We start from the raw sequence: 47,128 nt of genomic DNA, 5'->3' as shown, positions 1-47,128 counted from the left end.
GATGAACTGAAGCGCCTGACCTATCGAAACCTACTTAACTCATTGAAACTCAAGGAGTTTTCCGTTTCGACTGCGCCGGAAGTGGGGCGAATTATAGACACCTGGAATCTGCCGTCAACCGTTATTTCCTCTTTCTCCATTTTTCTGGCCGAAACGGTGCAAGCCCGTCTTATATATAGACTGCGTCGCGTGAAATGCGCACTATATTGCTCAAAAACCACTTCTCCAGCCTTCGCAATGGATGAAACCTTGTAATGACCCCACCAAATCGCAGCCTGGCATCCTCTTTATACCCGGTTGCCCTACTACTGATCGCCATGGCATCGATCCAGTCCGGCGCGTCACTCGCCAAGAGCATGTTCCCGGTAGTGGGTGCACAAGGCACCACGACGCTACGCCTCATTTTCGCCAGCATCATCATGCTGTTGTTGCTACGTCCATGGAGAGCCAAACTCACCGCCCAATCCTTGCGCACCGTAGTGATCTACGGAATGGCTCTGGGTGGAATGAATTTCCTCTTCTATATGTCACTGCGCACCGTTCCGCTGGGCATTGCCGTGGCACTGGAATTCACCGGCCCCCTGGCGGTCGCTATCTACGCGTCACGCCGGGCGATTGATTTTCTCTGGATTGCCCTGGCGGTGATTGGCTTGTTGCTGCTCATACCCTCCGGGGCCACCAGCACCGGCATCGACCTGATCGGTGCTGCCTATGCCCTGGGCGCCGGAGTTTGTTGGGCGCTGTACATCCTGTTTGGCCAGAAAGCTGGAGCGGACAATGGCGTGCAGACCGCAGCTTTGGGGGTCATGATCGCAGCACTGTTTGTAGCCCCTATTGGCATCGTTCACGCTGGGGCCACACTGCTGACACCAAGCCTGATTCCAATCGCCGTTGGTGTCGCCATCCTGTCCACTGCCCTGCCTTATACCTTGGAAATGATTGCCCTCACCCGCATTCCAGCCCGTACGTTCGGGACGCTGATGAGCGTAGAGCCCGCGATCGGTGCGTTGTCAGGACTGATATTCCTTCATGAATACCTTTCACTGTCCCAATGGGCTGCCATTACCTGCATTATTCTCGCTTCGATCGGCGCGACGTTGACCATGGGGGAGACCGCGAAGCCGGCCATCGCAGCAGATTGAGCAGCTTTTTACGTAGCTCTGGTATTTGCCGCGTATTTAGGCCATGTTTAGAGCCGTAACCTAATGGTCGGCATGGAATTTTTTCATACAAGGACGTCATGTACGCTTAAGACCAAAGCGAAAGCAGCCGTACGCAGGCAAAAGATCCGCGACGGCATAAGGACGGGAATGAAACGAATTCTGATACTGATCGCGGTACTTGCAATTGCAGGCTGCGCAGCGACATCGAAAACCGAAATCAAGCGTGGTAAAAAAGGCCTGCACATCAATTGTTCTGGCCTGACGTCATCCTGGGACCAGTGCGCCGCCACCGCCGCGAACTCATGCGCCCCAAAAAACTACAAGGTCATTGCCAAATCGGGTGATGCAGTCGAGGAGCCGGGAGATTACCCTTTCGGACTCAACCCAGCCGGCTACACCAGTCGCAGCATGATCGTGATCTGCAAATAGCGGCAGGTCAGTCAGATTGCCGCTCAGCCAGCCGACGGCTGATTTCCTCATGACTGGATTTGAGAACATCACGCTGGACTTCCGGCGTGACGAGCATGCGTGCGACGACAAGCGCCCCAACGCATTGCGACAGGATCGCCCAGGCCAAGCTATCGCTGCCCAACACTTTTGCCCAGCCGTCATGCAAACGACATATCCACGTTTGCGCTGCCTCGCGTACCTGCACATCCGAACGCGCAATCTCAGCGCCCAATACCGGCAAGGCACACCCCGCCTCCGGATGCTCGACATGGCTCATGCTCAGGTATTGCTTGAGACAGCGTTCCAGCTTCGCTGAGTCCATGACCCCATTACCACTCAAGCGGTCCAGGCTATGAGCCAGCTCGCGCTCGACGATAGCCTGGAAAAGCTCGTCCTTGGACGAAAAGTGACTATAAAACGCCCCGCCGCTCAACCCGATCGCCTTCATCAGGCCATCAACCCCTACCGTCGAAAAACCTGACGTCTTGGCCGATACGGCACTACTGGCGAGCAGTTTCTCGCGGGTTTCCATCTTGTGATTGGCCGAATAGCGCATTGTCTTGCCTCTTGATCATCACCTTGACGCTGGCCGGATCTTAGCATAACGTCCGTTTAGTTAACGATCGTTTAGCAATGGAGCTAGCCATGAATAATAAGAAGGTCGTACTGGTTGTGGGTGCCGGCGACGCCACGGGTGGCGCGATCGCCAGGCGTTTCGCCCGGGAAGGTTTCGTGGCCTGCGTTACGCGTCGAAGTGCCGACAAGCTTGAGCCATTGGTCGACGATATAAGGGCCCAAGGCGGGGAAGCTCACGGTTTTGCCTGCGACGCCCGTAGGGAAGAAGATGTAATCGCGCTGATTGAGCAGATCGAGAATCAGATCGGTCCGATCGAAGCCTTTGTCTTTAACATTGGCGCGAATGTTCCCTGTAGCATCCTTGAGGAAACCGCACGCAAATATTTCAAGATCTGGGAAATGGCCTGCTTCTCAGGTTTTCTCAATGCCCGGGAAGTGGCCAAGCGGATGGCCACGCGTCGCCGCGGGACGATCCTGTTTACCGGGGCTACGGCGGGGTTGCGCGGAGCATCCGGATTCGCAGCATTTGCGGGGGCCAAACATGGCATTCGCGCGTTGGCCCAGAGCATGGCGCGCGAATTGGGCCCCATGAATATTCATGTCGCCCACGTGGTGGTGGATGGCGCCATCGACACAGACTTCATCCGCGACAACTTCCCGGAAAAATACGCAACCAAGGATGAGGATGGCATCCTCGACCCCGAACACATTGCCGAAAATTATTGGTACCTGCACGCCCAGCCCCGTGACGCCTGGACATTCGAGCTGGACCTGCGTCCCTGGAGCGAACGCTGGTAAGCCGCCTCCTACCAATAAGAGAGCAATGCTCATGAACAAATCAGTGGAATTTTTCTTCGATCTCGGCAGCCCGACTACCTATCTGGCCTATACCCAGTTGCCCACGCTTTGCGCACAAGCTGACAGTGCGCTGCTTTACCGTCCCATGTTGCTCGGTGGCGTCTTCAAGGCAACGGGTAATGCATCCCCTGTTACTGTGCCAGCCAAGGGCCCCTATCTATTTCAGGACTTGAATCGTTTCGCCAAGCGCTACGGTGTCGAGTTCAAGCTCAATCCTCACTTCCCAATCAATACACTGCTGCTGATGCGTGCCGTGACCGGCATGCAATTGCATCAACCTGACCGTTTCCAGTCTTTTATTGATTGCCTGTTCCAAGCGCTGTGGGTAAACGCGCGCAACCTCAACGATCCGGCAACCGTCGCGGCGGTCCTGAGCGAAGGTGGTTTCGACCCTGAATATGTACTTGCCCTGACGACCGACCAGTTGGTCAAGGAGCAGCTCAAAAGCACGACCGAAGAAGCCATTCGCCGGGGCGTGTTCGGCGCTCCGAGCATGTTTGTCGGCAATGAGCTGTTCTTCGGGCAGGATCGACTGGACTTCGTCCGTGAAGCCCTAGCTTGATCCTTCGCGTCAGATGGCCGCCGTTCGCGTGTTCAGCCATTGCAGCGCGTCGCCTTCCAGCAATGGGCTCAATCGACGCCGAACCTCGGCGTGGTAAGCGTTGAACCAGTCTTTTTCATCCTGGGTCAGCAGCGACGGCTCCAGGCAGCGAGTGTCGATCGGGCACAGCGTGAGCGTTTCGAATTCCAGGAACGCGCCAAACTCGCTGCTGCCCGCCTCGCGATTGATGACGAGGTTCTCGATGCGCACGCCCCAGCGACCTGGACGATAGGTGCCCGGCTCAATCGACGTGATCATCCCTGGCTGCATCGCGGTTTGTGGCGCAGCGGCGGCCTGATAGGCAATGACCTGAGGTCCTTCATGGACATTGAGGAAATAACCGACCCCATGACCCGTGCCATGGCCATAATCCACCTGCTCGGCCCAGATCGGCGCGCGGGCGATAGCATCCAGCAAAGGCGACAGAATGCCTTGGGGAAATCTGGCCCGGGACAAGGCAATCACGCCCTTGAGCACTCGGGTGCAATCACGCTTCTGCTCTGACGTCGGCGTTCCGACCGGCACCATGCGGGTGATGTCCGTGGTTCCACCGAGATACTGCCCACCCGAATCGATCAGCAGCAAGCCATCGCCTTCGATAACGGCGTGCGCCTCTTCCGTGGCGTGGTAATGAGGCATCGCGCCATTGGCATTGAATGCAGCGATGGTATTGAAGCTCAAGGAAACAAAATCCGGCCGACGCTTTCGGGCTGCGGTGAGGTGTTCATCAATGGTCAGCTCGGTGATACGTTCGCGCCCCCAGGCACTTTCCAGCCAGGCAAAAAACTCACAGAGCGCCGCCCCGTCCTGCTCCATGGCCTTACGGATATGTTCGGCATCCGCCAAGCTCTTGCGCGATTTTGCCAACGTCGTGGGATTGAGTCCTTCGATCAACTTCACACCGCTGCCAAGATTATCCAGCAAGCCGACCGTGACCCGCGCCGGATCGATCTGCAGGCTCATGCCATTGGGCACCTCGCGCAGCGCGGCGCCAGCCTCGCTGTAGTCCCGTAGCGTCACGCCATCCCGTTCGAGAACCGCGCGCAGCGGTGCGTCGACCTTGTTCAAGGCGACGAAAAGCGTTGCCTGTTGCTGGCTGATCAAGGCAAAGGAAACGAACACAGGATTGAAGGACACATCCGCGCCACGCAAGTTGAACAGCCAGGCAATGTCATCGAGGGTGGCGATGAAATGCCAATCGGCGCCACGTTCCTTGAGGGATTCGCGCAGCTTCGCGAGCTTCTCGACACGGCTGATCGTCGCTTGCGGTGGCAGGTGGGCGTAGACGGGTTGATCAGGCAGGCTTGGGCGATCACTCCAAATCTTCTGTAGCAGGTCGATGTCGGTACGCAGCCGCGCACCGCGAGACTCAAGCTTGCCGCTCAGCGTTCGAGCCGATGCGACGGCCATCACCGCACCGTCAACCGCAACCACGCTTCCCTCGGGCGTCTGTTCGCCGAGCCAATCCAGCGGGCCGGGCTGACCCGGAACAAGCTTGACCAGCTCGATACCACTGCCCTCCAGTTCCTTGGTGGCCTGCTCCCAATAACGGCTGTCAGCCCAAACCCCGGCAAAATCCGCAGTGACGATCAAGGTCCCAACCGAGCCATGGAAACCGGACAACCACTGGCGCCCTTGCCAGTAGCCCGGCAGGTACTCCGAGAGATGCGGGTCGGCCGAAGGCACCAGCAATGCGTGGATGCCCTCGTCGCTCATCAACTGGCGGATTCGAGCCAGGCGCTGCGGAACCTGTCCTGGGGTCAAAGGCTGGGTACTCATCATCACTCCTGCTAATCAATATTGTTGTTCGATGCCGAATAGGTTCGGCTCAGGTGGGTGTCGCCCAGAATGCTGGCGCAGCGGCACAGGCCGCCTTGATCAACCGCACCGCCTCGTCGATGTCTTGTTCATGGGTGTAACGTCCCAGGCTCAAGCGAATGGTGCGGCTCGCCGCCCGTTCGTCGTGCCCGAGGGCCAACAGTACGTGGGAGGGTGCGTTATTCGCCGAGTTGCAGGCCGATGTGGCGGAAAAAGCAATCGAAGCGCCCAGCGCGGCCGGATTGAACTCGCCTTCGTTGAAAGTCAGGCTCAGCGTATGCGCAATGCGCTGGGTGGCGCTGCCATTGATACACACGCCAGGCAATGCCAACAGCGGCTCAAGCAAACGATTGCGCAACCGGGCGATATGGGCAAGTTCCTCGTCAAACGACTGCGCCGCCAGCTCGAACGCCGCGCCCATGGCTGCAATCTGATGGGTCGCCAGGGTACCGGAACGCAACCCACCTTCATGGCCTCCGCCGTGGATCTGCGCCGACAGGCGCGGCCGCGCGCGGTCACCGACATAAAGTGCACCGATGCCCTTGGGGCCATAGATTTTGTGCGCGGAAAAAGACATCAGGTCCACCGGCCACCGGGTCAGGTCGATACTCACTTTCCCGGCACCCTGGGCCGCGTCCATATGGAAGAGCGCGCCGTGCTCGCGAACGATCTCACCGATGGCAACGGCGTCGTTGACGGTGCCCAACTCGTTGTTCACCAGCATCAGCGACACCAGGAACGTATCTTCGCGCAGCGCCTCGCGAACCGCTTGCGGGGTGATCAGGCCATCGGCATCCGGCGCCAGCCAAGTCACCGCGACACCGCCCTCCTCCAATTGCTTGACGGTATCGAGGACCGCCTTGTGCTCGATCAGGCTGGTCACCAGGTGCCCCTTGCGCACGCCGAGCGCCTGGGCCACGCCCTTGATTGCCAAGTTGTTGGATTCGGTAGCCCCGGACGTCCAGACAATCTGTCCGGCTTGAGCCCCAACGAGTTGGGCCACCTGCCGGCGCGCCTGCTCCACGGCACGTCGAGCCTCCTGGCCGAAGGCATGGGAGCTGGAGGCCGGGTTGCCAAAGTTACCGTCGAAACCCAGGCATTGGACCATGACCTGGATGACCCGCTCATCCACCGGCGTGGTGGCGGCATAATCAAAATACAAAGGACGCTTATTCATAAGAAAACTCGCAGAGCCTGTTCCGGGACCAGGGTGCCCTCGTTGGGTTCGAGACAAGCTTTACCTGATCAAGACCTTAAAGAAGTCGGACTTCATTTAAAAGTGCGTAGGAACGCTCCTGGAAACAGCGAGCTTAGCAGGCATCGCGTCGAAGCTCAGCCCTCAACTCATGCTTTCCATCAACAACGGATACAGCGATGCCACCAGCAGCAGTGCCATGCCCCAGTTGAACAGGCGTAGCCACCGACGATCGCGCAGAAGGTTGCGCAACAGGCTGCCGCAGACCACCCACAGGCTGACGCTTGGCAGGTTGATCAGGGCAAACACTGCCGCGATCACCACCACGTTGAAAAAGTAGCCTTGCAGGGGGGTATAGGTGCTGATGGCGCCGATGGCCATGATCCAGGCCTTTGGGTTGACCCATTGGAAGGCTGCCGCGCCCCAATAGCTGATCGGCTTGTTGTTGCCCGCTGCGCTGTCCGAGACAGGACCGGAATGCGCGATTTTCCATGCCAGGTACATCAGGTATGCCGCGCCAACGTAGCGCAACAAGGTGTAGAGCAGAGGATAGGTCTGGAACACCGCACCCAGCCCGAGGCCCACCGCCAGCACCAGGGAAAAGAATCCGCAGGTGATACCCAGCATATGCGGGATGGTACGGTTGAAACCGAAATTGACACCCGAGGCCAGCAACATCGTGTTGTTGGGGCCAGGTGTGATCGAGGTCACCAAGGCAAACAGGGCGAAGCCCAGCAGCAAATCAAGCGAGAGGGTCATGGCAGGTCAATCCGTCGGGCAGTCAGGTGATGACCCTACCCCACGCCCCGGCACACGCCCATGGACAGTTAGGCAAAACTTCGAGCGGTACAGTCCTTCAGCTTGGCCGGCCAGGCAATTGGACGGTCTGTTCGGCATTCATTTCGCCGCGCTCATCGAAGCCGACGTTCTTCTGCGATGGCCCGAGCAATTCGGCTTTCTTCGCGTGATATTCCTCGAACGAAAGCCCCCGGCGATTCAAGGCTTCGAGGGCCAGCTCGCGGGTTTCTTCCGCCGTATACGGACGCAGCTCCGGAGACGACGAGGCGCAACCGCTCAATACGGTGGCAGTCAACAGCAGCAAGACGGCAAGGATACGGTTCATGGCGGGTGTCCGATGTTCTGAAGTTGGGCGATGAACAAAGGCTACCCGCCGACGTGAAACGGCAGAAATCAACGCTTTTGATAGTGGGTATCGCCCTCTCGGATCCCCCGTTGCGCTGGGTTGACCCACGGGCAATGCAGCGCACCGTCCAGGCTGCGCTCGATGTTGCGCAGGACCTGAAAAGAGCCGAACGTCACCGCTTTGGCCCGATGCTTCTGGATCAGCCGCCAGAAATTTTCCTCGCCATTTTCAACGCTTCGAAACGCCGCTTCCCCTGCTTCGCGGGTTTGCCATTGCAAGCAGTTGAGGACCCGTCGCCCGTCCTCGCTGGCCTGGACACTGGCGCTGAGAAAGCCCGGGAAATCCCGCGCCAGGCGCTCGGTCTGTTCTGTCAGGGCGTCCACCAGCGCCTGCTGCCTTTGAGGCTCGATGTCGAATTCAATCAAATGCGTGAAGCTGATTGGCGGTTGCATTAAAGGTCCCCCGTTGAGGTAAGGCGAATCTTGCGATCCGAAGGCCAGCAGGGTAAAACCTCTAGTTAAGTCAAGGTCAAGCGGTGATTGGAATGACGACGCCCATCAACTTTCACAAGGAGCTCACCGTCGGCCAAGTCGCCGCTCGCAGTGGCGTGGCGGTCACGGCGCTGCACTTCTATGAAACCAAGGGGCTGATCAAAAGCACTCGCAACCAGGGCAATCAACGTCGCTACCCCCGAGAAGTCCTGCGGCGCGTGGCGCTGATCAAAGTCGCCCAGCGCCTGGGCATCCCCTTGGCGGAAATTGGCGAAGCGCTGAAAAATCTGCCGCAGAATCGCGCCCCGACAGCGGCCGACTGGAAGACCTTATCTGCGCAATGGAGCCGGAATCTGGATGAGCGCATCGATCAACTGATCGCCCTGCGCGACCGGCTCACCGGCTGTATCGGCTGCGGTTGCCTGTCGATGGAACATTGCCCCCTGCGCAATCAGGGCGACGTGCTTGGCAAGCGAGGACCGGGGGCGCATTTGTTGGACGAGCCGTGAGACGTTCGTCGGGGCGTGAGCCCTCCCATGGGCGGCGTTCTATAGTGGTGAGCGAAAATCGACGAAAGTCGTCCTCCCATAACAACAAGGAGAAATGGTCATGGGCGTCAAAGCCATTCCTGATGGTTATCACAGCATCACGCCTTATCTGGGCATCCGGAAAGCCGCCGAAGCCATCGATTTCTACAAGAAAGCCTTCAACGCAACCGAGGTCATGCGCCTGAGCATGCCCGACGGCGGCATCGGCCATGCCGAACTGCGGATCGGTGATTGCCCGATCATGCTTGGCACGCCTTGCGACCAAGGTCCGCTGAGCAATCCGGATCGATCGCCGTCGGTAGGCCTGCATTTATATGTCAACGACGTGGACAGCGCATTCGCCCAGGCGATCGAGGCCGGAGGCACGGTGATTTCCGAGGTCAAGGATCAGTTCTATGGTGATCGCTCGGGCACCCTGAAAGATCCTTACGGGCATTTGTGGTTCCTGGCAACGCGCAAGGAGAACCTGACTCAGGAGCAGATCGAGCAGCGAGCCAGGGAAATGTTCCAACAAGGCTGACGCGTTTAGAAGACAGCGTTAACCCTGGCGAGGGGGCTTGCTCCCTCGCCGCAAAAAATAAAGTCGCCCCCATCGCAAACGCGAAACATTTTCTTTCATCTTCCCCTTCAGGATTTCACTTGCTCGTTCGTCTTAATTAGATGCAGCAGGCCGCGTCGGCAAAAGCCACGGCCTGCTTTTCAGGGTTCTCAGTGTTACGAAGCCCGTGACACGGAACCTTTCATCGAATCAAGACGTTCAATCATGTCCAAGAAGTCCCGCTCCAAACTCTGGTTCCTCGTCCATAGCTGGTTGGCGCTGCCTATCTGGTTTTTCGTGCTGATCGTCTGCGTCACCGGCACCTTGGCCGTGGTCAGCCAGGAGATCGTCTGGCTGGTCAACCCCGAAATGCGCGCCAGCAAGCCCACCGATGACGCCCCGTTGCTCAGCTACGATCAGGTCATCGCCGCCATCAAGCAAGCCCAGCCGCTGACCCAGGTGCAAAGTATCGTGCGTCCGGATGAGTCGCATTTTGCCCTGGAAGCCAAGGTCACTTACCCCGACGGGCGGCCGGATACTGTCTATGTCAATCCGTACAGCGGCGTTATCCAGGGATCGGCCCCGGCGTTCAACTTCCGAGGCTTCACCCGCGCCCTGCATGGCTGGTGGCTGGTGCCGTTCACCAACGGCTACAGCTGGGGCTGGTACCTGGTGTCGTTACTCGGCCTGCCGATGCTGGCGTCGCTGGTGACAGGGCTTGTCGTCTACAAGCGTTTCTGGAAAGGTTTCCTGCGCCCGACCCTGCGCATCCGCCACGGCGCCCGTATTTTCTGGGGCGATTTCCATCGGCTCAGTGGCATCTGGTCGATCTGGTTCATCGCGGTGATTTCCGTGACCGGTACCTGGTTCCTGATCGAAGCCGCGCTGGCCGACAACGGCATTTCCATCTCCAGCGCCCCGGTCGTACCGGTCGTGGCCCGTGAAAGCGTTCCGTTGTCTGCCGATGGTGCTGCTCCAGCGCAATTGAACCTGGACCGTGCCATCGAGATTGCCCGGCAGCAAATTCCTGGGCTGGAAGCAAGTTTCGTCAGCCTGCCGGGCAATGCCTACAGCCATCTGGAGGTCGGCGGACGCGGCTGGTACCCATTGATGTTCCAGACCGCAACCATCAATCCCTACAACGGTGAGGTGGACGCCTCGCGGTTGTTGTCGGACCGTACGGCACTGGAGTTCGTCACCGAATCCATGCGGCCCTTGCACACCGGGGACTTTGGCGGGATCTGGATCAAGCTCATCTGGTTTTTCTTTGGCCTGATCCTGAGCATGATGGTCCTCAGCGGATTGCTGATCTGGACCAAACGCACGGCCCTGGCCACCGCCAACGCCGTCAAGCGCAGCCAGAAACCTGCCCGACCAGCTCGGATTGCGTCGTCGTTGCAGCCCCTTCACCGTGACTCACCGGAGGGCAGCCTGTGAACCCGTCCACCACAACCACATCACCTTCAAGCCTGGGCCGGTTCTGGCATAAATGGCGCTTCCATCTCAATGTGCTGTTGCTGCTGATCCCCTTGGGCTTCATGCCCAAGTACCTCTCGGAAGCGGCGTTGTTCCGGGGTGACGGCGGGCTCGGTGAGCGGGAAGTCGGCGAAATCCAGGTTGGACCGTGGAGCCTGCGACTGGCGGAGTTTCGCAACGAAGCGCCCCGTACCCAAGGTCCTGCCGGCCCCATGAAGCACTTCAATGCCGCTTTGTGCCAACGCTGCATCAGCCAGGTGAAAGCCACCTACCTGCGCATCGGCAAGCCTCGCAGCCTGCGGGCCGCCGGGGTGATTTTCTTCGGGTCGCCCTATCGCATGGGCGCCATGTTGCCGGTGCCAAAGAAGACTCAGCCAGACGCCGAGCTGTGGATCACCCTCGAAGGCTGGGATGGCTCGATGCATCAAGCCTCCATTCCCCTGGACCAGGCCTCCCCGGCCACCGTCGCCTGGCTTAAAACCCAAGGAGCCCGACCATGACCTTCCGCGCCCCCCTCAACAGCCTGGCGCTGCTGCTGTGCGCAGGCTTGAGCACCAGCGCACTGGCCCACAACCCCATGTGCGAATGCAAGGCCATCGACGCCGAACAGATCCAGTGCACCGGCGGCTTTTCCGACGGCAGCGGCGCTCCGGGGGTGACCTTGGATGTGATCGGCTACGACGAAACCATCCTGGTCCCCGGCAAGCTCGGCGCCGACTCGAAGCTGACTTTCAAGAAACCGAACGCTGAATTCTACGTACTCTTCGACGCCGGCCCCGGCCACGTGGTGGAGATCGACCAAGCCGACATCGAGGCCCCATGAGCGCTCCCACCACTCAAGTCATCCGCCCCGCGGGCGCCGGCCATGAAACCCTTTACGTCCTGCTGTTGTGCCTGATCATCGTCTTGGGCGCCGGTTCGGTGGTGGCCTGGCATGGCGAAACCCAGGAGGTCGCCCACCTGGAAAGCAACCAGTTGGACGCCCGCCGCGACCTCAGCGCCGCCGAGCAAGGTATTTATGCCGACCTGCGGGTGACGCTGGACGAAATCCGCATCCTGCGCGAAAGCGAGCAAGCCCTTCCCGTCCCGGAGGCGTTGGCCGATGAAGGCTTTGCCCCGTTCGCACAGGACGCCAGTTCGGTCAGTCGCGGCGGGCACGCCTGGCAACTGCTGGATGAACGTGCCTACTTCGGCGCGAGCAGCAACCGGTCCGTTGCGGGCTCCTTTCTGATGCGCATCAGCGAAAGATCCGACGCGCCCCCGGACATCTGGCTCAACCGCAGCCATCCTGCGACCGCGCCCACCGCATTGGACGAGGCTGCATTGTCCGCCGCTGGTTGGCAACAGATCGTCGCGCAGTTCGATGCCGGCGTAACCCGCCAGCACCGGCATTGACTCACGCCCTCATTCAAGAGAAGACCGCTTGCCCATGTCTATCGCCTCCCAACGCCGCCCCTTGCTGCGCCTGCTGTTGATCGGCCTGCTCGCCTGCCTGTTCACATCACAGGTGAACGCCGATACAGCCAAGCGCCTGCGCATCGGCATCACCTTGCACCCCTATTACAGCTACGTAGCCAATATCGTCGGCGACAAGGCCGAAGTGGTGCCGCTGATCCCGGCCGGTTTCAACCCCCACGCCTACGAGCCCAGGGCCGAAGACATCAAGCGCATCAGCGGCCTGGATGTGATCGTGCTCAACGGCGTCGGCCATGACGATTTCGCCGACCGCATGATCGCTGCCAGCGAAACGCCGAACGTGAAGGTCATCGAAGCCAACGAAAACGTGCCCTTGCTGGCCGCCACTGGCACCGCCGCCCGGGGCGCGGGCAAGGTCGTCAATCCCCACACCTTCCTGTCTATCAGCGCCTCCATTGCCCAGGTCAACAATATCGCCCGGGAGCTGGGCAAGCTCGACCCGGACAACGCCAAGACCTACACGCAAAACGCCCGCGCCTACGGCAAGCGCCTGCGGCAAATGCGCGCCGACGCCTTGGCCAAGCTGACCCAGGCACCGAATGCCGAGCTGCGAGTCGCCACGGTCCATGCCGCCTATGACTACCTGCTGCGCGAATTCGGCCTGGAAGTGACCGCCGTGGTCGAGCCGGCCCATGGCATCGAGCCGAGCCCCAGCCAGTTGAAAAAGACCATCGACCAACTGCGCGAGCTGGACGTGAAGGTGATTTTTTCGGAGATGGATTTCCCTTCAACCTACGTCGACACCATCCAGCGTGAGTCGGGCGTAAAGCTGTATCCGCTTTCACACATTTCCTACGGTGAATACAGCGCCGAGAAATACGAAAAAGAGATGACCGGCAACCTCGACACCGTGGTCCGCGCGATCCAGGAGTCCGGCGCATGACCGTACAGGAAACCCTTATCCAGCAACCGGCCGGTCCGTTGATCGAGTTCGCCGACATCAGCCTTGAGCTGGGGCGCACCACGATTCTCGACAACGTGGGCTTCCAGGTGCAACCCGGCAGCGTCCATGCCTTGGTCGGCCCCAATGGCGGCGGCAAGAGTTCGCTGATCAAGACCTTGCTCGGACAAATGCCGCACCAGGGACGCCTTAGCTTGCAATGGCCTGGTGAGCCCGGCGTCATCGGCTACGTTCCTCAGGCACTGGAATTCGATCGGGGCCTGCCCATGACGGTGGACGATTTCATGGCGGCGATGTGTCAGCGACGGCCAGCCTTTCTCGGCTTGAGCAAACATTACGCGGATGCCATCGGCCGGGCCCTGGAGCGGGTCGGCATGCACGACAAGCGCAAGCGACGCATGGGCGCGCTGTCTGGCGGCGAGCGCCAGCGGGTATTGCTCGCCCAAGGCCTGATTCCTTCACCACTACTGCTGGTGCTGGACGAACCGATGTCAGCCCTCGACGAGGCCGGCATCCAGGTGTTTGAACGGTTGCTGCAGGACTGGCGCCAGGCCGGGATCACCGTGCTGTGGATCGAACACGACCTGGAAGCCGTCGGACGCCTGGCCGACCGTGTCACCGGCCTGAATCGCCGGGTACTGTTCGACGGCCCGCCACGCCAGACCCTGACCCCGGAGCGACTGCTGACGCTGTTTTCCACCCATCCACGCACGAACGGGAGCGCAGCCTGATGAGCTATGAAGCCTTTCGCTTGATGGTCCAAGGCTGGGCCTCGTCCGGATATCTGCCCGAGGCGCTGGCCTATGGCTTTGTGGTCAACGCGTTGTTGGCCGGGCTGTTGATCGGCCCGGTGCTGGGCGGCCTCGGCACGCTGGTGGTGGTCAAGCGCTTCGCGTTTTTCTCCGAGGCGGTGGGCCATGCGGCGCTGACCGGCGTGGCCATCGGCATCCTGCTCGGCGAACCCTACACCGGGCCTTACGGCAGCCTGTTCGGCTACTGCCTGTTGTTCGGCATCCTGCTCAATTACCTGCGCAACCGCACCGGCCTCGCGCCCGACACGCTGATCGGCGTCTTCCTTTCCGTGTCCCTGGCCTTGGGCGCGAGCCTGCTGTTGATCCTGGCAGGCAAGATCAACGTGCACATCCTGGAGAACGTGCTGTTCGGCTCGGTGCTGACGGTGAACGGCAACGACCTGCTGGTACTCGCAGTGGTCGGCTCGTTGGTGATGGCGCTGGCGTTGCCGCTGTACAACCGCATCATGCTCGCCAGCTTCAATCCGCAACTGGCGGCGGTGCGCGGGGTGGCGGTCAAGACGCTGGACTACCTGTTCGTGGTCCTGGTGACGTTGATCACCGTGGCGGCGGTGAAAGTCATCGGCGCCATCCTGGTGGGGGCGTTGCTGGTGATTCCGGCGGCGGCGGCGCGCCTGCTCAGCCAATCGTTGAAAGGCTTTTTCTGGTGCTCGGTGCTGATCGCCACTGTCAGTACCTTGTGCGGGATCCTCGCGCCGATTGTGTTCGACCTGCCGATCCCGTCCGGTGCCGCGATCATTCTGGTAGCCGGCATCGCCTTCGCCCTGAGCGCCATCGCCCGTGGCGTCGTCCCCAGCCTCAAAGGGAATCTTGGATAAATGGTTTTTTCATTGCGACAACTGACCCTGGCCGTTGCGTTGTGCGGCGTGGCCGTCACTTCATCATTCGCTGCTGAAAAGGTCCGCCTGCTGGCGTCGTTGCCGGTCACCTACGGGTTGGGCGAGGCCTTGCTCAAGGGGACCGAGGTCAGCCTGGAGCGAGCGGCGCCCGCCAATCTGCCCGGCACCCGCCAGAGCGCCTATTTCAGTGGTCGTGGCGCGCCGGCCCTGGGCAAACTGGCCAGCGACGCCGACGCCGTGATCGGCCTGCGCTCGTTATGGCCGGACGACCCGCTGTATCCCATGGCTCGACGCAGCAATATCCGCATCGTCGAAGTCGACGCCGCGCGCCCGGTGGACGGTGCCCTGCCCGGCATCGCCGTGCAACCGGGCATGGCCGATGGGTTGGCGAGCCAGCCGTGGATGGCCAGCCATAACCTGGGGCGCATGGCCGACGTGATCGCCGCCGACCTGGTACGCCTGGCCCCGGCGGACAAAGCGAAAATCGACGCCAACCTGGCGGCCATCAAGCAGCGCCTGCTCAAACTCAGCGCCGACAGCGAAAAACGCCTCGCCGGCGCTGACAACCTGAGCGTGGTCAGCCTGAGCGAGCATTTCGGTTACTTGATCAGTGGATTGAATCTGGATGGCATCAGCACCGACGCCCGCCCTGACACCGAGTGGACGCCCGAGGCCCTCAAACAATTGACGACCATATTGAAAGACAACGACGTGGCGCTGGTGCTGCATCATAGCCAGCCCTCGGATGCGCTGAAGGCAGCCATCACCGAAGGCGGTAGCCAACTGCTGGTGTTGAGCACCGATGGCGCCGATCCGGTGGCGGAACTGGAAAGCAATGTAGGACTGGTGGTCACCGCACTGACGGCGGACTGACGGAAGAAATACGATCAACCTGTGTGCGAGCTTGCTCGCGATGAGGTCGGCACATTCAACATTGATGTGGACTGACACTCCGCTTTCGCGAGCAAGCTCGCTCCCACAGGTTTGATCGTGGATGTTCGAAGATTCTGTGTTCACCACAAATCCACTGTGGGAGCGGGCTTGCTCGCGAAAGGATCGGCACATTCAACATTGGCGTCGACTGATACACCGCCATCGCGAGCAGGCTCGCTCCCACAGGTTTTGTGTTACTCCTGAAGTATCGCGTTAGAACACATCCCCCGGCACCCGCACGAACCCTTCCATCAACACCCGCGCACTGCGGCTCATGATGGCTTTTTTCACGGTCCATTCTCCATTGACCTGGCTGGCCTCGGCGCCGACGCGCAGGGTGCCGGATGGGTGGCCGAAACGCACGGCGTTGCGCTCGATACCGCCGGCAGCCAGGTTTACCAGCGTGCCGGAGATCGCTGCGGCCGTGCCGATGGCCACCGCTGCGGTGCCCATCATGGCGTGGTGCAGCTTGCCCATGGACAACGCCCGCACCAGCAAATCGACGTCGCCAGCCGCCACGGCTTTTCCGCTGGACGAAACGTAATCCGCCGGCGGCGCGACAAACGCCACCTTCGGCGTGTGCTGGCGCTGCGCGGCTTCGTCCAGGTGCTTGATCAAGCCCATGCGCAAGGCACCGTGGGCGCGGATGGTTTCGAACATCGCCAACGCCTTGGGATCGCCATTGATCGCGCCCTGCAACTCGGCGCCGGTGTAACCCACATCACGAGCATTGATGAAAATCGTCGGGATCCCGGCGTTGATCAGCGTCGCCTTCAAAGTGCCGACACCAGGCACCTCCAAGTCATCCACCAGATTACCGGTAGGGAACATCGAGCCGCCACCGCCCTCCTCCTCGGCCGCCGGGTCCATGAATTCCAGCTGCACTTCAGCCGCCGGAAACGTCACGCCGTCGAGCTCGAAGTCACCGGTTTCCTGCACCGCGCCATCGGTGATGGGCACGTGGGCAATGATGGTCTTGCCGATGTTGGCCTGCCAGATCCGCACCACGGCCACGCCGTTCTGCGGAATACGGCTGGCATCCACCAGACCGCTGCTGATGGCAAACGACCCTACCGCCGCCGACAGGTTGCCGCAGTTGCCGCTCCAGTCCACGAACGGCTTGTCGATGGACACCTGGCCGAACAGGTAATCGACATCGTGGTCGGCGCGGGTGCTCTTGGACAGGATCACCGTCTTGCTGGTGCTGGACGTCGCGCCGCCCATGCCATCGATCTGCTTTTCGTACGGATCGGGACTGCCGATCACCCGGAGCAACAGGGCATCCCGGGCCGGGCCGGGGACGCGGGCGGCTTCGGGCAGGTCTTGCAGGCTGAAGAACACGCCTTTGCTGGTGCCGCCACGCATGTAGGTCGCGGGGATCTTGATTTGAGGCGAGTGAGCCATGTGCTCTAACTCCTTGAAAAATGGCGGCCAGAAAACCGGCTACCCAAGCGATTTAAACGGCGATCGCCGACTCGAGGAAGTCCTGGGCGAAGCGTTGCAGCACGCCCCCGGCTTCGTAGATCGACACTTCTTCAGCCGTATCGAGGCGGCAGGTCACCGGCACTTCGACGCGCTCGCCGTTCTTGCGGGTAATCACCAGGGTCAGTGTTGCCCGCGGGGTGCGCTCGCCGATCACGTCATAGATTTCGCTGCCGTCGATGCCCAGGGTCTTGCGATCGGTGCCGGGCTTGAACTCCAGCGGCAATACGCCCATGCCCACCAGGTTGGTGCGATGGATGCGCTCGAAGCCTTCGGCAGCGATCGCCTCGACACCGGCCAGGCGCACGCCCTTGGCCGCCCAGTCGCGGGACGAGCCCTGGCCGTAGTCGGCGCCGGCAATGATGATCAGCGGCTGCTTGCGCTCCATGTAGGTCTCGATGGCTTCCCACATGCGCATGACCTTGCCTTCCGGCTCGACCCGGGCCAGGGAGCCCTGCTTGACATTGCCGTTCTCGACGACCATTTCGTTGAACAGTTTCGGGTTGGCGAAGGTGGCGCGTTGAGCGGTCAGGTGATCGCCACGGTGGGTCGCGTAGGAGTTGAAGTCCTCCTCCGGCAGGCCCATTTTCGCCAGGTATTCCCCGGCGGCGCTGTCCAGCATGATGGCGTTGGACGGCGACAAGTGGTCGGTGGTGATGTTGTCCGGCAGCACCGCCAGCGGGCGCATGCCCTTGAGCGGTCGCGCACCGGCCAACGCACCTTCCCAATACGGCGGGCGACGGATGTAGGTGCTTTGCGGGCGCCAGTCGTACAGCGGCGTGACTCTCGGGCCGGTGTCTTCCTGGATGGCGAACATCGGGATGTACACCTGGCGAAACTGCTCCGGCTTCACCGACGCCTTGACCACGGCTTCGATTTCTTCGTCGCTCGGCCAGATGTCCTTGAGACGAATCTCGCGACCGTCCACCACGCCCAGCACATCCTTCTCGATGTCGAAGCGGATGGTCCCGGCGATGGCATAAGCGACCACCAGCGGCGGTGATGCCAGGAACGCCTGCTTGGCGTACGGATGGATGCGACCGTCGAAGTTGCGGTTGCCCGACAACACGGCGGTGGCGTACAGGTCGCGGTCAATGATCTCCTGTTGGATCACCGGGTCCAGCGCGCCGGACATGCCGTTACACGTGGTGCAGGCAAACGCGACAACGCCGAAGCCCAGCTTTTCGAGCTCGGACGTCAGGCCCGCTTCATCCAGGTACAGCGCCACGGTTTTCGAACCCGGCGCGAGGGACGACTTGACCCACGGCTTGCGGGTCAGGCCCAGGCGGTTGGCGTTGCGCGCCAGCAGGCCGGCGGCGATCACGTTGCGCGGGTTGCTGGTGTTGGTGCAACTGGTGATGGCGGCGATGATCACCGCGCCGTCGGGCATTTGCCCGGGCACATCATCCCACTGCCCGGAGATGCCTTTGGCGGCCAGATCCGACACCGCGACGCGGGCGTGGGGATTGCTCGGGCCAGCCATGTTGCGTACTACCGAGGACAGGTCAAAGGTCAGGCCACGCTCGTACTGCGCGCCCTTGAGGCTATCGGCCCACAGGCCCACGTGCTTGGCATAGGTTTCCACCAACTGCACCTGGGTGTCTTCGCGGCCGGTGAGCTTCAGGTAATCGATCGTCTGTTGATCGATGTGGAACATCGCCGCCGTGGCGCCGTATTCCGGGGCCATGTTGGAAATGGTCGCGCGGTCGCCCAAGGTCAGGGCACTGGCGCCTTCGCCGAAGAACTCCAGCCACGCCCCGACGACTTTTTGCTTGCGCAGGAACTCGGTCAGCGCCAGCACCATGTCGGTGGCGGTGATGCCCGGTTGCAGTTTGCCGGTCAGTTCGACGCCGACGATTTCCGGCAGGCGCATCCACGAGGCGCGGCCAAGCATGACGCTTTCGGCTTCCAGGCCACCGACACCAATGGCGATCACGCCCAGGGCGTCGACGTGAGGCGTGTGGCTGTCGGTACCCACGCAGGTGTCAGGAAAGGCAACGCCGTCCCGCTGCTGGATCACCGGCGACATTTTTTCCAGGTTGATCTGGTGCATGATCCCGTTGCCTGGCGGAATCACGTCAACGTTCTTGAAGGCTTTCTTGGTCCAGTTGATGAAGTGGAAGCGGTCTTCGTTGCGGCGGTCTTCGATGGCGCGGTTCTTGGCAAAGGCCTGGGGATCGAAACCGGCGCTTTCCACCGCCAGCGAGTGGTCGACGATCAGCTGGGTCGGCACCACCGGGTTGACCTGCGCCGGGTCGCCACCTTGCTGGGCGATGGCGTCGCGCAAACCGGCGAGGTCCACCAGGGCGGTCTGGCCGAGAATGTCGTGGCACACCACCCGCGCCGGGAACCATGGGAAATCCAGGTCGCGCTTGCGCTCGATCAGTTGCAGCAGCGATTCACGCAGCGTGGCCGGGTCGCAGCGGCGCACGAGGTTTTCCGCCAATACGCGAGAAGTGTACGGCAGGCCGTCATAGGCGCCGGGGCGGATGGCCTCCACTGCGCCACGAACGTCGAAGTAATCCAGCGAGGTGCCGGGCAGCGGTTTGCGAAATTCTGTGTTCATCGTCAGGACTCGGGTCACGGTGGTTTCAGAGGGTTGGCGCCGGACTTGAAGCACCTCCGACCACTGTGGGAGCGAGCTTGCTCGCGATAGCGGTGTATCTGTCGACATGGATGTTGAATGTCAGTACGCAATCGCGAGCAAGCTCGCTCCCACAGGGTTTCGGGGGTATCCAGTTCCGGCGGCTAGAACCCTCCAGCTCAGCGTCGTTCGATTGGCACGAACTTGCGCTGTTCGACGCCAGTGTATTCGGCGCTCGGTCGGATGATGCGGTTGTTGGCGCGTTGTTCGAACACGTGGGCGGCCCAGCCGGTCAGGCGCGAACAGACGAAGATCGGCGTGAACAACTTGGTCGGGATGCCCATGAAATGGTACGCCGAGGCATGGTAGAAATCGGCGTTAGGGAACAGTTTCTTCTGCTCCCACATGGTCTTGTCGATGGCTTCGGAGACCGGGAACAGCACCGTGTCGCCCACTTCGTCGGCGAGCTTTTTCGACCAGCCCTTGATCACCTCGTTGCGCGGATCGTTGTCCTTATAGATAGCGTGGCCGAAGCCCATGATCTTGTCCTTGCGCGCCAGCATGCCGAGGGTGCCTTCGATGGCGTCCTGCGGTGAACTGAAGCGCTCGATCATTTCCATCGCCGCTTCGTTGGCGCCGCCATGCAGCGGGCCGCGCAACGAGCCGATGGCGGCGGTGATGCAGGAGAACAGGTCAGACAAGGTAGAGGCGCAGACCCGCGCGGTGAAAGTCGAGGCGTTGAACTCGTGCTCGGCGTAGAGAATCAGCGAGACATTCATCACCTTGACGTGCAACTCGCTTGGTTTCTTGCCGTGCAACAGGTACAGGAAGTGGCCGCCGATGGAGACTTCGTCGGTCACGCATTCGATGCGCTGGCCTTCGTGGCTGAAGCGATACCAGTAGCACATGATCGCCGGGAACGCGGCCAGCAGGCGGTCGGTCTTGTCGTGCTGTTGGGAGAAATCCTGCTCGGGTTCCAGATTGCCCAGGAACGAGCAACCGGTGCGCATCACGTCCATCGGGTGGGCGTCGGCGGGAATGCGCTCCAGCACTTCTTTCAAGGCTTGGGGCAGGTCGCGCAACTGGCGCAACTTAGCGGTGTAGGCGTCCAACTGGGCCTGGGTTGGTAGCTCGCCGTACAGCAGCAGGTAGGCCACTTCTTCAAATTGTGCATCTGCCGCCAGGTCGCGAACGTCGTAGCCGCGATAGGTCAGGCCGGCGCCCGACTGGCCTACGGTGGACAATGCGGTTTGCCCGGCCACCTGGCCACGGAGCCCGGCGCCACTGAGTACTTTTGCTTCGGCCATGTTGCTGTCTCCATTTTCTTGAATTTGTAGGGAGTCGCGCCTTACTTCTTCGCCGCGAACAACGCATCGAGCTTCTGCTCGAAGGTGTGGTAGTCGATGCGATCGTAAAGCTCCATGCGGGTCTGCATGGTGTCGATGACGTTCTGTTGCGTGCCGTCGCGGCGGATCGCGGTGTAGACGTTTTCGGCTGCCTTGTTCATGGCCCGGAACGCCGACAGCGGGTACAGCACCAGGGACACGTCGGCACCGGCCAGTTGTTCGGTGGTGTACAGCGGGGTCGCGCCGAATTCGGTGATGTTGGCCAGGATCGGCGCCTTCACGCGGCTGGCGAACAGCTTGTACATCTCGAGCTCGGTGATGGCCTCGGGGAAAATCATGTCGGCACCGGCCTCGATACATGCGGCGGCGCGGTCAAGCGCCGATTCCAAACCTTCAACGGCCAGGGCATCGGTGCGCGCCATGATCACGAAACTGTCATCGGTGCGGGCATCGACGGCGGCCTTGATGCGGTCGACCATTTCCTGCTGCGAGACGATTTCCTTGTTCGGGCGGTGGCCGCAGCGCTTGGCGCCGACCTGATCCTCGATATGAATCGCCGCCGCGCCGAACTTGCTCATCGACTTGACCGTGCGCGCCACGTTGAACGCCGAGGAGCCGAAACCGGTGTCCACGTCCACCAGCAGCGGCAGGTCGCAGACATCGGTGATACGACGCACATCGGTCAACACGTCATCCAGGCCAGTGATGCCCAGGTCCGGCACGCCAAGAGAACCGGCCGCGACGCCGCCGCCGGAGAGGTAGATCGCCTTGAAACCGGCGCGCTTGGCCAGCAGCGCGTGGTTGGCGTTGATCGTGCCAACCACTTGCAGCGGATGCTCGCTGGCGACCGCATCGCGGAAACGCTGGCCTGGAGTGCTGTTGCTCATGACTCACCTCGTTCAGTGGCGGCGCTGTCCTGGAAATGACGCGCGATGTTGCGTTTGGAAGCGCCGATGTGCCGGCGCATCAATAATTCAGCCAGTTCGCCGTCACGGTCGGCGATGGCGTCGAGAATCCGGTGGTGCTCGGCAAAGGCCTGGCGCGGACGGTTGGGCGTGGTGGAAAACTGGATGCGGTACATGCGCACCAATTGGTATAGCTCGCCGCAAAGCATCTGCGTCAGGGTGCGATTGCCGCTGCCCTGGATGATCCGATAGTGAAAGTCGAAATCGCCTTCTTGCTGGTAATAGCCGACACCGGCCTGGAACGCCGCATCGCGTTCATGGGTTTCTAGGACATGGCGCAGTTCGTCGATTTCCTCGATGGTCATGCGCTCGGCCGCCAGACGGCAAGCCATGCCCTCCAGGGACTCACGGATCTCGTACAGTTCGAGCAATTCGGCGTGACTGAGCGAAACCACCCGAGCGCCGACGTGGGGCACGCGCACCAGCAGGCGCTGGCCTTCCAGGCGATGGATCGCCTCGCGCAACGGCCCGCGGCTGATGCCATAGGTACGTGCCAGCTCGGGTTCGGAGATCTTGCTGCCTGGAGCGATCTCGCCTTTGACGATGGCGGCCTGGATACGCCGGAAGACGTTCTCGGACAGCGTCTCCGAATCGTCTTGAGCCATCAGCGGTGTTTCGAGCTGATCGAGCATATTGTCGACACCTTGAAATTCAATATGGCAAAAACTAACCAACAACCCGCCATACGTCAAAAGAAAAATCAACATTGTCGACAATCGTCTAATAAGCGCTTGCGCCATAACCGGGCGAATGGCGCCGCTCAGCGTCCGGGCAACGGTGGCGTCAGAAAACCACCGTGCTAGAATGCCGCGCGATTTGCCGCTCTCCTTTTATAGGGAAGGCTGCCCAGGGAGCTTGTGCAGCAATGCCAGGGCCTGAACCGATAAACGGAACGCTGCGCACCAGGATCTATGACACTCAAGCCCTTTTCTGCCGTTCTGTATTTCATGTGCCTGCCGGGGCTTGCCGTGGCGGGCGAAAAAACCGTGTACGGCCTCAACGAATACGCCGCGCTGCAGGGCATCGACCTGGAAGTCGCCGCCAAGCTCGACACCGGCGCCAAGACCGCCTCCCTCAGCGCCCGCGACATCAAGCGCTTCAAGCGCAATGGCGAATCCTGGGTGCGTTTCTACCTGGCCATCGACGCCGCCCATTCGCACCCCATCGAACGCCCGCTGGCCCGTGTCAGCAAGATCAAGCGCCGCGCCGGTGACTACGATCCGGAAGAAGGCAAGAAATACACGGCCCGGCCGGTCATCGAACTGGACATCTGCATGGGCTCTGCCCTGCGCAGCATCGAAGTGAACCTGACCGACCGCAGCGCCTTCCAATACCCGTTGCTGATCGGCTCCGAAGCGCTCAAGCGTTTCGATGCGCTGGTCGACCCCAGTCTCAAATACGCTGCCGGCAAACCCGCCTGCGCCAATGCCGCTCATACCGCAGAGTAATTCCAATGCGCTCCCTTACCCTCCATCTGAAAATGCTGATCGCCATCCTGGTGGTGCTGGGCCTGTCGGTAACGGCCTATCAGATTTTCGTGCTCGGCATCCCGGTCACCGAAGACGCCACCGACGATTTGTGGAACATCGACGCCAAGGTCGAGTTCGTGCCCAACGCCAAGGATCCGGTGAAGATCCAGATGTTCGTGCCGCCGTTGAGCCGCGACTATGTGAGCCTCAACGAGAGTTTCATTTCCAACAACTACGGCGTGGCGGTGAACCGGGTCGACGGCAATCGCAAGGTGACGTGGTCGGCCCGTCGCGCCAAGGGCAACCAGACCCTTTATTACCGCCTGGTACTGACCAAGCGCTACAGCGCCGAGAAAACCAAGGTCAAGGGCCCGACGTTCCGCGACAGCATCGCCGTCGAAGGCCCCGAGAAACTGGCCGCCGAAGCCCTGCTCGCGCCGATCCGCCAACACTCGGCCGATGTCGAGACGTTCATCAGCGAAGCGATCAAGCGGGTCAACAATCTCAACGACGACAACGTCAAGCTGTTGCTGGCCGGTGATCCGTCTTCAAGCAACAAGGCGCGGATCGTCGAGCTCGTGCTGTCCATCGCCCACGTGCCGGTGGAAAAAGTCCACACCATCCGCCTGGTCGCCGACCAGCCGCAGATGCCCGAGCTGTGGCTGCGCAGTTTCAACGGCACCGACTGGCTGTATTTCAACCCGGACACCGGCGAGCAGGGCCTGCCCACCGACCGCCTGTTGTGGTGGACCGGCGATGAAAACCTGATCACCGTCGATGGCGGCAAGAAAGCCACCGTCACCTTCAGCATGAACAACAGCGAAATGAACGCCATTCGCCTGGCCAAGCTGACGGACGAGAACACCGACGCCAATTTCCTCGAATACTCGCTCTACGGCCTGCCGCTGCAAACCCAGCAGACCTTCATGATCATGGTGATGATCCCGATCGGCGTGCTGGTGATCCTGGTGCTGCGCAACCTGATCGGGCTGCAGACCCTCGGTACGTTCACCCCGGTACTGATCGCCCTGGCCTTCCGCGAGACGCAACTGGGCTTCGGCATCATCCTGTTCACGGTCATTACCGCGCTGGGCCTGTCGCTGCGTTCCTACCTGGAACACCTCAAGCTGCAGATGCTGCCGAGGCTCTCGGTGGTGCTGACCTTCGTGGTAGTGCTGATTGCCGCCATCAGCCTGTTCAGCCACAAGCTCGGCCTGGAGCGCGGCTTGTCGGTGGCGCTGTTCCCGATGGTGATCCTGACCATGACCATCGAACGCCTGTCCATCACCTGGGAAGAACGTGGCGGTGGCCATGCGATGAAAGTCGCCATCGGCACTTTGTTCGCCGCGTCCCTGGCGCACCTGATCATGAGCGTGCCGGAGCTGGTGTACTTCGTGTTCACTTTCCCGGCGATCCTGCTGATCCTGGTGGGCTTCATGCTGGCCATGGGTCGTTATCGCGGCTACCGCCTGACCGAGCTGGTTCGGTTCAAGGCCTTCCTCAAGGCTGACTCCTGATGTTCGGCTTCTGGAAGACGTGGAAGGCCCTCGAGGCCCGGGGCATCATGGGCATCAACCGGCGTAACGCCGACTACGTGCTCAAGTACAACAAGCGCAGCCTGTACCCCATCGTCGATGACAAGATCATCACCAAGGAACGGGCCATCGCCGCCGGCATCCATGTGCCGGAACTGTACGGGGTGATCTCCACCGAGAAGGAAATCGACAAGCTCGACGAGATCATCGGCGGGCGTACCGACTTCGTGATCAAGCCGGCCCAGGGTGCCGGCGGCGACGGCATCATTGTCATCGCCGACCGCTTCGAAGGCTGCTATCGGACGGTGTCGGGCAAGATCATCAGCCACGAGGAAATCGAGCACCACGTCTCCAGCATCCTCACCGGCCTGTATTCCTTGGGCGGGCACCGTGACCGGGCGCTGATCGAGTACCGCGTGACGCCGGACCAGATCTTCAAGAGCATCAGCTACGAAGGCGTGCCGGACATCCGCATCATCGTGCTGATGGGTTATCCGGTGATGGCCATGCTGCGCTTGCCAACCCGTCAGTCTGGCGGCAAGGCCAACCTGCACCAGGGCGCCATCGGCGTGGGCGTCGACCTTGCCACGGGCCTGACCCTGCGCGGCACCTGGCTGAACAACATCATCACCAAGCACCCCGACACCACCAATGCGGTGGACGGTGTGCAACTGCCCTATTGGGACGGTTTCATGAAACTGGCCGCCGGTTGCTATGAACTGTGCGGGCTGGGCTACATCGGCGTCGACATGGTGCTGGACCAGGAAAAGGGTCCGTTGATCCTGGAACTGAACGCCCGCCCGGGGCTGAACATCCAGATCGCCAACGACTGCGGCCTGACCTTGCGTACCCACGCGGTGGAAGCCCACCTGGAAGAGCTCAAGGCCCGCGGCGTGACCGAAACCGTGGAAGAGCGCGTGGCGTTTGCCCAGGAACTGTTTGGGCATATTCCGCCGGTTGAGGGGTGAGGCCGTCAACTTGAATATGACGAACCTTGTGGCGAGGGGATTTATCCCCGCTGGGTTGCGAAGCAACCCTAAAACTTACCAACCTCGGTATACCAGGCTGACTGCATCTGCCTGTTTGGGGGTTGCTGCGCAACCCAGCGGGGATAAATCCCCTCGCCACAGTTAAAGCTTCGCCACAAGTAGCTTCGATAACCACAGACGTGCTCATCTCCGACATCCCCCTAGGAGCAAATCCTACAGGGGATTACAATCGCTCCCCCGCCTGAACGGCTGACCCACCCCGCCCATGCCAACCTGCTCCGTACACCCATTGCCCTACCGCGCCAACCCCGCCGAGTATTTCGCGGCGATCCGCCATGCCCCCGGCAGCGTCCTGCTCGACAGTGGCCGACCGAGCGCCGAACGCGGACGCTACGACCTGCTCAGCGCCTGGCCATTGGAACAACTGGCGGTACGGCCTGACGAAACTGGCAGCGAGTTCCTGCAACGTCTTCGGATGCATCTGACGCAACTGGGCCACGCGGAACTGCCGACGGCGGCGCAATTGCCCTTCGCCGGCGGCTTGATCGGCTACTTGAGCTACGATTTCAGCCGACACCTCGAAGCCCTGCCCTCACAGGCGCAAGATGACCTGCAGTTGCCCGACGCGCGTTTCGGCCTGTACGACTGGGCGCTGATCTCCGATCACCAGGCCGGCACCAGCCAGTTGGTCTTCCATCCCCATTGCGGCGAGAGTGAACGCCAACGACTGATCGAGCTGTTCAGCCGGCCATCCGCAGCGCCTGCCACCGCATTCAGTCTTGCAGGCCCGATGGCACCCGACCTTAGCGCCGACGCCTATCGACAGGCATTCGAACGCATCCAGGCGTATATCCAGGCCGGCGATTGTTACCAGGTCAACTTTGCCCAGCGCTTCCGCGCCCAATGCCACGGCGATGCCTGGACCGCTTATCAGGCGTTGCGGACGGCGTGTCCGACGCCGTTCTCAAGCTTCCAAAGCCTGCCGGAAGGCGGTGCGGTGTTGAGCCTGTCGCCGGAGCGCTTCGTCAAGGTCAGCGAAGGCCACGTCGAAACCCGTCCGATCAAGGGCACCCGGCCCCGTGGCACAAAGCCCGACGAAGACGCCGCCCACGCCGCCGAGCTGCTGGCCAGCCCCAAGGACCGGGCGGAGAACCTGATGATCGTCGACCTGCTGCGCAACGACCTGGGCCGCACGTGCCGTGTCGGCTCGGTGCGGGTGCCGGAGCTGTTCAGCCTTGAAAGCTACCCGAACGTGCACCACCTGGTCAGCAGCGTGACCGGCGAGCTGGCGGAGGGCAAAGATGCCTTGGACCTGATTGCCGGCAGCTTCCCCGGCGGCTCGATCACCGGCGCGCCGAAAATCCGCGCCATGCAAATCATCGACGAACTCGAACCGACCCGACGCGGGCTATATTGCGGCTCGTTGTTGTACCTGGACGTGCGCGGGGAAATGGACAGCTCAATCGCCATCCGCAGTTTGCTGGTCAAGGACGGGCAAGTGTGCTGCTGGGGCGGCGGGGGGATTGTCGCGGATTCGGATTGGGAGGCGGAGTATCAGGAATCGATGACCAAGGTTCGGGTGTTGCTCGAAACCTTGCAGAATCTCTGAACAATCCCCTCGGCCTGACACACAACCCTGTGGGAGCGAGCTTGCTCGCGATTGCGTTGGGTCAGTTGCCCTTGAGCCGACTGATCCAGCGCTATCGCGAGCAAGCTCGCTCCCACAGGTTGTGTGTTTACAGGCTCAGGGAGCGGTTCGAGGCCTTGATGAATTCCTGCTTCAACTCGGTAAAGGTATGCACTGCCGGGAATTGCGGGAATTCGCGGATCACGTTTTCAGGCGCATGGAACAGGATCCCGGCGTCGGCTTCACCCAGCATCGTGGTGTCATTGTAGGAATCCCCCGCCGCAATCACCCGGTAATACAGGCTCTTGAAGGCCAGGACCGACTGGCGCTTCGGATCTTTCTGACGCAACTGGTAGCCGGTCACTCGCCCGCCGTCATCGGTGATCAAACGATGGCAAAGCAATGTCGGGAAACCCAACTGGCGCATCAATGGCTGGGAAAATTCGTAGAACGTGTCGGACAGAATCACCACCTGGAACCGCTCGCGCAGCCAGTCGACGAATTCGATGGCGCCGTCCAGCGGCTTGAGGGTGGCGATGACTTCCTGGATGTCGGAGAGCTTTAGCCCGTGTTCATCAAGGATGCGCAACCGTTGCTTCATCAGCACGTCGTAGTCGGGGATGTCCCGAGTGGTTGCCCTGAGGGATTCAATCCCGGTTTTTTCAGCGAAGGCGATCCAGATCTCCGGGACCAGCACACCTTCCAGGTCGAGACAGGCAATTTCCACAAGACACTCCCATTTTTTCTGATGTTTATCGGTTGAGCGAACAAAAGGCCTGCCGACTCTAGCCATTCGTCGAAGCCCGCGCAACGCACAGGAACGCGCCAGTCCCGGCAGCTTTTGTTACCATCAGCCCCCTATAGAGCGCCCAGCGCCACCGACCTGTAGGAAACCGCCCTGATGAGCCCATCGTTCGACGTCGTGGAATTCGCCACGACCTATGCCAACAAGTCCCCGCAGGACATCCTCAAGCTGGCCTTCGCCGAGTTCGGCGACGAGCTGTGGATATCGTTCAGTGGCGCCGAAGACGTGGTGCTGGTGGACATGGCCTGGAAACTGAACAAGAACGTCAAGGTATTCAGCCTCGACACCGGTCGCCTGCACCCGGAAACCTATCGTTTTATCGATCAGGTGCGCGAGCACTACAAGATCGACATCGAGCTGATCTCGCCCGACCATACGAAACTGGACCCTTTCGTGAAGGAAAAAGGCTTGTTCAGCTTCTACAAGGACGGTCATGGCGAATGCTGTGGCATCCGCAAGATCGAGCCGTTGCGACGCAAGCTGACCGACGTTCGCGCCTGGGCCACCGGCCAGCGCCGCGACCAGAGCCCTGGCACCCGCAGCCAGGTGGCGGTACTGGAAATCGACACCGCGTTTTCCACCCCGGAGCGCACGCTGTACAAATTCAACCCGTTGTCGCAGATGACCAGCGAAGAAGTCTGGGGTTATATCCGCATGCTTGAGCTGCCTTATAACAGCCTGCACGAGCGCGGCTTCATCAGCATCGGCTGCGAGCCCTGCACCCGCCCGGTGTTGCCGAACCAGCACGAGCGCGAAGGTCGTTGGTGGTGGGAAGAAGCTACGCAGAAGGAATGCGGGCTGCATGCCGGGAATATCATCGCCAAGTCCAAGACCGTCTAAAGGCCCATCGAACCCTGTACACAAAAAATGTCATCCCCAGGTGGCATTTTTGTGTGCGTTTTAGATATGCCTGCCCCTAAAAGTTACACATCCCCTCCCACCTAACCGTCCCCCCTTCCACTGGCGTCCGCCGGACAAATAAATACCTGTTTAATCGGTCAATTGGCGAGGACCCAAACGGTGCGTATTTCTACAGCAACGGCGTCAACCTGCGTGCGGTGGCTGCATTCATTCCGGCGGCGCTGATTGCGATTATCCTGGCGCTGGTGCCCGGTTTCGACAGCGTTTCACCGTTTTCCTGGCTGATTGGCGCTTCGATTGCAGGGCTGTTGTACCTGATCATTGCCAAGCGCGAGGCTTATTACGAGGACGTCAGCGGCGAGTCCATCGCTGTGGATAACGTCAGCCATTAACCCAGGGAACGCGGCCCGGCCGGTGCGGGTCGCCTGGTATTTCATTTAAAAAAGGACAGCTCATGCGAATTCTAGTGGTCAACGTCAACACGACCGAGTCCATCACCCAGGCCATCGCCCGACAAGCCCAAGCAGTGGCCGCGCCGGGTACCGAGATCATCGGGCTCACGCCGCATTTCGGTGCCGATTCCATCGAAGGCAATTTTGAAAGCTACCTGGCGGCCATTGCGGTCATGGACCGGGTGATGTCCTACGACCAGCCGTTCGACGCGGTGATCCAGGCCGGCTATGGCGAACATGGCCGTGAAGGCCTGCAGGAACTGCTGGATGTGCCGGTGGTGGACATCACCGATGCTGGTGCCAGCACCGCGATGTTCCTGGGCCATGCCTACTCGGTGGTGACGACGCTGGACCGCACCGTGCCGCTGATCGAAGACCGGCTCAAGCTGTCCGGCCTGTTCGACCGCTGCGCCTCGGTGCGGGCCAGCGGCCTGGCGGTATTGGAGTTGGAGCAAGACCCGCAACGGGCCGTCGAAGCCATCGTGCAGCAAGCCGAACTGGCGGTCAGCCAGGACAAGGCCGAAGTGATCTGCCTGGGCTGCGGCGGCATGGCCGGGCTCGATGTGCAGATCCGCCAGCGCACCGGCGTGCCGGTGGTCGATGGGGTGACGGCGGCGGTGACGATTGCCGAATCGCTGGTGCGGCTGGGGCTGTCAACGTCCAAGGTGCGGACTTATGCGACGCCTCGGCCGAAAAACATCGTTGGCTGGCCGGGGCGGTTTGGGCGGTGAGTTTGCAGCTTTAGACCGTGGCGCGCCGAATCGCGAGCAAGCTCGCTCCCACATGGATTTCCAGCGTCCACACAAAGTGTGTTTATTGCAAAATCCTGTGGGAGCGAGCTTGCTCGCGATTGGAGCCAACTCAATCCAGCGCCCAACTCAAACCGCACTGAACCGCTTGGCCAACCCCAGTTCGGCAAACCGCTCGATGATGAAATCCACGAACGCCCGGGTCTTGCCTGGCAGCAGTTTGTGTTCGGCGTAATAGATAGAGATGTTGCCGTCATCGACATACCAGTCTGGCAGCACTCGTTGCAACTCGCCGCTGTCCAGGTACGCCACGGCAAACGGCATGCTCACCAGGGCGATGCCCAGCCCTTGGGCTGCAGTGATGCAAGCGGCTTCGGAGTCACTCATTGTCATTTGCGCCTTTAGGGTCAACGGGCTGTGTTCCCGGTTGCGGCTGGTCAGTTGCCATGAACGGATCCGCCCAGTCTGCGGTGAGCGGATCAGAATGCCGTGATGTGGCGCCAGGTCTTGCGGCTCAAAGATGGCGGAGTGACTCTGCAGATACGCTTGGGATGCAACCAACACGCGATGAGCCACCGTCAACTTGCGCGCCACCACGCCTTGGGGCAGTTCGAAACCGCCGCCAATGGCCGCGTCGAAGCCTTGGCCGATCAGGTCAACCTGGCGATTATCGAAATGCCAGTCCGGGTTGATCGCCGGGTACCGTCCCAGGAATTCCCCCAGCAACGGCACGACAAACAAACGCCCGAACGCCGTGCCCATGCTCACCTTCAGCGTGCCGGCTGGCTGCCCCCCGGCGCTGGCGAGGTTGGCGACAGCGTTCTGGATCGTATTGAAACTGCTGCCTACTTCTCGCAGGAATAGCTGCCCGGCCTCGGTCAAGGTCAGGCTGCGAGTGCTGCGCTGGAACAGCCGCACGCCCAGGCGCGCCTCAAGCTTGGCCACGCTCTTGCCCACCGCCGCGGGTGTCAGGCTCAGGCGTCGCGCAGCCTCGGCGAAGCTGCCGACCTCGGCGCTGCGAACAAAACATTCGATACTGCTGAAACTCTCCATGGCGCCCACTATAAACTTTTGGTTTACACAGACTATATCAACGAAGGTCTACCCAGCCGATAGCCTAGTCTTGATACTCGCCCCATCAACCGCGGCATTTCGCCCCGGCACCTTTGGAGAAATACATGAGTACTCAAGCACTGAACGGTAAAGTCGCCTTGATCCAAGGCGGTTCCCGCGGCATCGGCGCCGCCATCGTCAAACGCCTCGCCGCAGAAGGCGCTGCCGTAGCGTTCACTTACGTCAGCTCCGGTACAAAATCCGAAGAACTGCAGAACAGCATCACCGCAGCCGGCGGCAAAGCCTTGGCAATCAAGGCCGACAGCGCTGATGCCGACGCCGTCCGTAACGCCGTCACCGCCACCGTCGAAGCTTTTGGCCGGCTGGACATCCTGGTCAACAATGCTGGCGTGCTGGCCATGGGGCCACTGGAAGAATTCAAACTCGAAGATTTCGACCAGACCCTGGCGATCAACGTGCGCAGCGTGTTCGTTGCCACCCAGGCCGCCGCGCGGCACATGACCGAGGGCGGTCGGGTCATCAACATCGGCAGCACCAACGCCGACCGCATGCCCTTCGCCGGCGGCGCCGCGTACGCCATGAGTAAATCTGCGCTGGTGGGGCTGACCAAAGGCCTGGCCCGTGACCTCGGCCCGCGCGGCATCACCGTCAACAACGTGCAGCCCGGCCCGGTGGACACCGACATGAACCCGGCCGACAGCGACTTCGCCTCCAGCCTGATGGACCTCATGGCAGTCGGTCGTTACGGCACGGTGGAAGAAATTGCCAGCTTCGTCGCTTATCTGGCAGGCCCTGAAGCGGCATACATCACCGGGGCCAGCCTGACCATCGACGGTGGTTTTGGCGCCTGACATCAACTCGTAAAAAAGCCGGTCAGGGCTGAACCCTGACCGGCTTTTTCCATTATGTCGAAGCGGTTGTCATGCCCACTCTAATTCCGGCAAACCGCACAGGCTTGGCTGGAACATCCTCAAGGAGCGAATGATCCCGTCGGCGTGGGCGTATTTTTCGTCCGCCATGGCCGAGTCCGGAATGGCGATGGCGGTCATGCCAGCGGCTTTCGCAGCAGTCACGCCGAACGGTGAATCTTCGAATACCAGGCAGTCGCGAGGCTCGACACCCAGGCGCCGGGCGGCAGTGAGAAAAATATCGGGCGCCGGTTTCGCCGCACCGACTTCTGGATCATCCGCCGTCACGATGCAATCGAACAACGCGAACCAGTCCCGGTGCAACGTGGTTTTCAGCGCAAAGGTAGGGCTCGACGAACTGGTTCCCACCGCAATCGGAATGTCGTGGGCCTTCAGATGCCGCACCAGCTCCTCGGCGCCAGGCATCCCCATGGCGTGGGGAAAACGCTCGCGCATCAGGGGCTCGCGGATGATCAGGAATTCTTGAGGGGTGATCGGCAATTCCAGCGCCTGGACGACGTAATTGGCCAGATCCGTGGCCCCACGCCCGATGATGTTCTGCTTGACGCTCCAATCGAACGTGCGCCCGTAGCGCTCGGCGATAATGGAGGTCACCTCGGTGTAGATGCCCTCGGTATCGAGCAACAAGCCATCCATGTCGAAAATCACAGCCTTGATGGGGCCAAACTTTTTCAGTGGTGCATTCATCGCATCTGATCCGTTATCAACACAACATTCCAGGGATGGCTCAGGTGCGGCCAGCGTAGCGTGTTCGCCTTAAAGGATTCAGCAGAATAGCGAAGGAGGCTTGGAACCGGCAATGGGAAATCCATGGACGGGTTTGTGGCGAGGGAGCTTGCTCCCGCTCGGTTCTGTAGGAGCTGGCGAAGCCTGCGATCTTTTGATCTTTCGCTTGAGATTCAAGTGTCTTTGGAAAGATCGCAGCCTCGTTGCACTCGACAGCTCCTACGCACCCCAGCGGAAGCAAGCTCCCTCGCCACAAAAGCGGAATCGGTTTGGATGACGATGCAGCGGTTATTGACCCGAGCTGCCGGAGCCGCTCGACCCCGAGCCACTGCCGCCCGAGCTGCCACCGCTGCCACTGGTACCGGTTCCACCTCCACTGGAAGAACCGCCGCCCATCGAACTACCACCGCTGGTCGAGCCGCTTCCGGTGCCGGGGCTGGTGCTGCTACCGCTGGCATCGCCGCCATTTCCTCCACTCACCGAACCTGGCGGCAACGCATTGCCACTGGCATCGGTGGTGGACCCGGCGTCCATCTGGGTCGAAGGCGGCATGCCTCCCTTGTCGACCGGCGCGCCGTCCGAGGATTGTGCGAAAGCCGTCCCTGCGCTGGCCGAAAGAATCCCGGCCAACGCCAGGGCCGTCACGTTTGTCTTCATCATGGTAAGTCTCCTTTTCAAGATAACTACCTGATGTCTGGCAATCATGGCGCGCCGATGGTGCCGCAAAATCGACGGACGGGATGAGGGTCAGCTTGGCTTGCCGGACGCATCGTCGCCCGAGATATCCGGGTCGTCCGGCGTCGCCTCGACGTCCTGATCGTCGCTTGGCACTTGCTCGACGCCGCTGTCGTCATCGGGCGGTCGCTGATCGCGACTCAGCGAATCGGTGGGCGAAGGCAGCGGATATTCCGGGGTTTCATCGTCGTCGGGGACAGGCGAATCAGCTGACATGATGGCCTCCTGGTGATGCCGTTTCAGGGACAGCGCGATTACTTGTAGGACTCGTCCTCAAGCTCTGCGTCTTCATCTTCGATCAAGGGAACCTGGGCGTCGTCCATTAGCGAGCCGGGGTCTTCATTGCCCGGGTCGTTGACACCCGGATCGTTGATGAAGGGCACGCCCGAGGGGCCTTTTTCTTCCTTTCCTTCGGTTTCCGGCGTCATGGCATACCTCGCAATCGCAAGTGGGTGTATGGATTCGAGGAGGTGGAGCGGTAAACGTTCCGGGGAAATGCCCAATAAGAACAAACCCGGCACAAGGCCGGGTTTGTTCATGCATGCATGCGCTTAGCGGTGTTTTCTCTTGTGCTTATGCTTCTTGCCACCCGAATGCCCATCACCATCGTTGGACAGGTTGCTGCCCAAGGCACCACCCGCCGCCCCGCCGATGCCCGCACCAATGGTAGAGCCCGTCGAACCGCCCAAGCGGTTGCCAACGATCGAACCACCGGCCGAACCCAGCCCGCCACCAATGGCCGCTTCCGTACGGCTGCCCTTGCGAGCGCCCACCGCACTGCCGGCGGCGCCACCCACACCGGCGCCAATCGCGGCACCGGTGCTGCCACCCATTTGCTGGCCGACCACATTACCCAAGACACCTCCAAGACCACCGCCAACCGCTGCGGTACCGTCGCCAGCGGCCATCGCGCCCTGAGCGACCACAAGCCCAAGCACCAAGGTGGACAAAGTCAAACGCATGATAAAAACCTCAAGAATGCCGCATCGGGAAATAGAGTCGGTGCGCGCGGGCGCGAGTGTACGCCAAACCGCGTCAGCCTTGACGGTTGGACCACAAACGCAACGGTAGTTTTATGACAGGCAAAAAAAAGCCCGCTGGGGAAACGGGCAGGTACTGCTTTCTAACGGATGAGCTCAGACTACTTACTCGAGTGTGAAAGAAACGTGAAAGCAATTGTCTGTAGGAAAAAGATTAAAAATATTTACAAAACTCCGCTTTTCCCAAGTCCAAAAAAAGCCCCGTTCGGTGACGGGGCTGCGCTTGCATTATTTCCTGAGCGGAATCCTGGGTAAGAACTTGGCTTTTTCCCCTCGCTGCACTTTGGACACCTTCGTCCTGATGGACTTGATTGGCTCGTCGCCAAAGTCCGATCGATAAGCGGCCTGACCACACTGCAAACCTTCGTTGATCGGGTACGCGGCTCCGTTCTCCTCGCTGTACGGTGCTCCCATCGTCTTTCCCCTTTTTGCCAAGGCCGATACCGGCAACAACCGATTGCCTGAAAATATTGGCCCTCACGACAGTGAGACTAGCTGGTCATCAACGGACCGCTCATTCACCAGAGCCTTCGCCGACGAATGGAACCCACTGTTTCAAAAAGGAAACACTCACTCGACGCCCAGCATAGTCCGGCTCAACGCCCGGGAAACCTGGTCGGCCGAGTAGGGTTTGGAAAGAAATTCGAACCCCTCATGCCCACTGTGGGCCAGCTCCTCGCTGTACCCGGAAGTCAGCACCACCGGCAGATCCGGGCGACGCCGACGCAGCTCCCGTGCCAGGGCGATACCACTGATGCCCGGCATGACCACGTCGGAAAATATCGCGTCGAAGGCCATCGTATCAACGCCGACCATTTCCAACGCCTCTTCGGCGTTGGTTGCCCAGGCCGTTTCATAGCCAAGGTCTTGAAGAATCTGGTTGGCAAAGCGCCCGACTTCCAGATTATCTTCCACGACCAGTACCCGACGCTTGCCCTGCTCCAATACCAGTGCGGGGATCTCTTCCTTTATCGGCTCATGCCTTGTCTCGTGCTCGACCTCCGGCAGGTACAGGGTGAAGACGGTTCCCTCGCCAAGCACGGTCGAAACGTCAACGTTGCCGCCCGATTGCTTGGCAAAGCCAAACACCTGGGACAATCCCAGGCCTGTTCCCTTCCCCACCTCCTTGGTGGTGAAGAATGGCTCGAAGATGTGCTCGAGATCCTGCGGCGATATGCCTGTGCCGGTGTCCTCCAGGGCGATGGCCGCGAAGTGCTGCCCTGCGCCGGCATGGCCGCGGATCGGCGGCATGCCATTACCGCATGTGAGCCGAAGCCACAGCGTGCCCTGGCCATTCATCGCGTCCCGGGCGTTGAGGGCCATGTTGATCAGCGCCGTTTCAAACTGGCTCAAGTCGGCACGGATGTAACAAGGTCGATCGCCCAATTCGACGATGACCTGGATCCGCGCCCCCGTGACGGTTTGCAGCATGTCGCCCAGGCTCTGCACTTGCTTGCCGACGTCGATGACTTCCGGTTTCAGCGGCTGGCGCCGGGCAAACGCAAGCAACTGGCTGGTCAGCTTGGAAGCCCGCTCCACAGTTTCGGAGACAGCCGTCATATAGCGTTGTCGGCGCTCGTCAGACAGGTTGGGCAAGCGCAGGAAGTCCACTGAAGAACGGATGATCGTCAGCAGGTTGTTGAAATCGTGGGCCACCCCGCCGGTCAGCTGTCCGATGGCTTCGAGCTTCTGCGATTGGCGCAGCGCCGCTTCGGTCTGTTTGAGCCTTGTGGTGCGCTCCTCGACGCGTTGTTCCAGCGTCGAATTCAGTTCAGCCAGGGCCGCCAGGCCTTCACGCACCGCGGCGTCGGCTCGGGCACGCTCGATGTGGGCCCAGCATCGCTCCCTGACTTCAATCAGCAAGGCCAGCTCGTTCGAAGTCCAGGTCCTGGGGGTTTTATCGTGGATGGCCATCAGGGCGGTAAGACGTCCGTCTTTGATCAACGGGACGCAAATGGTGGCCGCGATACCGATGGACTGGAACGCCGCCGCCTCCTCCGGCGCCAGCTCCGCCAGGTTGTCGTTGATCACCAAGGGCTTGCCGGCCCGAAGGTTGTTGACCGCCAGCCGACCGAAATCCGCCAACCGGTAATGCCCAACGATACTGGGCGACCCGGCCCTGGCCCAATCGCCGCGGATCGTGAAGCCATCCTCGTCCTCGTCCATGTCCGCATAGGCGCAGTTGGACAGGTTGAGATGCGCCGCGAGGATCCGCGCAGTGGTCGCCATGATGGCTTGCGGGTCCGTGGCATTCGCCACGGCGCTGCCGATGGCATCGAGCACGGCCAGGCGTTGGGTCATGAGCACCGTGGAAGTGGTCTCGGTAACCGTATCGAGCATGCCCACGACCTTACCGAACTGATCCCGAATGGGGCTGTAGCAGAACGTGAAATAAGCCGGCTCCGGGCCGCCGCCCCGCTCGATGATCAAGGGGAAATTCTCGATATAGGTCGCTTGCCCGTCGAAAGCCGCCTGTACGATCGGGCCGATATCGCTCCAGACCTCCCGCCAGACCTCATTGAATGGCCGCCCCAACGCCTCGGGCTTGCTTCCGAGAATGGGCAGGAACGCATCGTTGTACAACGTGATCAAGTCCGGCCCCCACACGATCGCCTGGGGAAAATGCGAGGCCATGCTCAGCGCCACCGTCGTCTTCAGCACATCGGGCCATTGTTCAGGCAGCCCCAGCGGGGTGCCTTCCCAATCATGGCGTCGCACCCGCTCAGCCATTTCTCCATAGCTCTGGAGCCAATCTGTCATGCGTTCGATCCTTCTCAGCCGCCAAAAACAATGGAGGGGGAACGCTTGTGACCTCAAGCCAACGCGTATTATCCCGAGCTTAGTTGGAATTCGCGATCGGATCTGGGGGAAGTGCCAGGCCGCATTTAACCGGCATGGGTAAAAATGGGTGGAAGGACTGCGGCAACGTCCTGTGTGTGATAGGGAACAGCCATGTTGTAGCTGAAGTCGTGGCGAGGGAGCTTGCTCCCGCTGGGCTGCGTAGCGGCCCCTTTTGTGAGCGCTTCGCACTCAAGCGGGAGCAAGCTCCCTCGCCACAGGGTTCAGCGGTTTTCTGATCGGAATACTAACCTTCCAGATGCCCGCACATGGACGTCTCGAAAACCATGCCCGACCGCAAACAACTCCAGCGAGAGGGCTACGCCCTGCTCCACCAAGCCATCCCGACCGAATGGCTGGACCACCTTCGCGCCGTGTTCGATGCAGGAGTGAGGCCGTCGGAGCAATGGCCCGTGCCGCGTGACAGGGATTGGCGCTATTCGATGCTGGACGATGATCCGAAGATCCAAGCCGTGTGTCGGCTGCCCCAGCTTTTGTCGGTCGCGGGCGAGTTGATCGGCGAGCGGTTCTTCCTTTCGCAAGTGGAAGGACGCGAGCCCGTTGCCAATGGCGGCCACCAGCAGTTGCACCGCGACTTGTCGGCCCAGCGGCCAGGCGACATCGCCGTCGCCCTGGCTTTTTTTGACGATTACGGCCCCGAGAACGGCGCGACACGGCTCGTTCCTGGCAGCCATCGCCCCGTGTCGGACGCACTACCTTTCGACTTCCACGACGAGTCACGCTCCGTACAGCTTTGCGGCCGTGCCGGTGACATCCTGGTATTCGATGTCGATCTGGTGCATGCGGGCAGCCTGAACCTGACCGGCAAACGCCGACGCTCCATTCTGATCAGCTATTTCTCAGAGGCGTTATACGCGTCACATCTGGAAACCGTGGGGCTGCGCAATATTCGCATGGACACCCGGGATCGATTCGAACCAGGCTTCAAATCAGCCGATCCACGACCCTCGCATTCCACAACGCCCGACATCGCTCCCGCCACCCTGGACTCCCCTTGTCCAGCCACTCCAATGTCGCCTCGATGCTCTCAGGACTGATCATGAAATGATTGATGTGCTCCTCGATCCGCTCTTGCGAGAGAAACAGCGAGTCCAGGTAACCATTGAAAGAATCGGCCAGCACCACGTATTCATCACCTTGCTGACGGCGCCCAGTCCAGGCAGGCAAGCCCGCCACCATCGCCGCCACGTCCTGGCGCCCCTCCCGCAGATCCAGCAGCAAGACACTCGCGCCGCCGTCGCGACCGATCGGCAACAATCCCGTCGCGGGGAAGCCGGGCTGGGTGCGCAGTTGCTCCAGTTCAAAGGGATTGGATTCATACCCTTTGTCCGGATCCAGCCCGTACAGCGAAAAACTGAGCAATTCCTCATCGCCATTGGCCAACCTGGCCAGCACATCGTATTCCAGGTAAGCGCCGTTGCAGGTCTTGAGAAATTCGCGATAGTCGCCCGGCAAGCGGGCACCCAGGCTGGCCTCCAGTTGCGCAATGGCATGTTCGGTGGCGCCTTCACGGGTGTCGTCGAGGATGAGTCCACGGTAGTCAGTCATTAATATCTCGCAACGGTGTTGAGGACCCGCTATCAGTCGCCCTCAGCGCGCGCAGGCACTTGCGAGCAGTTTCGAAGAAAGGCGTGACAATCAGGCCATAAACCGTCAGGTACCGGTGATGATCTTGTCCTCCAATACCGAAACGCAAGGGCTCGGGCCGAGTGCTGGTGACATAGAGCGTGCCGAACATCCAATCCCACAGCGACAGGTTGACGCCGAAATTGCGGTTGAAATGACGCGGTGCATCGCTGTGGTGGATCTGGTGTTGCGCCGGGCTGTTCAGCACATGTTCCAGCGCCGGGCCGAAGGACAGCCAGACATGGGTGTGACGCAGATTCGCCGCCAGGCTATTGAAGATAAACACCAGGTACGTCACGCCGAACAACGTGTAACGGCTGACCTCACCACCACAGGCGTACCAGAAAGCACCCGCGAAGAGGCCCAGGCAGGCAGTGACGCCAAGCTTCTCGACGATCTTCTCGACAAAATGCACCCGGCTCGCCGTGGCCGGTACCAGCACGGGTGCCGAATGATGCACCTTGTGAAACGCCCAGAGCCAGCGAGAGTGAAACGCCCGGTGCACCCAGTAATGGACGAAATCCTTCACCAGGAACACCCCCAGCCCATAGAGCAATGCAAGCGAAAGGTTTTCCCCCGGGTGCGGACGCGCGCCCCACAGATTATTGAAAAAAGCCGAATAATCTCCAGAGCGCAGGATATACGGATCGACCAAGTGGACAATGGGCAGCACCAAGGCAACCTTGAGAATCGCCTGGACGAAGTAGTACCGATAGTCCAGCAGCGCCGAGCGATGCAGATTCACTCGGCTACCACCTATGAATTGCCAGAACGAACAAGCCTCGGTCAGGCGACGGCGCTTCCTATAACGAAACAGGCTATAGGCGACGCCGTACGAGGCGCAGAGAAACAGAATTCCGAACCGGCCGTTCAGGTTGAAAATGCTGAGGAACTGCTGGGTGATGGGTGCGATTACCCATGCGCTCAGGTGGTGATACACAAGGGAAAACGCATCCACGAACGCAAGCCTCTGCCGAAGGAGCGGTATTGTAAATCAGTCGCGTTGGGCGAGCTTGAGTTTTCAGTCTTTTTCCAGAGTTGGCTGCTCAAAGCAAAATGCAGGACGCGGCAGAGAAAAAAATCATGCTTGGCCCCCTCTACCACGACGCATGTGGATGAGTGCGGTCCTACGATGATCTGGAGAAACTCGCTCTTCAACAGCAAAGGGCAAGAAACCCAGCTTTGGATAAAGTAGCAGGCCTGCCGTATTTTCGTTGAAGCAGGATATGCGCACCTCAGTGGCGTCATAGTGGTCGAACGCCAAGGCTGTCATCGTGTTCACGAGGAAAGTTGCAACGCCTTGACCTCGGGCATCTTGGGCAACGATGACGTTGCCGATACAGCAGGCTCCACCTGTTTCAGCCCGATAGAAATTAGCAAAACCGACAATACGGTTGCCGACCTCGACGACCGTCGAATCGAGTCGTTGAGCGATAGCGTCAGCCAACTGAACTTCAGTCAGAGGGTATTGGGCTTTCGGGAACATATAAAACAGTTCCCGGGCATCCAGCGCAAAGCTACAGATAGTCTTGATGTCATCAGCCGTCACTGGCCTACTTTGCAATTTCATCGGGCGTCCTTGAGGTCATGTGCTGGGATTTTAGCTCAGCTGATTTTGCTCAACCGTCTCTCGGGGTGCCAGGACCAGATCGATTCCAAGGATAGATATGACATTGACCGTCGAACGCTTGGTCAGCATAGCCATGACCAATCCAATCAACGCCTGCATCACCGCGCGCCTGCCTTCGCTCGGTTTGAACCAATGCATGCTCACCGCAGGCTGCCTGTTCCAGGCCGTTTGGAATCATCAGTCGCAGCGGCCAACGGCCTGGGGCGTGAAGGATTACGATGTTTTCTACTTCGACGCTGACCTGTCCTGGGAAGCCGAGAATGAAGTGATCAACACCGCCCAACGTCTTTTCCAGGATCTCGACGTCAACATCGAGGTCAAGAACCAGGCTCGCGTTCACCTTTGGTACGGCCAGCGGTTTGGCAAGCCCTACCCTCAACTCCAGTCGGCCAAGGACGGCGTTGATCGCTATCTGGTTGCGGGTACGTGTATTGGACTGGATGTAGGAACAGGCGAAGTTTATGCGCCTTACGGCTTGGATGACGTGGAGCAAGGCGTTCTTCGTATCAATCCAAAGAATCCACAGCCAGATTTGTTCGATGAAAAGGCGAAGAGTTATCAGGCTCGCTGGCCGTGGCTCAGGATTCTGGAGAAAGGATGCAAATCTCCATAATCCGTGGCAAGGGAGCTTGCTCCCGCTGGGTGGCGAAGCCGTCCCAAAACGTTTTTTCAGAAAAACAGCTTCAACGGTCTGCCGACGGCGACGCCGCCGAGCGGGAGCAAGCTCCCTCGCCACGGAGTGTGTATCTATTAAGACTACGCATGTACTTGCTGCCGCCTTCGCGAGCAGGCTCGCTCCCACGGCAGATCGGCGGCGGATAGCCGCTCCCACCTGGGCTCATTCGGATAAAATCGGGCGTATCTTTTGCACAGCTTCGTTCCTGGACCACTCCTCACGCGTCAGCTCCCAAACCTCCTTGAGCAACGACCCACAAACAAAATCCCCCCGCTGCGTCCCGATCATGCGCATCCCCTCGCGCTCCGAAATCATGCGCGAAGCCAGGTTGCCCACCGCCTTCGGCACTCGCATGACCGGACGCTCCAGCGCTTCGAACCAATAGGCATTGATCGCCTCGCAAGCCTCGCGCATGTAGCCTTTTCCCTGCCATTGCGGCGCCAGCCAGAAACCTCGGTTGTTACCTGGCTGGTCGTACAGGCTGATGCTGCCGATGCATTGCGCGGGATCTTCGGTAATACGGATCATCCAGTGCCACTCGCTTCCGGCGGCGACAGCAGGCAGCGCATGGTCACGCACGTAGGTCAGCGCGCCGTCATCCGGGTAAGGCCAGGGCACGCGACTGTCGAGGTAGCGGACCACTTCCCAATGTGGGAATAGCCTTTGAATTGCCGGTGCGTCCGTCAGTTCAAGGGGCGTGAGAATGAGGCGGCGGGTTTGGAACGTGGGGGTAGATTCCACGATGAAGATTCCTTTTCAATACCGATGGCTATCCTGGGGGGCACCCTAAAGATTGTCCGTCACCCTGCACAGTTTGCTGTCTTTCAATGAAGAAGGAGGAAGCTCCTTCATCCCCGCCGAGATTTTCCTGAGGGTAACCCCGCAGGTGTAACGGCCTGCGGCCTCCAGTTGGTAATCCTTCCCTGCCTCAGGAACAAAACTGAACATGTTGTAGCATTGAGCACCGATGTAATGAAAAGCGACGGGGCGCCCGGCCGGCACCAGTAGCTCGGTCATCACCGTCGAGGCTGGGTGCTTGTCAACGGCTGGCATGCCCAGGCTTTCACCATTGCGATTGGCGTAGCCATCCCGGAACGCCACCATGACCCCGGCGCCCGGCAGCCGGAAGTCCACGCAATCGGATTTGGGTACCGCCCTGACCATGCCGTCGCTGATCACTCGCAAGCGTGCTGTCTCGCCACCGCCGGGTGTTGAGTAAGGGGTGGAGAAAGAGCGGACATCCGACAGCGCTCCGCAGCCGGCGAGCAGGGTCAGTAAGGTGAGGCTCCAAGTATGTCGCAGGACGCAGAGCGTATTGCGCGGGTAATTGTTGATTCGGAGGTTGAGGGGGCGCGGCGCTTGGCTCACGATGATGCTCCATGCAGGTCAGATATCCAGGGCCGACGACGGTCGAGAGGAACGCGATGCCAGCGCGGGATTTTATAGAGGGTTCGGGGACGCGCCGCAATGGCCGATGTATCGGGGCGCACGCGTGATGCCCCACGCTCATTGAACCTCATCTCTGGGCTGGTCCTCGCGGTAGTAGCGACGCTGAGCTGGCCGGTGCGGGTCATCCTGACGACACGGGCTCGACAAACTTCCCTGCCTCTTGATCAGCAGACGATTGCCCTACCCCTTTTTCGGCTTTTTGGCTGCCTTCGTGCGGCCCTTCGGGGTCATCACTTTGTATTCACCGGCACCGGCCTCTTCCACTGAATAGGCGGGCAAAGGGTTCTCATGCAAGACGTAATGACCTGAGGTTTTATTGACAGATAGAGAGACAGTTTCAATATGAGCCGCCAGCTTTGCCGAGGTCGCCGACAGGAACGCACCCGGCTCCATCCCAAACCGCTCTGACAGCGCATAAGCCATCTTGTGACTGATCGGCCGATCGCCATTGAGCACTTTGGACACCGCTGTTTTGTCACCGATTTCAGGAAGGTCGGAACCGGTGAGTCCGTGCGTCTCCATCAGGTCCTTGATCAGTTGCACAGGCGTGCAGGTCGCCTCAAAAGCAGCATTCGATTCACGAAACTGGGCGGAGTCGCGCTGGTAGGCCAGGATTTCGTCCTCAAGCTCAACGAGAATCCGCTCCTCGACCTTGCTCAGCTCGCGCCCGTCGGTGAGTTCATCGAGCAAGTCCGTCGCCCGTTCATAGTCGGCGGGGGTCCTGATGCCGTGTACAAACTCACCGCGCAGGCGATCCAGCACGGCGTGCAGTTCACCAAGCGTCGCGATCATGGTTTGAAAGTCGTTCCGGGCTGCGCTCATCGTCTTGTCCCTTTGTTCCTTGCATACCAACTGTTGGCAACGTCGTAATCGGCATGCGTGTAGATGTGTTTGACGTAGAACTTCTGCCGGGCATAGTTGACGCCGCCTATCACCCTGAGATTATTGCCGCCTACGTCGATCACCACCCAATTCATTGCGGCCCTGGGCTTGAACAAGTCAACGCCGTGGGTACCGAAAAGCTTTTGCAGGTCCGCGAACGCCTTGGGGCGCGCCATCCTCAAAATGCGCAGGCAACGATCAAGACCGGCCTTGTCGTTGGGGTACCGAATCGCAGCGTCGTCAAAACGTGATGGCGTGAGTATATCCATGGGCGTCCTTGTCTTTGGGCCGATGGTACTCTAGTTGTGTTTTTTAACAACTCTGATTGATTGGCAGTAGTGGGACGCATGCTGTGACACTTAGGCGATTCGCGCCGGCTGCATTGGGGTCAGCGGGTTATCGCCTACACATCCAGAGACAAAATGAACCCTGCCGACCCAACCCGCCTGAAAATCTGGCTACCAGCGCCCCTGAAGGGGCAAACCTTTTACTCCGTCACACACCCCTGCGGCACTCTTCCCGCAAAACTGTCCACCAGGCTCGCCACCACCATCTCCCCCATCCGCGTGCGGGTCTGCAATGTCGCACTGGCGCGGTGGGGTTGCAGCACGACCTGTTCATTGCCGAACAATGCCTCAGGCACGTGCGGTTCCTCGACAAACACATCCAGCGCCGCACCGGCGATGTCTCCCGCGGCCAGCGCTGCCACCAGGTCGGCCTCGTCGACCAGTTTCCCGCGTGCAACGTTGATCAGGTAACCGCCCTTGCCCAAGGCACGCAGCACCTTGGCATCGATGATGGCTTCAGCCTTGTCGGCGGCCGCCGCGAGGATCAGGGCGTCGCTGTCGCGGGCCAGTTGCTCCAGGTCAGCCACGAAGGTGTGGTTCACGTCGCCCATGGGCCGCAGGTCGGTATAGCTGATCGGGCAACCGAACGCGGCGGCTCGGGTTGCCACGGCGCGACCGACCCGGCCCATGCCGACGATGCCGATGCGCATGCCTGACACCTGCCGCGCCAACGGCAGCGGTGCCAGTGCCGTCGGGCTATGGGGCCACTGACCGGAGCGCACGTAGCGGTCACCGGTGCATACCCCGCGACACACGGCAATCAACAAGCCAATGGCCAGGTCGGCGACGTCTTCCGTCAGCGCTCCAATGGTGGCTGTCACACGGATTCCGCGATCCCGGGCATAGGCCAGGTCCACCGCATCAGTGCCCACGCCGTTGACCGCAACGATTTCCAGCCTGGGCAGTTGCGCCATGAGCGCTTGGCTGATGCCCGTGTGCCCACCCGTGATAACGCCGCGAATGTTGCCGCCGTGCTCGCGCAAATAGGCGGGTTTGTCGGCCTGTTCGAAATAGCGTCGAACAGTGAACAGCTCATTGAGCTGGGCATTAATTTCGGGAATCAGGATCGGGCTGAGTTGCAAGACTTCTGGCTTCATAGTGACCTCGTGACGAATTGGAAGGCGGGCTCAACCACGACCGGCAAACGGCATGGCCGTGGCCATGACGGTCATGTTCAGGACGTTGGCCGACAGCGGCAGGCCGGCCATGTAGCGCACGGCATCAGCCACGTGCTTGACGTCCACCATGGGTTCCACCGCGATGCTGCCGTTGGCCTGGCGTACGCCCCTGGTCATGCGCTCGGACATTTCGGTGAGGGCGTTGCCGATGTCGATCTGGCTGCAGGCGATGTTGTACTCGCGCCCGTCCAGGGCCAGGGATTTGGTCAGGCCCAGCACCGCATGTTTGCTCGCGGTGTAGGCGCTGCTGAACGGTCGTGGGGTGTGCGCCGAAATCGAACCGTTGTTGATGATGCGTCCGCCCTGTGGTTGCTGTCGGCGCATCAGGCCAAAGGCGCCACGGGCACACAGGAAAACACCGTTGAGGTTGGTATCGATCACGTTTCGCCACTGCTCGAACGTCAGTTCATCCAGCGGCACGGCGGGGGCATTGACCCCGGCGTTATTGAAGATGACGTCCAGGCGTCCGTAGACCTCTTCGACGGTGGCGAACAGCGCATCTACGCTGGCCGGATCCCGCACGTCAGTCGGTACCGCCAGCGCTACGCGCCCCTCGGTTGCCGCCAGGTCGACCAACGCCTGCAACGGTTCCGCGCGGCGTCCCGCCAGGACCAGGGTGTACCCATCCTGCAACAGCCCCAAGGCCACGGCGCGGCCGATCCCGCTACCGGCGCCGGTCACCAGGGCAACTTTCAAAGTGTTCGACATGTCGTGTATTCCTTTTAAAAAATCGGTACGGCGAGGCCGGGTTCAGAGGCGCGGGCCGACGCGCACTTCCAACTGCCCGACGCCATCGATGCCGGCGTTGATCACGTCGCCTGGATGCAACACATCAACACCGGACGGGCTGCCCGTCATGATCAGGTCGCCGGCCCGCAGCGCCACCGATTGGGAAATCCTGCTGATCATTTCACTGACCGACCAGATCTGGTTGTCGAGACTGTCACGCTGGCGCTCCTGGCCGTTCACGCTCAACCAAAGTTCGCCATCCGGATGCCCTGCCCTGGAGACCGGCACGATGGCGGTCATTGGCGCAGCGCCATCGAACACCTTGGCCCCTTCCCAGGGCAGGCCGTCGCGCTTGGCCGCCAGCTGGACGTCGCGTCGCGTCAGGTCAAGCCCGGCCGCGTACCCCCAGACATACGCCAGGGCCTGGCTCTCCGGGATATTCGCACCGCCCTCGCCGATGGCGACGACCAATTCGATTTCATGGACGAACGCCTCTGTCATCGTCGGAAAAGGCACCTCCCCGACCGCGTCGATGACACAGCTGGGCGGCTTCATGAAAAACACC

The 47,128-nt window shown here is 60.6% G+C and carries 54 protein-coding genes (1 of these 54 only partly in view); 25 read left to right on the top strand and 29 right to left on the bottom strand.

All coding sequences use genetic code 11. The features are described from left to right. The 3 genes from Q7C33_RS17955 to Q7C33_RS17945 all read left to right on the top strand — a co-directional run. A partial coding sequence (locus Q7C33_RS17955; protein ID WP_407683875.1) for a hypothetical protein occupies window positions 1–255 on the top strand: 255 nt, incomplete at its 5' end. Next, window positions 255–1,142, top strand: coding sequence for a threonine/homoserine exporter RhtA (rhtA, locus tag Q7C33_RS17950; protein ID WP_030137824.1), 888 nt, complete (start codon window positions 255–257; stop codon window positions 1,140–1,142). The genes Q7C33_RS17955 and rhtA, both read left to right, overlap by 1 nt. Window positions 1,143–1,310: 168 nt before the next feature. Then, window positions 1,311–1,592: a hypothetical protein gene (locus Q7C33_RS17945; RefSeq protein ID WP_181288040.1), complete on the top strand. Its 282-nt coding sequence runs from the start codon at window positions 1,311–1,313 to the stop codon at window positions 1,590–1,592. Window positions 1,593–1,599: 7 nt separating this feature from the next. Here the strand turns inward: Q7C33_RS17945 and Q7C33_RS17940 are convergent, their stop codons facing one another. Beyond that, on the bottom strand, window positions 1,600–2,169 hold the full coding sequence (locus Q7C33_RS17940) for a TetR/AcrR family transcriptional regulator (protein WP_264427873.1): 570 nt from the start codon (window positions 2,167–2,169) through the stop codon (window positions 1,600–1,602). 89 nt (window positions 2,170–2,258) lie between these two features. On the opposite strand from Q7C33_RS17940, the gene Q7C33_RS17935 reads away from it, so the two are divergent. Beyond that, window positions 2,259–2,987 carry an SDR family oxidoreductase gene (locus Q7C33_RS17935; RefSeq protein WP_258650134.1) on the top strand — a complete coding sequence of 243 codons (729 nt, stop codon included), beginning with the start codon at window positions 2,259–2,261 and terminating at the stop codon, window positions 2,985–2,987. A gap of 31 nt (window positions 2,988–3,018) precedes the next feature. Beyond that, entirely contained in the window at window positions 3,019–3,609 is a 591-nt protein-coding gene (locus Q7C33_RS17930) for a 2-hydroxychromene-2-carboxylate isomerase (protein WP_407683874.1), read from the top strand. Window positions 3,610–3,618: 9 nt separating this feature from the next. Here Q7C33_RS17930 and Q7C33_RS17925 read toward each other — a convergent pair whose 3' ends face one another. From Q7C33_RS17925 to Q7C33_RS17905, 5 genes are all read right to left on the bottom strand, one after another. After that, window positions 3,619–5,427: an aminopeptidase P family protein gene (locus Q7C33_RS17925; protein WP_407683873.1), complete on the bottom strand. Its 1,809-nt coding sequence runs from the start codon at window positions 5,425–5,427 to the stop codon at window positions 3,619–3,621. A 49-nt stretch (window positions 5,428–5,476) separates the two neighbouring features. Continuing rightward, the gene (locus Q7C33_RS17920) at window positions 5,477–6,643 is read right to left on the bottom strand and encodes a cysteine desulfurase family protein (RefSeq protein WP_334597186.1); all 1,167 of its coding nucleotides are present in this window, start codon (window positions 6,641–6,643) and stop codon (window positions 5,477–5,479) included. A gap of 162 nt (window positions 6,644–6,805) precedes the next feature. Continuing rightward, the gene (locus Q7C33_RS17915; protein ID WP_030137817.1) at window positions 6,806–7,420 is read right to left on the bottom strand and encodes a LysE family translocator; all 615 of its coding nucleotides are present in this window, start codon (window positions 7,418–7,420) and stop codon (window positions 6,806–6,808) included. A 97-nt stretch (window positions 7,421–7,517) separates the two neighbouring features. Continuing rightward, on the bottom strand, window positions 7,518–7,784 hold the full coding sequence (locus Q7C33_RS17910) for a hypothetical protein (protein ID WP_030137816.1): 267 nt from the start codon (window positions 7,782–7,784) through the stop codon (window positions 7,518–7,520). Between the two features lie 68 nt (window positions 7,785–7,852). Next, on the bottom strand, window positions 7,853–8,257 hold the full coding sequence (locus Q7C33_RS17905; RefSeq protein ID WP_217861522.1) for an antibiotic biosynthesis monooxygenase: 405 nt from the start codon (window positions 8,255–8,257) through the stop codon (window positions 7,853–7,855). A 92-nt stretch (window positions 8,258–8,349) separates the two neighbouring features. Between Q7C33_RS17905 and soxR the strand changes: the two genes are divergently transcribed. The 10 genes from soxR (at window position 8,350) to Q7C33_RS17855 (ending at window position 15,759) form a co-directional block, all read left to right on the top strand. Beyond that, window positions 8,350–8,805, top strand: coding sequence for a redox-sensitive transcriptional activator SoxR (soxR, locus tag Q7C33_RS17900; RefSeq protein WP_030137814.1), 456 nt, complete (start codon window positions 8,350–8,352; stop codon window positions 8,803–8,805). 100 nt (window positions 8,806–8,905) lie between these two features. Next, a complete protein-coding gene (locus tag Q7C33_RS17895) occupies window positions 8,906–9,364 on the top strand; it encodes a VOC family protein (protein ID WP_323155818.1) in 459 nt (152 codons plus the stop codon). Window positions 9,365–9,607: 243 nt separating this feature from the next. Next, window positions 9,608–10,819, top strand: a complete 1,212-nt coding sequence (locus tag Q7C33_RS17890; RefSeq protein ID WP_407683872.1) for a PepSY-associated TM helix domain-containing protein — start codon at window positions 9,608–9,610, stop codon at window positions 10,817–10,819. Further along, entirely contained in the window at window positions 10,816–11,358 is a 543-nt protein-coding gene (locus tag Q7C33_RS17885) for a hypothetical protein (protein ID WP_030137811.1), read from the top strand. Before Q7C33_RS17890 ends, Q7C33_RS17885 begins: the two co-directional genes overlap by 4 nt. Beyond that, complete coding sequence (locus Q7C33_RS17880) at window positions 11,355–11,681, top strand: hypothetical protein (RefSeq protein ID WP_030137810.1); 327 nt, start codon at window positions 11,355–11,357, stop codon at window positions 11,679–11,681. Before Q7C33_RS17885 ends, Q7C33_RS17880 begins: the two co-directional genes overlap by 4 nt. Then, on the top strand, window positions 11,678–12,253 hold the full coding sequence (locus Q7C33_RS17875) for a DUF6162 family protein (protein ID WP_323155816.1): 576 nt from the start codon (window positions 11,678–11,680) through the stop codon (window positions 12,251–12,253). Before Q7C33_RS17880 ends, Q7C33_RS17875 begins: the two co-directional genes overlap by 4 nt. 34 nt (window positions 12,254–12,287) lie before the next feature. Further along, window positions 12,288–13,217 carry a metal ABC transporter substrate-binding protein gene (locus Q7C33_RS17870; RefSeq protein ID WP_323155815.1) on the top strand — a complete coding sequence of 310 codons (930 nt, stop codon included), beginning with the start codon at window positions 12,288–12,290 and terminating at the stop codon, window positions 13,215–13,217. Beyond that, a complete protein-coding gene (locus tag Q7C33_RS17865) occupies window positions 13,214–13,966 on the top strand; it encodes a metal ABC transporter ATP-binding protein (protein WP_407683871.1) in 753 nt (250 codons plus the stop codon). Before Q7C33_RS17870 ends, Q7C33_RS17865 begins: the two co-directional genes overlap by 4 nt. Beyond that, window positions 13,966–14,865, top strand: coding sequence for a metal ABC transporter permease (locus Q7C33_RS17860; RefSeq protein WP_030137806.1), 900 nt, complete (start codon window positions 13,966–13,968; stop codon window positions 14,863–14,865). Before Q7C33_RS17865 ends, Q7C33_RS17860 begins: the two co-directional genes overlap by 1 nt. After that, window positions 14,866–15,759: a metal ABC transporter substrate-binding protein gene (locus Q7C33_RS17855; RefSeq protein WP_030137805.1), complete on the top strand. Its 894-nt coding sequence runs from the start codon at window positions 14,866–14,868 to the stop codon at window positions 15,757–15,759. Window positions 15,760–16,032: 273 nt separating this feature from the next. On the opposite strand, the gene prpF is transcribed toward Q7C33_RS17855, so the two are convergent. The 5 genes from prpF to Q7C33_RS17830 all read right to left on the bottom strand — a co-directional run bounded on the left by prpF (window position 16,033) and on the right by Q7C33_RS17830 (window position 22,828). Then, complete coding sequence (gene prpF, locus Q7C33_RS17850; RefSeq protein ID WP_334597177.1) at window positions 16,033–17,223, bottom strand: 2-methylaconitate cis-trans isomerase PrpF; 1,191 nt, start codon at window positions 17,221–17,223, stop codon at window positions 16,033–16,035. A gap of 52 nt (window positions 17,224–17,275) precedes the next feature. After that, window positions 17,276–19,867 (bottom strand): Fe/S-dependent 2-methylisocitrate dehydratase AcnD, encoded by a 2,592-nt coding sequence (gene acnD / locus Q7C33_RS17845; protein WP_407683870.1) that lies wholly within the window; start codon window positions 19,865–19,867, stop codon window positions 17,276–17,278. A 197-nt stretch (window positions 19,868–20,064) separates the two neighbouring features. Then, window positions 20,065–21,192, bottom strand: coding sequence for a bifunctional 2-methylcitrate synthase/citrate synthase (gene prpC / locus Q7C33_RS17840; RefSeq protein WP_407683869.1), 1,128 nt, complete (start codon window positions 21,190–21,192; stop codon window positions 20,065–20,067). 41 nt (window positions 21,193–21,233) lie between these two features. After that, window positions 21,234–22,118 (bottom strand): methylisocitrate lyase, encoded by an 885-nt coding sequence (gene prpB, locus Q7C33_RS17835; protein ID WP_407683868.1) that lies wholly within the window; start codon window positions 22,116–22,118, stop codon window positions 21,234–21,236. Further along, window positions 22,115–22,828, bottom strand: a complete 714-nt coding sequence (locus Q7C33_RS17830) for a GntR family transcriptional regulator (RefSeq protein WP_030137800.1) — start codon at window positions 22,826–22,828, stop codon at window positions 22,115–22,117. The genes prpB and Q7C33_RS17830 overlap by 4 nt, the downstream gene beginning before the upstream one ends. Window positions 22,829–23,107: 279 nt before the next feature. Between Q7C33_RS17830 and rloA the strand changes: the two genes are divergently transcribed. From rloA to pabB, 4 genes are all read left to right on the top strand, one after another. Further along, on the top strand, window positions 23,108–23,644 hold the full coding sequence (gene rloA / locus Q7C33_RS17825; protein WP_198797969.1) for a retropepsin-like aspartic peptidase RloA: 537 nt from the start codon (window positions 23,108–23,110) through the stop codon (window positions 23,642–23,644). A 5-nt stretch (window positions 23,645–23,649) separates the two neighbouring features. Further along, entirely contained in the window at window positions 23,650–25,182 is a 1,533-nt protein-coding gene (gene rloB, locus Q7C33_RS17820; protein ID WP_030137798.1) for an osmotic stress tolerance membrane protein RloB, read from the top strand. Then, window positions 25,182–26,168 carry an alpha-L-glutamate ligase-like protein gene (locus Q7C33_RS17815; RefSeq protein WP_407683867.1) on the top strand — a complete coding sequence of 329 codons (987 nt, stop codon included), beginning with the start codon at window positions 25,182–25,184 and terminating at the stop codon, window positions 26,166–26,168. The genes rloB and Q7C33_RS17815 overlap by 1 nt, the downstream gene beginning before the upstream one ends. Window positions 26,169–26,454: 286 nt before the next feature. Then, window positions 26,455–27,798 (top strand): aminodeoxychorismate synthase component I, encoded by a 1,344-nt coding sequence (gene pabB, locus Q7C33_RS17810; RefSeq protein ID WP_407683866.1) that lies wholly within the window; start codon window positions 26,455–26,457, stop codon window positions 27,796–27,798. Window positions 27,799–27,925: 127 nt separating this feature from the next. Here pabB and thrH read toward each other — a convergent pair whose 3' ends face one another. After that, a complete protein-coding gene (gene thrH, locus Q7C33_RS17805; RefSeq protein ID WP_198797967.1) occupies window positions 27,926–28,543 on the bottom strand; it encodes a bifunctional phosphoserine phosphatase/homoserine phosphotransferase ThrH in 618 nt (205 codons plus the stop codon). A gap of 174 nt (window positions 28,544–28,717) precedes the next feature. Between thrH and Q7C33_RS17800 the strand changes: the two genes are divergently transcribed. The 3 genes from Q7C33_RS17800 (at window position 28,718) to Q7C33_RS17790 (ending at window position 30,665) form a co-directional block, all read left to right on the top strand. Next, complete coding sequence (locus tag Q7C33_RS17800) at window positions 28,718–29,461, top strand: phosphoadenylyl-sulfate reductase (RefSeq protein WP_198797966.1); 744 nt, start codon at window positions 28,718–28,720, stop codon at window positions 29,459–29,461. 89 nt (window positions 29,462–29,550) lie between these two features. Further along, window positions 29,551–29,874, top strand: a complete 324-nt coding sequence (locus tag Q7C33_RS17795; RefSeq protein ID WP_407683879.1) for a cytosine permease — start codon at window positions 29,551–29,553, stop codon at window positions 29,872–29,874. 62 nt (window positions 29,875–29,936) lie between these two features. After that, on the top strand, window positions 29,937–30,665 hold the full coding sequence (locus tag Q7C33_RS17790; protein WP_407683865.1) for an aspartate/glutamate racemase family protein: 729 nt from the start codon (window positions 29,937–29,939) through the stop codon (window positions 30,663–30,665). A 147-nt stretch (window positions 30,666–30,812) separates the two neighbouring features. Here Q7C33_RS17790 and Q7C33_RS17785 read toward each other — a convergent pair whose 3' ends face one another. Beyond that, window positions 30,813–31,736: a LysR family transcriptional regulator gene (locus Q7C33_RS17785; protein WP_258650097.1), complete on the bottom strand. Its 924-nt coding sequence runs from the start codon at window positions 31,734–31,736 to the stop codon at window positions 30,813–30,815. Window positions 31,737–31,861: 125 nt separating this feature from the next. Here Q7C33_RS17785 and Q7C33_RS17780 point away from each other — a divergent pair, with 125 nt between their 5' ends. Further along, window positions 31,862–32,608, top strand: coding sequence for a 3-oxoacyl-ACP reductase family protein (locus tag Q7C33_RS17780; RefSeq protein ID WP_217861509.1), 747 nt, complete (start codon window positions 31,862–31,864; stop codon window positions 32,606–32,608). A gap of 69 nt (window positions 32,609–32,677) precedes the next feature. Here Q7C33_RS17780 and Q7C33_RS17775 read toward each other — a convergent pair whose 3' ends face one another. The 6 genes from Q7C33_RS17775 to Q7C33_RS17750 all read right to left on the bottom strand — a co-directional run bounded on the left by Q7C33_RS17775 (window position 32,678) and on the right by Q7C33_RS17750 (window position 37,947). Beyond that, on the bottom strand, window positions 32,678–33,373 hold the full coding sequence (locus tag Q7C33_RS17775) for an HAD-IA family hydrolase (protein ID WP_030137789.1): 696 nt from the start codon (window positions 33,371–33,373) through the stop codon (window positions 32,678–32,680). A gap of 327 nt (window positions 33,374–33,700) precedes the next feature. Beyond that, a complete protein-coding gene (locus Q7C33_RS17770; RefSeq protein ID WP_407683864.1) occupies window positions 33,701–34,072 on the bottom strand; it encodes a hypothetical protein in 372 nt (123 codons plus the stop codon). Between the two features lie 87 nt (window positions 34,073–34,159). Further along, complete coding sequence (locus Q7C33_RS17765; RefSeq protein ID WP_407683863.1) at window positions 34,160–34,363, bottom strand: hypothetical protein; 204 nt, start codon at window positions 34,361–34,363, stop codon at window positions 34,160–34,162. 38 nt (window positions 34,364–34,401) lie between these two features. Further along, the gene (locus Q7C33_RS17760; RefSeq protein ID WP_407683880.1) at window positions 34,402–34,686 is read right to left on the bottom strand and encodes a hypothetical protein; all 285 of its coding nucleotides are present in this window, start codon (window positions 34,684–34,686) and stop codon (window positions 34,402–34,404) included. Between the two features lie 12 nt (window positions 34,687–34,698). Beyond that, window positions 34,699–35,109: a hypothetical protein gene (locus Q7C33_RS17755; RefSeq protein ID WP_030137786.1), complete on the bottom strand. Its 411-nt coding sequence runs from the start codon at window positions 35,107–35,109 to the stop codon at window positions 34,699–34,701. A 648-nt stretch (window positions 35,110–35,757) separates the two neighbouring features. After that, window positions 35,758–37,947: a GAF domain-containing hybrid sensor histidine kinase/response regulator gene (locus Q7C33_RS17750; RefSeq protein ID WP_407683862.1), complete on the bottom strand. Its 2,190-nt coding sequence runs from the start codon at window positions 37,945–37,947 to the stop codon at window positions 35,758–35,760. A gap of 365 nt (window positions 37,948–38,312) precedes the next feature. On the opposite strand from Q7C33_RS17750, the gene Q7C33_RS17745 reads away from it, so the two are divergent. After that, window positions 38,313–39,083 carry a phytanoyl-CoA dioxygenase family protein gene (locus Q7C33_RS17745; protein WP_407683878.1) on the top strand — a complete coding sequence of 257 codons (771 nt, stop codon included), beginning with the start codon at window positions 38,313–38,315 and terminating at the stop codon, window positions 39,081–39,083. Here Q7C33_RS17745 and Q7C33_RS17740 read toward each other — a convergent pair. The 3 genes from Q7C33_RS17740 to Q7C33_RS17730 form a co-directional block, all read right to left on the bottom strand. Continuing rightward, window positions 38,971–39,594, bottom strand: coding sequence for an SMI1/KNR4 family protein (locus Q7C33_RS17740; RefSeq protein WP_030137780.1), 624 nt, complete (start codon window positions 39,592–39,594; stop codon window positions 38,971–38,973). The two genes, Q7C33_RS17745 and Q7C33_RS17740, sit on opposite strands and share 113 nt — an antisense overlap. After that, a complete protein-coding gene (locus Q7C33_RS17735) occupies window positions 39,587–40,630 on the bottom strand; it encodes a sterol desaturase family protein (RefSeq protein ID WP_407683861.1) in 1,044 nt (347 codons plus the stop codon). The genes Q7C33_RS17740 and Q7C33_RS17735 overlap by 8 nt, the downstream gene beginning before the upstream one ends. Window positions 40,631–40,753: 123 nt before the next feature. Further along, window positions 40,754–41,242: a GNAT family N-acetyltransferase gene (locus tag Q7C33_RS17730; RefSeq protein ID WP_030137778.1), complete on the bottom strand. Its 489-nt coding sequence runs from the start codon at window positions 41,240–41,242 to the stop codon at window positions 40,754–40,756. Window positions 41,243–41,339: 97 nt separating this feature from the next. Between Q7C33_RS17730 and Q7C33_RS17725 the strand changes: the two genes are divergently transcribed. Further along, the gene (locus tag Q7C33_RS17725; RefSeq protein ID WP_033864397.1) at window positions 41,340–41,915 is read left to right on the top strand and encodes a nucleotidyltransferase family protein; all 576 of its coding nucleotides are present in this window, start codon (window positions 41,340–41,342) and stop codon (window positions 41,913–41,915) included. Between the two features lie 225 nt (window positions 41,916–42,140). Here Q7C33_RS17725 and Q7C33_RS17720 read toward each other — a convergent pair whose 3' ends face one another. From Q7C33_RS17720 to Q7C33_RS17690, 7 genes are all read right to left on the bottom strand, one after another. Further along, complete coding sequence (locus tag Q7C33_RS17720; RefSeq protein WP_407683860.1) at window positions 42,141–42,719, bottom strand: GNAT family N-acetyltransferase; 579 nt, start codon at window positions 42,717–42,719, stop codon at window positions 42,141–42,143. Between the two features lie 45 nt (window positions 42,720–42,764). Further along, the gene (locus tag Q7C33_RS17715; RefSeq protein ID WP_407683859.1) at window positions 42,765–43,346 is read right to left on the bottom strand and encodes a hypothetical protein; all 582 of its coding nucleotides are present in this window, start codon (window positions 43,344–43,346) and stop codon (window positions 42,765–42,767) included. 261 nt (window positions 43,347–43,607) lie between these two features. Next, window positions 43,608–44,249 (bottom strand): helix-turn-helix domain-containing protein, encoded by a 642-nt coding sequence (locus Q7C33_RS17710; RefSeq protein ID WP_030137774.1) that lies wholly within the window; start codon window positions 44,247–44,249, stop codon window positions 43,608–43,610. Then, a complete protein-coding gene (locus Q7C33_RS17705; RefSeq protein ID WP_030137773.1) occupies window positions 44,246–44,578 on the bottom strand; it encodes a type II toxin-antitoxin system HigB family toxin in 333 nt (110 codons plus the stop codon). Before Q7C33_RS17705 ends, Q7C33_RS17710 begins: the two co-directional genes overlap by 4 nt. A 218-nt stretch (window positions 44,579–44,796) precedes the next feature. Further along, window positions 44,797–45,753: a 2-hydroxyacid dehydrogenase gene (locus tag Q7C33_RS17700; protein WP_407683858.1), complete on the bottom strand. Its 957-nt coding sequence runs from the start codon at window positions 45,751–45,753 to the stop codon at window positions 44,797–44,799. Between the two features lie 30 nt (window positions 45,754–45,783). Further along, the gene (locus Q7C33_RS17695; RefSeq protein ID WP_030137771.1) at window positions 45,784–46,542 is read right to left on the bottom strand and encodes an SDR family oxidoreductase; all 759 of its coding nucleotides are present in this window, start codon (window positions 46,540–46,542) and stop codon (window positions 45,784–45,786) included. Window positions 46,543–46,584: 42 nt separating this feature from the next. Then, a protein-coding gene (locus Q7C33_RS17690; RefSeq protein ID WP_407683857.1) for a fumarylacetoacetate hydrolase family protein crosses the window boundary here: on the bottom strand, window positions 46,585–47,128 show its 3' portion. 152 nt of this gene lie beyond the right edge of the window; the window shows 544 of its 696 coding nt (coding positions 153–696); the start codon falls outside the window, past its right edge; the stop codon is at window positions 46,585–46,587.

Origin of the sequence: Pseudomonas sp. BP11-1-1 (assembly GCF_052112105.1) — a bacterium.
Lineage (GTDB): Bacteria > Pseudomonadota > Gammaproteobacteria > Pseudomonadales > Pseudomonadaceae > Aquipseudomonas > Aquipseudomonas alvandae.
This window is presented reverse-complemented; position numbering and strand designations above follow the sequence as displayed.

Bases quoted from the DNA above. Each gene is read 5' to 3' on its own strand.
- Q7C33_RS17855 (WP_030137805.1), top strand. From the start codon at position 14,866: ATGGTTTTTTCATTGCGACAACTGACCCTGGCCGTTGCGTTGTGCGGC.
- Q7C33_RS17890 (WP_407683872.1), top strand. From the start codon at position 9,608: ATGTCCAAGAAGTCCCGCTCCAAACTCTGGTTCCTCGTCCATAGCTGG.
- Q7C33_RS17895 (WP_323155818.1), top strand. From the start codon at position 8,906: ATGGGCGTCAAAGCCATTCCTGATGGTTATCACAGCATCACGCCTTAT.
- Q7C33_RS17905 (WP_217861522.1), bottom strand. From the start codon at position 8,257: ATGCAACCGCCAATCAGCTTCACGCATTTGATTGAATTCGACATCGAG.
- Q7C33_RS17940 (WP_264427873.1), bottom strand. From the start codon at position 2,169: ATGCGCTATTCGGCCAATCACAAGATGGAAACCCGCGAGAAACTGCTC.
- Q7C33_RS17860 (WP_030137806.1), top strand. From the start codon at position 13,966: ATGAGCTATGAAGCCTTTCGCTTGATGGTCCAAGGCTGGGCCTCGTCC.
- Q7C33_RS17925 (WP_407683873.1), bottom strand. From the start codon at position 5,427: ATGAGTACCCAGCCTTTGACCCCAGGACAGGTTCCGCAGCGCCTGGCT.
- Q7C33_RS17865 (WP_407683871.1), top strand. From the start codon at position 13,214: ATGACCGTACAGGAAACCCTTATCCAGCAACCGGCCGGTCCGTTGATC.
- Q7C33_RS17790 (WP_407683865.1), top strand. From the start codon at position 29,937: ATGCGAATTCTAGTGGTCAACGTCAACACGACCGAGTCCATCACCCAG.
- prpC (WP_407683869.1), bottom strand. From the start codon at position 21,192: ATGGCCGAAGCAAAAGTACTCAGTGGCGCCGGGCTCCGTGGCCAGGTG.
- Q7C33_RS17800 (WP_198797966.1), top strand. From the start codon at position 28,718: ATGAGCCCATCGTTCGACGTCGTGGAATTCGCCACGACCTATGCCAAC.
- Q7C33_RS17745 (WP_407683878.1), top strand. From the start codon at position 38,313: ATGCCCGACCGCAAACAACTCCAGCGAGAGGGCTACGCCCTGCTCCAC.
- Q7C33_RS17875 (WP_323155816.1), top strand. From the start codon at position 11,678: ATGAGCGCTCCCACCACTCAAGTCATCCGCCCCGCGGGCGCCGGCCAT.
- rhtA (WP_030137824.1), top strand. From the start codon at position 255: ATGACCCCACCAAATCGCAGCCTGGCATCCTCTTTATACCCGGTTGCC.
- Q7C33_RS17755 (WP_030137786.1), bottom strand. From the start codon at position 35,109: ATGCGTTTGACTTTGTCCACCTTGGTGCTTGGGCTTGTGGTCGCTCAG.
- Q7C33_RS17765 (WP_407683863.1), bottom strand. From the start codon at position 34,363: ATGTCAGCTGATTCGCCTGTCCCCGACGACGATGAAACCCCGGAATAT.
- pabB (WP_407683866.1), top strand. From the start codon at position 26,455: ATGCCAACCTGCTCCGTACACCCATTGCCCTACCGCGCCAACCCCGCC.
- Q7C33_RS17920 (WP_334597186.1), bottom strand. From the start codon at position 6,643: ATGAATAAGCGTCCTTTGTATTTTGATTATGCCGCCACCACGCCGGTG.
- Q7C33_RS17930 (WP_407683874.1), top strand. From the start codon at position 3,019: ATGAACAAATCAGTGGAATTTTTCTTCGATCTCGGCAGCCCGACTACC.
- Q7C33_RS17915 (WP_030137817.1), bottom strand. From the start codon at position 7,420: ATGACCCTCTCGCTTGATTTGCTGCTGGGCTTCGCCCTGTTTGCCTTG.
- Q7C33_RS17830 (WP_030137800.1), bottom strand. From the start codon at position 22,828: ATGCTCGATCAGCTCGAAACACCGCTGATGGCTCAAGACGATTCGGAG.
- Q7C33_RS17870 (WP_323155815.1), top strand. From the start codon at position 12,288: ATGTCTATCGCCTCCCAACGCCGCCCCTTGCTGCGCCTGCTGTTGATC.
- Q7C33_RS17710 (WP_030137774.1), bottom strand. From the start codon at position 44,249: ATGAGCGCAGCCCGGAACGACTTTCAAACCATGATCGCGACGCTTGGT.
- Q7C33_RS17725 (WP_033864397.1), top strand. From the start codon at position 41,340: ATGACATTGACCGTCGAACGCTTGGTCAGCATAGCCATGACCAATCCA.
- soxR (WP_030137814.1), top strand. From the start codon at position 8,350: ATGACGACGCCCATCAACTTTCACAAGGAGCTCACCGTCGGCCAAGTC.
- rloA (WP_198797969.1), top strand. From the start codon at position 23,108: ATGACACTCAAGCCCTTTTCTGCCGTTCTGTATTTCATGTGCCTGCCG.
- Q7C33_RS17780 (WP_217861509.1), top strand. From the start codon at position 31,862: ATGAGTACTCAAGCACTGAACGGTAAAGTCGCCTTGATCCAAGGCGGT.
- rloB (WP_030137798.1), top strand. From the start codon at position 23,650: ATGCGCTCCCTTACCCTCCATCTGAAAATGCTGATCGCCATCCTGGTG.
- Q7C33_RS17700 (WP_407683858.1), bottom strand. From the start codon at position 45,753: ATGAAGCCAGAAGTCTTGCAACTCAGCCCGATCCTGATTCCCGAAATT.
- Q7C33_RS17760 (WP_407683880.1), bottom strand. From the start codon at position 34,686: ATGAACAAACCCGGCCTTGTGCCGGGTTTGTTCTTATTGGGCATTTCC.
- Q7C33_RS17740 (WP_030137780.1), bottom strand. From the start codon at position 39,594: ATGACTGACTACCGTGGACTCATCCTCGACGACACCCGTGAAGGCGCC.
- Q7C33_RS17910 (WP_030137816.1), bottom strand. From the start codon at position 7,784: ATGAACCGTATCCTTGCCGTCTTGCTGCTGTTGACTGCCACCGTATTG.
- Q7C33_RS17815 (WP_407683867.1), top strand. From the start codon at position 25,182: ATGTTCGGCTTCTGGAAGACGTGGAAGGCCCTCGAGGCCCGGGGCATC.
- prpB (WP_407683868.1), bottom strand. From the start codon at position 22,118: ATGAGCAACAGCACTCCAGGCCAGCGTTTCCGCGATGCGGTCGCCAGC.
- Q7C33_RS17705 (WP_030137773.1), bottom strand. From the start codon at position 44,578: ATGGATATACTCACGCCATCACGTTTTGACGACGCTGCGATTCGGTAC.
- Q7C33_RS17770 (WP_407683864.1), bottom strand. From the start codon at position 34,072: ATGATGAAGACAAACGTGACGGCCCTGGCGTTGGCCGGGATTCTTTCG.
- Q7C33_RS17945 (WP_181288040.1), top strand. From the start codon at position 1,311: ATGAAACGAATTCTGATACTGATCGCGGTACTTGCAATTGCAGGCTGC.
- Q7C33_RS17880 (WP_030137810.1), top strand. From the start codon at position 11,355: ATGACCTTCCGCGCCCCCCTCAACAGCCTGGCGCTGCTGCTGTGCGCA.
- Q7C33_RS17730 (WP_030137778.1), bottom strand. From the start codon at position 41,242: ATGAAATTGCAAAGTAGGCCAGTGACGGCTGATGACATCAAGACTATC.
- Q7C33_RS17750 (WP_407683862.1), bottom strand. From the start codon at position 37,947: ATGACAGATTGGCTCCAGAGCTATGGAGAAATGGCTGAGCGGGTGCGA.
- Q7C33_RS17775 (WP_030137789.1), bottom strand. From the start codon at position 33,373: ATGAATGCACCACTGAAAAAGTTTGGCCCCATCAAGGCTGTGATTTTC.
- Q7C33_RS17695 (WP_030137771.1), bottom strand. From the start codon at position 46,542: ATGTCGAACACTTTGAAAGTTGCCCTGGTGACCGGCGCCGGTAGCGGG.
- Q7C33_RS17785 (WP_258650097.1), bottom strand. From the start codon at position 31,736: ATGGAGAGTTTCAGCAGTATCGAATGTTTTGTTCGCAGCGCCGAGGTC.
- prpF (WP_334597177.1), bottom strand. From the start codon at position 17,223: ATGGCTCACTCGCCTCAAATCAAGATCCCCGCGACCTACATGCGTGGC.
- Q7C33_RS17935 (WP_258650134.1), top strand. From the start codon at position 2,259: ATGAATAATAAGAAGGTCGTACTGGTTGTGGGTGCCGGCGACGCCACG.
- acnD (WP_407683870.1), bottom strand. From the start codon at position 19,867: ATGAACACAGAATTTCGCAAACCGCTGCCCGGCACCTCGCTGGATTAC.